General features: G+C 69.1%; 56 protein-coding genes and 2 tRNA genes (1 of these 58 cut by a window edge). 42 read left to right on the top strand and 16 right to left on the bottom strand.

The window, feature by feature from the left end; all coding sequences use genetic code 11:
• Positions 1–507: 507 nt before the first annotated feature.
• The 3 genes from cimA to ACFWN2_RS43905 all read left to right on the top strand — a co-directional run bounded on the left by cimA (position 508) and on the right by ACFWN2_RS43905 (position 3594).
• Entirely contained in the window at positions 508–2091 is a 1584-nt protein-coding gene (gene cimA / locus ACFWN2_RS43895; protein ID WP_382436626.1) for a citramalate synthase, read from the top strand.
• Between the two features lie 17 nt (positions 2092–2108).
• Positions 2109–2867: a fumarylacetoacetate hydrolase family protein gene (locus tag ACFWN2_RS43900; protein ID WP_382436628.1), complete on the top strand. Its 759-nt coding sequence runs from the start codon at positions 2109–2111 to the stop codon at positions 2865–2867.
• A 67-nt stretch (positions 2868–2934) separates the two neighbouring features.
• Positions 2935–3594: a LuxR C-terminal-related transcriptional regulator gene (locus tag ACFWN2_RS43905; RefSeq protein ID WP_382436629.1), complete on the top strand. Its 660-nt coding sequence runs from the start codon at positions 2935–2937 to the stop codon at positions 3592–3594.
• Here ACFWN2_RS43905 and ACFWN2_RS43910 read toward each other — a convergent pair.
• Positions 3584–4840: an FAD-dependent oxidoreductase gene (locus tag ACFWN2_RS43910; protein WP_382436631.1), complete on the bottom strand. Its 1257-nt coding sequence runs from the start codon at positions 4838–4840 to the stop codon at positions 3584–3586. The genes ACFWN2_RS43905 and ACFWN2_RS43910 overlap by 11 nt on opposite strands.
• A gap of 382 nt (positions 4841–5222) precedes the next feature.
• Here ACFWN2_RS43910 and ACFWN2_RS43915 point away from each other — a divergent pair, with 382 nt between their 5' ends.
• From ACFWN2_RS43915 to ACFWN2_RS43925, 3 genes are all read left to right on the top strand, one after another.
• The gene (locus tag ACFWN2_RS43915) at positions 5223–5960 is read left to right on the top strand and encodes an HAD family hydrolase (protein WP_382436632.1); all 738 of its coding nucleotides are present in this window, start codon (positions 5223–5225) and stop codon (positions 5958–5960) included.
• Between the two features lie 150 nt (positions 5961–6110).
• A tRNA-Gln gene (locus ACFWN2_RS43920) sits at positions 6111–6182 on the top strand.
• 144 nt (positions 6183–6326) lie between these two features.
• Positions 6327–6399: transfer RNA gene (locus tag ACFWN2_RS43925), tRNA-Glu, on the top strand.
• Positions 6400–7336: 937 nt separating this feature from the next.
• On the opposite strand, the gene ACFWN2_RS43930 is transcribed toward ACFWN2_RS43925, so the two are convergent.
• On the bottom strand, positions 7337–8038 hold the full coding sequence (locus ACFWN2_RS43930) for an IclR family transcriptional regulator (RefSeq protein WP_177221282.1): 702 nt from the start codon (positions 8036–8038) through the stop codon (positions 7337–7339).
• Between the two features lie 73 nt (positions 8039–8111).
• Here ACFWN2_RS43930 and leuC point away from each other — a divergent pair, with 73 nt between their 5' ends.
• The 3 genes from leuC to ACFWN2_RS43945 all read left to right on the top strand — a co-directional run bounded on the left by leuC (position 8112) and on the right by ACFWN2_RS43945 (position 10998).
• Positions 8112–9518 carry a 3-isopropylmalate dehydratase large subunit gene (gene leuC / locus ACFWN2_RS43935; RefSeq protein ID WP_382436633.1) on the top strand — a complete coding sequence of 469 codons (1407 nt, stop codon included), beginning with the start codon at positions 8112–8114 and terminating at the stop codon, positions 9516–9518.
• Between the two features lie 2 nt (positions 9519–9520).
• Entirely contained in the window at positions 9521–10123 is a 603-nt protein-coding gene (gene leuD / locus ACFWN2_RS43940) for a 3-isopropylmalate dehydratase small subunit (protein ID WP_382436635.1), read from the top strand.
• 188 nt (positions 10124–10311) lie between these two features.
• Positions 10312–10998, top strand: coding sequence for an HU family DNA-binding protein (locus ACFWN2_RS43945; protein WP_382436636.1), 687 nt, complete (start codon positions 10312–10314; stop codon positions 10996–10998).
• Between the two features lie 604 nt (positions 10999–11602).
• On the opposite strand, the gene ACFWN2_RS43950 is transcribed toward ACFWN2_RS43945, so the two are convergent.
• Entirely contained in the window at positions 11603–12520 is a 918-nt protein-coding gene (locus tag ACFWN2_RS43950; protein WP_382436688.1) for an NUDIX domain-containing protein, read from the bottom strand.
• Positions 12520–14805, bottom strand: coding sequence for an RNA degradosome polyphosphate kinase (locus ACFWN2_RS43955; protein ID WP_382436637.1), 2286 nt, complete (start codon positions 14803–14805; stop codon positions 12520–12522). The genes ACFWN2_RS43950 and ACFWN2_RS43955 overlap by 1 nt, the downstream gene beginning before the upstream one ends.
• Before the next feature lie 368 nt (positions 14806–15173).
• Between ACFWN2_RS43955 and ACFWN2_RS43960 the strand changes: the two genes are divergently transcribed.
• A complete protein-coding gene (locus tag ACFWN2_RS43960; RefSeq protein WP_382436639.1) occupies positions 15174–16706 on the top strand; it encodes a hypothetical protein in 1533 nt (510 codons plus the stop codon).
• On the opposite strand, the gene ACFWN2_RS43965 is transcribed toward ACFWN2_RS43960, so the two are convergent.
• The 3 genes from ACFWN2_RS43965 to cofC all read right to left on the bottom strand — a co-directional run bounded on the left by ACFWN2_RS43965 (position 16628) and on the right by cofC (position 19565).
• A complete protein-coding gene (locus tag ACFWN2_RS43965) occupies positions 16628–17782 on the bottom strand; it encodes an acyltransferase family protein (protein WP_382436640.1) in 1155 nt (384 codons plus the stop codon). The two genes, ACFWN2_RS43960 and ACFWN2_RS43965, sit on opposite strands and share 79 nt — an antisense overlap.
• A gap of 140 nt (positions 17783–17922) precedes the next feature.
• Complete coding sequence (locus ACFWN2_RS43970; RefSeq protein WP_382436641.1) at positions 17923–18897, bottom strand: hypothetical protein; 975 nt, start codon at positions 18895–18897, stop codon at positions 17923–17925.
• 44 nt (positions 18898–18941) lie between these two features.
• Entirely contained in the window at positions 18942–19565 is a 624-nt protein-coding gene (gene cofC / locus ACFWN2_RS43975; protein WP_382436642.1) for a 2-phospho-L-lactate guanylyltransferase, read from the bottom strand.
• 70 nt (positions 19566–19635) lie between these two features.
• Here cofC and ACFWN2_RS43980 point away from each other — a divergent pair, with 70 nt between their 5' ends.
• The 4 genes from ACFWN2_RS43980 (at position 19636) to ACFWN2_RS43995 (ending at position 22998) form a co-directional block, all read left to right on the top strand.
• Positions 19636–20343, top strand: a complete 708-nt coding sequence (locus ACFWN2_RS43980; RefSeq protein ID WP_382436644.1) for a lysophospholipid acyltransferase family protein — start codon at positions 19636–19638, stop codon at positions 20341–20343.
• 3 nt (positions 20344–20346) lie between these two features.
• Positions 20347–21357 (top strand): NAD(P)H-dependent glycerol-3-phosphate dehydrogenase, encoded by a 1011-nt coding sequence (locus ACFWN2_RS43985; RefSeq protein ID WP_382436645.1) that lies wholly within the window; start codon positions 20347–20349, stop codon positions 21355–21357.
• Positions 21354–22421, top strand: coding sequence for a cystathionine gamma-lyase (locus tag ACFWN2_RS43990; protein WP_382436646.1), 1068 nt, complete (start codon positions 21354–21356; stop codon positions 22419–22421). The genes ACFWN2_RS43985 and ACFWN2_RS43990 overlap by 4 nt, the downstream gene beginning before the upstream one ends.
• A gap of 118 nt (positions 22422–22539) precedes the next feature.
• Positions 22540–22998 (top strand): cysteine dioxygenase, encoded by a 459-nt coding sequence (locus ACFWN2_RS43995; RefSeq protein WP_382436647.1) that lies wholly within the window; start codon positions 22540–22542, stop codon positions 22996–22998.
• Here the strand turns inward: ACFWN2_RS43995 and ACFWN2_RS44000 are convergent.
• Entirely contained in the window at positions 22979–23623 is a 645-nt protein-coding gene (locus ACFWN2_RS44000) for a pyridoxamine 5'-phosphate oxidase family protein (RefSeq protein WP_382436648.1), read from the bottom strand. The genes ACFWN2_RS43995 and ACFWN2_RS44000 overlap by 20 nt on opposite strands.
• Positions 23624–23691: 68 nt before the next feature.
• Between ACFWN2_RS44000 and ACFWN2_RS44005 the strand changes: the two genes are divergently transcribed.
• Together ACFWN2_RS44005 and ACFWN2_RS44010 are read left to right on the top strand one after the other, a co-directional pair.
• Complete coding sequence (locus tag ACFWN2_RS44005) at positions 23692–25062, top strand: PLP-dependent aminotransferase family protein (RefSeq protein ID WP_382436649.1); 1371 nt, start codon at positions 23692–23694, stop codon at positions 25060–25062.
• A gap of 52 nt (positions 25063–25114) precedes the next feature.
• Positions 25115–26164 (top strand): D-alanine--D-alanine ligase family protein, encoded by a 1050-nt coding sequence (locus ACFWN2_RS44010; protein ID WP_382436650.1) that lies wholly within the window; start codon positions 25115–25117, stop codon positions 26162–26164.
• Here ACFWN2_RS44010 and ACFWN2_RS44015 read toward each other — a convergent pair.
• Both ACFWN2_RS44015 and ACFWN2_RS44020 read right to left on the bottom strand, forming a co-directional pair.
• Positions 26161–26724: a DUF3515 domain-containing protein gene (locus tag ACFWN2_RS44015; protein WP_382436652.1), complete on the bottom strand. Its 564-nt coding sequence runs from the start codon at positions 26722–26724 to the stop codon at positions 26161–26163. The two genes, ACFWN2_RS44010 and ACFWN2_RS44015, sit on opposite strands and share 4 nt — an antisense overlap.
• Before the next feature lie 19 nt (positions 26725–26743).
• Complete coding sequence (locus tag ACFWN2_RS44020; protein ID WP_089925682.1) at positions 26744–26977, bottom strand: Lrp/AsnC ligand binding domain-containing protein; 234 nt, start codon at positions 26975–26977, stop codon at positions 26744–26746.
• 97 nt (positions 26978–27074) lie between these two features.
• On the opposite strand from ACFWN2_RS44020, the gene ACFWN2_RS44025 reads away from it, so the two are divergent.
• From ACFWN2_RS44025 to ACFWN2_RS44045, 5 genes are read left to right on the top strand one after another with little or no spacing between them, the layout of a single operon-like run.
• Positions 27075–28043: a thiamine-phosphate kinase gene (locus ACFWN2_RS44025; protein WP_382436653.1), complete on the top strand. Its 969-nt coding sequence runs from the start codon at positions 27075–27077 to the stop codon at positions 28041–28043.
• Positions 28044–28099: 56 nt separating this feature from the next.
• Complete coding sequence (locus ACFWN2_RS44030; RefSeq protein WP_382436654.1) at positions 28100–28510, top strand: GNAT family N-acetyltransferase; 411 nt, start codon at positions 28100–28102, stop codon at positions 28508–28510.
• A gap of 10 nt (positions 28511–28520) precedes the next feature.
• Entirely contained in the window at positions 28521–29042 is a 522-nt protein-coding gene (locus tag ACFWN2_RS44035; protein ID WP_382436656.1) for a gamma carbonic anhydrase family protein, read from the top strand.
• Positions 29043–29062: 20 nt separating this feature from the next.
• On the top strand, positions 29063–29737 hold the full coding sequence (locus tag ACFWN2_RS44040) for a uracil-DNA glycosylase (protein WP_382436657.1): 675 nt from the start codon (positions 29063–29065) through the stop codon (positions 29735–29737).
• A gap of 26 nt (positions 29738–29763) precedes the next feature.
• Complete coding sequence (locus tag ACFWN2_RS44045; RefSeq protein ID WP_382436689.1) at positions 29764–30954, top strand: MFS transporter; 1191 nt, start codon at positions 29764–29766, stop codon at positions 30952–30954.
• Here ACFWN2_RS44045 and rpmB read toward each other — a convergent pair whose 3' ends face one another.
• Positions 30955–31146, bottom strand: a complete 192-nt coding sequence (gene rpmB, locus ACFWN2_RS44050; protein ID WP_030467945.1) for a 50S ribosomal protein L28 — start codon at positions 31144–31146, stop codon at positions 30955–30957.
• Between the two features lie 148 nt (positions 31147–31294).
• On the opposite strand from rpmB, the gene ACFWN2_RS44055 reads away from it, so the two are divergent.
• The 3 genes from ACFWN2_RS44055 to ACFWN2_RS44065 all read left to right on the top strand — a co-directional run bounded on the left by ACFWN2_RS44055 (position 31295) and on the right by ACFWN2_RS44065 (position 36455).
• Positions 31295–32905: a DAK2 domain-containing protein gene (locus tag ACFWN2_RS44055; protein ID WP_382436658.1), complete on the top strand. Its 1611-nt coding sequence runs from the start codon at positions 31295–31297 to the stop codon at positions 32903–32905.
• 14 nt (positions 32906–32919) lie between these two features.
• Positions 32920–35076, top strand: coding sequence for an ATP-dependent DNA helicase RecG (gene recG, locus ACFWN2_RS44060; protein ID WP_382436659.1), 2157 nt, complete (start codon positions 32920–32922; stop codon positions 35074–35076).
• 248 nt (positions 35077–35324) lie between these two features.
• Positions 35325–36455, top strand: coding sequence for a sialidase family protein (locus ACFWN2_RS44065; RefSeq protein WP_382436660.1), 1131 nt, complete (start codon positions 35325–35327; stop codon positions 36453–36455).
• A 3-nt stretch (positions 36456–36458) separates the two neighbouring features.
• On the opposite strand, the gene ACFWN2_RS44070 is transcribed toward ACFWN2_RS44065, so the two are convergent.
• Positions 36459–37805: a hypothetical protein gene (locus ACFWN2_RS44070; protein WP_382436661.1), complete on the bottom strand. Its 1347-nt coding sequence runs from the start codon at positions 37803–37805 to the stop codon at positions 36459–36461.
• A gap of 320 nt (positions 37806–38125) precedes the next feature.
• Here ACFWN2_RS44070 and ACFWN2_RS44075 point away from each other — a divergent pair, with 320 nt between their 5' ends.
• The 4 genes from ACFWN2_RS44075 (at position 38126) to coaD (ending at position 43825) form a co-directional block, all read left to right on the top strand.
• Entirely contained in the window at positions 38126–41503 is a 3378-nt protein-coding gene (locus ACFWN2_RS44075; RefSeq protein WP_382436662.1) for a pyruvate carboxylase, read from the top strand.
• A gap of 126 nt (positions 41504–41629) precedes the next feature.
• Positions 41630–42703: an MBL fold metallo-hydrolase gene (locus ACFWN2_RS44080; protein WP_382436663.1), complete on the top strand. Its 1074-nt coding sequence runs from the start codon at positions 41630–41632 to the stop codon at positions 42701–42703.
• A 31-nt stretch (positions 42704–42734) separates the two neighbouring features.
• Positions 42735–43289: a 16S rRNA (guanine(966)-N(2))-methyltransferase RsmD gene (gene rsmD / locus ACFWN2_RS44085; RefSeq protein WP_382436664.1), complete on the top strand. Its 555-nt coding sequence runs from the start codon at positions 42735–42737 to the stop codon at positions 43287–43289.
• Between the two features lie 53 nt (positions 43290–43342).
• Entirely contained in the window at positions 43343–43825 is a 483-nt protein-coding gene (gene coaD / locus ACFWN2_RS44090; protein WP_166043311.1) for a pantetheine-phosphate adenylyltransferase, read from the top strand.
• On the opposite strand, the gene ACFWN2_RS44095 is transcribed toward coaD, so the two are convergent.
• Positions 43822–44262, bottom strand: coding sequence for a GNAT family N-acetyltransferase (locus ACFWN2_RS44095; protein ID WP_382436690.1), 441 nt, complete (start codon positions 44260–44262; stop codon positions 43822–43824). The genes coaD and ACFWN2_RS44095 overlap by 4 nt on opposite strands.
• 123 nt (positions 44263–44385) lie before the next feature.
• On the opposite strand from ACFWN2_RS44095, the gene ACFWN2_RS44100 reads away from it, so the two are divergent.
• From ACFWN2_RS44100 to ACFWN2_RS44135, 8 genes are all read left to right on the top strand, one after another.
• The gene (locus ACFWN2_RS44100) at positions 44386–45102 is read left to right on the top strand and encodes a DivIVA domain-containing protein (protein WP_382436665.1); all 717 of its coding nucleotides are present in this window, start codon (positions 44386–44388) and stop codon (positions 45100–45102) included.
• Between the two features lie 137 nt (positions 45103–45239).
• Positions 45240–45821, top strand: coding sequence for a YceD family protein (locus ACFWN2_RS44105; RefSeq protein ID WP_382436666.1), 582 nt, complete (start codon positions 45240–45242; stop codon positions 45819–45821).
• A 2-nt stretch (positions 45822–45823) separates the two neighbouring features.
• Positions 45824–46006: a 50S ribosomal protein L32 gene (gene rpmF / locus ACFWN2_RS44110; protein WP_030467958.1), complete on the top strand. Its 183-nt coding sequence runs from the start codon at positions 45824–45826 to the stop codon at positions 46004–46006.
• A gap of 16 nt (positions 46007–46022) precedes the next feature.
• Entirely contained in the window at positions 46023–46826 is an 804-nt protein-coding gene (rnc, locus tag ACFWN2_RS44115) for a ribonuclease III (protein WP_382436691.1), read from the top strand.
• An 8-nt stretch (positions 46827–46834) separates the two neighbouring features.
• The gene (locus ACFWN2_RS44120; protein WP_030467960.1) at positions 46835–47035 is read left to right on the top strand and encodes a hypothetical protein; all 201 of its coding nucleotides are present in this window, start codon (positions 46835–46837) and stop codon (positions 47033–47035) included.
• Between the two features lies 1 nt (position 47036).
• Positions 47037–47894, top strand: a complete 858-nt coding sequence (mutM, locus tag ACFWN2_RS44125) for a bifunctional DNA-formamidopyrimidine glycosylase/DNA-(apurinic or apyrimidinic site) lyase (protein WP_382436667.1) — start codon at positions 47037–47039, stop codon at positions 47892–47894.
• 315 nt (positions 47895–48209) lie between these two features.
• The gene (locus tag ACFWN2_RS44130) at positions 48210–48536 is read left to right on the top strand and encodes a PadR family transcriptional regulator (RefSeq protein WP_089954763.1); all 327 of its coding nucleotides are present in this window, start codon (positions 48210–48212) and stop codon (positions 48534–48536) included.
• A complete protein-coding gene (locus tag ACFWN2_RS44135; RefSeq protein ID WP_382436668.1) occupies positions 48533–49645 on the top strand; it encodes a DUF1700 domain-containing protein in 1113 nt (370 codons plus the stop codon). The genes ACFWN2_RS44130 and ACFWN2_RS44135 overlap by 4 nt, the downstream gene beginning before the upstream one ends.
• A 33-nt stretch (positions 49646–49678) precedes the next feature.
• Here ACFWN2_RS44135 and ACFWN2_RS44140 read toward each other — a convergent pair whose 3' ends face one another.
• Entirely contained in the window at positions 49679–50119 is a 441-nt protein-coding gene (locus ACFWN2_RS44140; RefSeq protein WP_382436669.1) for a MarR family winged helix-turn-helix transcriptional regulator, read from the bottom strand.
• A gap of 329 nt (positions 50120–50448) precedes the next feature.
• Between ACFWN2_RS44140 and ACFWN2_RS44145 the strand changes: the two genes are divergently transcribed.
• The 4 genes from ACFWN2_RS44145 (at position 50449) to ACFWN2_RS44160 (ending at position 54515) form a co-directional block, all read left to right on the top strand.
• Positions 50449–52938, top strand: coding sequence for a DUF4118 domain-containing protein (locus tag ACFWN2_RS44145; RefSeq protein ID WP_382436670.1), 2490 nt, complete (start codon positions 50449–50451; stop codon positions 52936–52938).
• Positions 52935–53615 (top strand): response regulator, encoded by a 681-nt coding sequence (locus ACFWN2_RS44150; RefSeq protein ID WP_382436671.1) that lies wholly within the window; start codon positions 52935–52937, stop codon positions 53613–53615. The genes ACFWN2_RS44145 and ACFWN2_RS44150 overlap by 4 nt, the downstream gene beginning before the upstream one ends.
• Before the next feature lie 63 nt (positions 53616–53678).
• Positions 53679–54023 (top strand): hypothetical protein, encoded by a 345-nt coding sequence (locus ACFWN2_RS44155; RefSeq protein WP_382436673.1) that lies wholly within the window; start codon positions 53679–53681, stop codon positions 54021–54023.
• A gap of 21 nt (positions 54024–54044) precedes the next feature.
• Positions 54045–54515, top strand: a complete 471-nt coding sequence (locus ACFWN2_RS44160; protein ID WP_382436674.1) for a hypothetical protein — start codon at positions 54045–54047, stop codon at positions 54513–54515.
• A gap of 142 nt (positions 54516–54657) precedes the next feature.
• Here ACFWN2_RS44160 and ACFWN2_RS44165 read toward each other — a convergent pair whose 3' ends face one another.
• Positions 54658–55128 (bottom strand): hypothetical protein, encoded by a 471-nt coding sequence (locus ACFWN2_RS44165; protein WP_382436675.1) that lies wholly within the window; start codon positions 55126–55128, stop codon positions 54658–54660.
• A 23-nt stretch (positions 55129–55151) separates the two neighbouring features.
• Entirely contained in the window at positions 55152–55874 is a 723-nt protein-coding gene (locus ACFWN2_RS44170; RefSeq protein WP_382436676.1) for a CAP domain-containing protein, read from the bottom strand.
• An 81-nt stretch (positions 55875–55955) separates the two neighbouring features.
• Here ACFWN2_RS44170 and ACFWN2_RS44175 point away from each other — a divergent pair, with 81 nt between their 5' ends.
• Together ACFWN2_RS44175 and ACFWN2_RS44180 are read left to right on the top strand one after the other, a co-directional pair.
• On the top strand, positions 55956–56228 hold the full coding sequence (locus ACFWN2_RS44175; RefSeq protein WP_382436677.1) for an acylphosphatase: 273 nt from the start codon (positions 55956–55958) through the stop codon (positions 56226–56228).
• Between the two features lie 32 nt (positions 56229–56260).
• Positions 56261–56593, top strand: the 5' portion of a protein-coding gene (locus ACFWN2_RS44180) for a sigma-70 family RNA polymerase sigma factor (protein WP_382436679.1). 174 nt of this gene lie beyond the right edge of the window; only the first 333 of its 507 coding nucleotides appear in the window; its start codon is at positions 56261–56263; the stop codon falls past the right edge of the window.

Genomic DNA, 56593 nt, shown 5'->3' on the forward strand with positions numbered 1-56593 from the left:
AAAGGCCGGGCTGAAAAGCGCCCGGCCGTGCCCAGAGGGGTAGCACCCCGCCCCTCAAGGTCAAGCCCCAATCGCCCTGGTTGGTGTGCACCGCTACCCGTCGCCTCATAGTTCGGACGGCTCGCTGCGCATCGCCACGCCAGGCTGCATGCGTGGCTGGTGTGCGTTGGTGGCTGTCCGGTTGGCACCGCGCGCCGGACCTGCGTGCGTGGGCGCGTTGCGAGGGCGACTGCGGTTGGCACAGCCCAGATCTGGTCTGACCCACCCTGCCCCGCGCACCTCGCCGGCTCGCGTCACGGCCGTGAACCCGTGACCAGATAGTGGGAGATTTCCTCCCGTCGCTTGGTACGTCGCGCGAAGCTGTGGCAGCATCCCGGACATGGCTCAGTTCACCGCCATCATTATTGACGAGCGCGTCGGGTAGTTGCCGCCACTGGCACCCGACGCGCAGACCTCTCGCATCCCGCGGGGGGTCTTTTTGTTTGTCCTGATGAGGAGATGACTCCGATGGCCGGCCCTACCGACGAGTTCCACGTCTACGACACGACCTTGCGCGATGGCGCGCAGCGTGAGGGCATCTCGTACTCCGTCACGGACAAGCTCGCTGTCGCGCGCCTGCTGGACGGGGTCGGCGTCGGGTTCATCGAGGGTGGCTGGCCCGGTGCGTTGCCCAAGGACACGGAGTTCTTCGCCAGGGCGGCGGCCGGTGAGCTGGAACTGAAGCACGCCAAGCTGGTGGCGTTCGGGGCCACGCGCAAGGCCGGGGTCAGGGTCGAGGAGGACCCGCAGGTCAAGGCGTTGCTGGAGTCGCAGGCGCCGGTGGTGACGCTGGTGGCCAAGTCGGACCTGCGGCACATCGAACGGGCGTTGCGGACGGACACCGAGGAGAACCTGAAGATGGTGCGCGACACCGTCAGGTTCTTGAAGGACCACGGCAGGCGCGTCTTCCTCGACGCCGAGCACTTCTTCGACGGGTACGCGTTCTCCCCGGACACCAGCCTGAGGGTGCTGGAGTCCGCTGTGGAGGGTGGCGCGGACGTCGTGGTGCTGTGCGACACCAACGGCGGGCAGCTGCCGCTCGGTCTCGCCGGCACGGTCGCGGAGATCGTCGAGAAGACCGGTTTCCGCGTCGGAATCCACTGCCAGGACGACACGTCCTGTGCTGTGGCGAACACTCTCGCGGCCGTTCAGGCGGGCGCGACGCACGTTCAGTGCACCGCCAACGGATACGGCGAGCGAGCAGGCAATGCGGACCTGTTCGCCGTCGTGGGAAACCTCGTGACCAAGCTCGGCATGGAGGTGCTCCCGACCGGGGCACTGGCCGAGCTCACCCGTGTCTCCCATGCGTTGGCCGAGATCGCGAACATCGCACCCGACACCCACCAGGCTTATGTCGGGTCGTCAGCATTCGCTCACAAGGCGGGTCTGCACGCGAGCGCGATCAAGGTGGATCCGGAGCTGTACAACCACATCGATCCGGACACCGTCGGCAACGACATGCGGGTGCTGGTCACCGAGATGGCCGGTCGGGCGAGCCTCGAACTCAAGGGACGTGAGTTCGGGCTCGACCTGGCCGGCCGGTCAACCGAGGTCGGAACGGCCTTGGCGCGGGTGAAGGAGCTGGAGGCCAAGGGCTGGTCGTTCGAGGCCGCGGACGCGTCGCTGGAACTGTTGCTGCGCGGCGAGCTGTCCGAACTGGACACTCCGCCGTTCACACTGGAGTCCTACCGCGTCGTGCTCGACCACCGGTCGGACGGCGAGATCGTGTCCGAGGCCACGGTCAAGGTGCACGTGGCGGGGGAGCGGGTCATCGCCACCGCCGAGGGCAACGGGCCGGTGCACGCACTGGACGCGGCGCTGCGCAAGGCGTTGCTGCCGCACCTGTCCTGGTTGGACACCGTGGAACTGGCCGACTACAAGGTGCGCATCCTCACCGAACATCCCGGCACGGACGCCGTGACGCGTGTGCTGGTGGAGTCCACGGACGGCGAGCGCGGGTGGACGACGGTCGGCGTGCACGGGAACATCGTCGAGGCGTCCTGGCTGGCGCTGTGCGACGCCCTCGTGCACAAGTCGATGCGGTCCGGCTGACCTCGTAAGCTGGCGATGTGCGCATCGCCCGAATTGCTCATCCTGCTGGCGTGGCCTTCGTCGCCGTTCAAGGCGACGAGGCCGCGGAAATCGCCGAACACCCCTTCGGCACGCCGACGTTCACCGGCCGGAAGTGGCCGCTCGCGGACGTGAGGCTGCTCGCCCCCATCCTGCCCACCAAGATCATTGGTGTGGGCCGGAACTACGCGGACCACGCGAAGGAGCTCGGCAACGAGGTTCCCGCGGAGCCGTTGCTGTTCTTCAAGCCCAACACCTCGGTGGTCGGCCCGAACGTGGAGATCAAGCTCCCGGCCGTGTCCGAGCGCGTCGACTTCGAAGGCGAACTGGCCGTCATCATCGGCCAGCCGTGCCGCGACGTGCCGCGGGCCAAGGCCACCGGTGTGATCATGGGTTACACGATCGCCAACGACGTCACGGCGCGCGACCTGCAGAAGAAGGACGTGCAGTTCACGCGTGCCAAGGGTTTTGACACGTTCTGCCCGTTGGGTCCGTTCATCGAGACGGAGTTCGACCCGTCCGACGTGCGCGTCGTCACCGAGGTCGACGGCGTGGTCAAACAAGACGGACGTACTTCGTTGATGGTGCACGACATTCCGTCGCTCGTGGAGTACGTGTCGGGAATCATGACACTGTTGCCGGGCGACCTGATCCTCACCGGCACGCCGGCCGGTGTCGGGCCGATGACGGCCGGACAGACGGTCTCGGTGACGGTGGACGGCCTCGGCACGCTCACCAATCCGGTCGCAAATAGGTAGCCGTACGGAGCAATCCGGCGTCCGGCGGCTTACGCACCCGGGTACCCACGAGTAACTTCCCGGTGTCATGACGGACCCGGCGTCCACCCGTGTGTTGCTGGTCGACGGTTCGCAGCTCATCACCGAGGGGCTGCGGATCTCACTGCACCGCACGCACTGCTTCCGCGTTGTGGGCATCGCCCACACCGTGGCCGATGCCGCGCGCAGTCTGCGCGGCACGCCGGTGGACCTGGTCGTCACGGACTTCGACGTACCGGGCGCCGGGCCGCTGCGCACCGTGCGGGACACGGCGCAGTACAGACCGGGCGCCCGTGTCGTCGTGCTGTCCAATGCGGACAGTCCGAGCTGGGCCCGCGCGGCGCTCGACGCCGGCGCGGTGGCCTACCTGCTGAAGACCTCGCCCGTGGCCGAGTTGCTGCCGCTCATCGTGGCCGCGGTGCGGGGTGCTCCTGCCACGATCGACGCACGGGTGGGGTCGCTGGCACGCCTACCGGCGCGGATGCCCCCGCCCGCCGCGCTCGGCCGGCTGTCGGCGCGCGAGTTCGACGTGCTGGCCGAGATGGCGAAGGGCATGGACAACGCGCGGATCGCCCAGCGGCTCTTCATCAGCAACGACACCGTGAAGACCCACGTGAAGGCGATCCTGCGCAAGCTGGGCGCCCGTGACCGCGCCCACGCCGTGGCGATGGTGCTCGGCGAGTCCGCCGAGGCGTTCGTCACGACCTGACGATGGTCTGCGGGTCCCTCCGCGCGAAGTCGGGCGCGTGCTCGGGCCGTGGGCCGATCGCGACCACGTAGGCGGGAACGGCCTGCAGGAACGGCAGCTTCTGGGCGATCTTGAGCGGCAACGGCACGCCCGTGCTCGACACCGTCTCGGTGCTGTTGAGCTTGCGCCCGAGGAACAGCCGGTGGATCACCCGCTGCACGGTCTGGATCACCACGGTCGGGAAGAGCCTGCGCCCGCGCACCTTCGCGAGCGTCGCGTCCGTGACCCGGCCCTCCCGCAACGGCTTTGCCAGCACCGTCGCCGCCGCGACCGCGTCCTGCACGGCCAGGTTGATGCCCACGCCGCCGACCGGTGACATCGCGTGCGCCGCGTCACCGATGCAGAGCAGCCCGTCGACGTGCCACCGGCGCAACCGGTCGAGCTTCACGTCGAGCAGCTTCACCTCGTCGAGGTCCGTGATGTGGCCGACGCGGTCCGCGAGCCAGGGGATGAGCGTGACGACCCGTTCGCGGAACTTCTCGACGCCCTCGGCGCGCACCGCCTGGTCCGTCCCCTTGCGAATGAGGAAGGCGCACTGGAAGTACTCGCCGCGTGGAATGAGGACGAGCGCGCTGCCGGAGCTGAACCGGCCGGCGCCACCCTTCACGTCGTCGCTCTCGTTGCGCGGCAACCGGAACCACCACACGTCCATCGGCGCGCCGAAGCTGTAGACCGGGAGTTCCACCGCCGCGCGCAGGATCGAGCTCCGCCCGTCCGCCGCGACGACCAGGTCGGCGGCGAACTCGCCCTCGTGCCCGTCGACGCGATCCCGGTACTTCACGCCCGTGACCCTGTTGCCGTTCTTGGTGATCTCGGTGACCTCGGTGTTCATCCGCAGCGTGAACGACGGTTCGAGCCTGCCCGCGTCCGCCAGCAGGTCGAGGAAGTCCCACTGCGGCACCATCGCGATGCGCTTGTTCGGGCCGGGAAGCCGCGACAGGTCGGCGATCGTGGCCTTGGCGCCGCTGTCGAGCAGCGCCTCGATCTTGTCGACGTCCTGGTGTGGGACCTGCTCGAACGCGGGCCCCAGCCCCAGTTCGTCGAGCAGCGTGAGCGTCGAGGCGTGCACGGTGTCGCCGCGGAAGTCGCGCAGGAAGTCGCCGTGCTTCTCCAGCACCGTGACCTCGACGCCACCGCGCGCCAGCAGCAGCCCCAGCACCATCCCGGCAGGTCCGCCACCGACGACGAGACAGGTTGTCCTCTCCATGGTGATCCCCTCTTTTCAACTCATGTTGAATTAAGGCAAGCATGCTCTTGATCGCCAGGCGCGTCAAGCACGTTCGCGGTGGCGCACGTCTCCTCGTTCGGGACCGTCCAAATTGGACGGTCTGGTGGACCAGGCCTCGAAAAGGTTGCGGCTGGTGTGAAATGTCGTTGTGCGAGCTAGGGTGTCGCGCCCGCGGAACGGGCGTTCCACCCGGCGTTCGTCACGTAGCCGAACAACACTCGACCGGGTGATTGCATCTGGCGCTCGGACCAGTCCGACTGGTTCGTTCGGGCCCTATGGGTCCGCTTGATCGTGCAAGGACCTATAGGAATCACCTCGTTAGCCGAATCGGACGAGGGCCCCTCGCACCTAACCTTCCGGGGTGACAACTGCGTCCCCGACTTTCACGCGTAAGAGAACCGGCGAGATCCGCGCTGTGTGCCTGGACGTCGACGACACACTTGTCGACTACAGCTCTTCTTCGCGAGCCGCCCTGGCCTCGATGGTCGGTAACGCCGACGCCTGGTCGTTGTGGCAGCGGATCACCGACGACCACGTCTCCCGCCAGCTCGCCGGCGAGCTCCAGTACGAGCACATGCGCAACATCCGGACGCAGGCCTTCTTCGCCGCACTCGGCGAGGACCTCTCCCTGGAGGAGGCCACCCGCCGCGAGCTGGGCCGCCAGGACGTCCTCTCGTCGAGCTGGTGCCTGTTCCCGGACGCGATCCCGATGCTCGACTGGCTGCGCGCCACGGGCCTCCCGATCGCCGCGATCAGCAACGCGTCGGGCTACCACCAGCGGATGAAGATCGCCCAGCTCGGCCTCGCCGAGTACTTCGACGCCGTGCTCATCGCCGGCGAGGTCGGCTGCGCCAAGCCGGACCGCGTGATCTTCCACACCGCGTGCCTGGCCCTGGGCGTCCCGCCCGGCGACACCGTCCACGTGGGAGACCGCCTGCACGCCGACGCCATCGGCGCGCGTGACGCCGGAATGCACGGAGTCTGGATCAACCGCGTGAGCCCGAGCGGCGGCACCCTGCCCGCGGGCCTGTCGTCCATCACGACGCTCGCGGAACTGCCCGAACTCCTCGTGTGCGAGCTCTCCACCGCCCACGCCTGAGACGTGGCTTGAGACCGGCCCCCACCTGCGCGTTTGCCGTTAGGTGGGGGCCGATTTCACTTCTGGCGGGGACGTGGTCTAGTATTTCTCCCGGCAGCAACGAGCACCTCGGAACTCCTTCGGGACAACGAAGTCGATCGTGAAAGCCAATGGGGTATGGTGTAATTGGCAGCACGACTGATTCTGGTTCAGTTAGTCTAGGTTCGAGTCCTGGTACCCCAGCTGCAACGGAAGAACTGCCCTCGGGTAAGCTTCCGGAGCTGCTGAAAATAGCAAGACCAAGTAGTGCGCAAGAAAAGAACTGAATAGCCGGATTTGGATCGGACAGAGAGATCTGATAAGGTTCACTCCAGCAAGAAGTTCTAGGGCCCCGTCGTCTAGCGGCCTAGGACGCCGCCCTCTCAAGGCGGTAGCGAGGGTTCGAATCCCTTCGGGGCTACAGAGGTGGGAGAGGCCTGTCAGCGGAAAGCGCTGACAGGCCTCTTTCGCTTTGTCCTCTGGGGGCCGAGCCCCCAGACCCCCAGCCGGCGGGCTGCCGCCCCCGGACCCCCGGCCTGGGTGTGCGCTTCGCTTCGCTCGCGAATGGCGACGTATTGCTTCGCTTCGCTCGCCGGGGGGGGCGTGTGTTGGCTGACGTGGTCCGCCTCACCTTTGTTCTCGGGCTTTCGATCGTTGGATTTGTGGCAGCTGCCTTGTCTTGTGTGATTCGGCTTTTGCTCTGCTCGCTTCGCCTTGCATATCGCGGGTTCGCTCGTGTTCTCACCGTGCCTGGGCCTATCCGCCTTGCATCGTCTGGCCTTCGGCCGCCTCCGCTTGGCGTTCCGCCTCGGTGATTCGCGCCACTCGCGTCCCGCGTCCCGCGTGCCGCGTCCCGCATGGCTGTCCTGACCCGCTCGTGCCGCCTGCGGCGCTCTCCCCACCCCGTTCTTCTGAGGCCCCAGCCCGCCCGCGTTGCCCCTCTGCTCGCTCGTGCTCTCCTGCCGCCTCCTCCCACCCCTTGCCCACCGCCTCCTTGCCCCACCGCCTCCGTCACACCCGCCTCCGCCGCGCCCCACCCCTCCTGCGGCCCCACCCGCGCCTTCTGTCCGTCCTCCACCCCACCCTTTCCCTCTCCGCTCGCCCTCCCTCCCCTCCCTCCCGCTCCGTCTGTCCTCCCGGATCGCGCTTTGCTCTCCGGCCCACCTGTTCCCTTCCCCGCCGGCCCTTCTGCCCTCCCTTCCGCCGCTCCGCTTCTAGGCCGCGCTGCCCGCCCTCCCCGTCCTCGTGGCCCGCCGCTCGCCCCCCGCGTGTCGTGCGTTTGGGGCGGCGTGTCGGGGTGTGGAAAGCACGACGGCCGCCCTCCCCGTAGGGAGAGCGGCCGGTCTGGGTGTGGTGCTTTAGAGTCGGCTTTGTAGGGCTTCGGCTGCTGCCAGTAGGTCTGCTGCCCAGCGGGCTCCTGGGCGGCGGCCCATGCGGTCGATTGGGCCTGAGACTGAGACTGCGGCCACTACTGCGCCTGAAGAGTCGCGTACTGGTGCGGAGACTGAGGCCACGCCTGGTTCTCGTTCTGCGACGCTTTGTGCCCAGCCTCGGCGGCGTACTTCCAGGAGGGTGCGTTCGCCGTAGACGGCGTCGGCCAGGACTGCTCGTTGGGTGCCTGGGTCTGACCATGCGGCAAGGACTTTGGCGCCTGAGCCCGCTGTCATGGGGAGTCTCGCGCCGATGGGAACCGTGTCGCGCAAGCCCGACGGTGGTTCGGCTGAAGAGATGCAGACGCGTTGCATGCCGTCGCGGCGGTAGAGCTGCACGCTTTCGCCTGTGATGTCGCGCAGGCGTGGCAGGACTGAGGAAGCCGCGTCCAGCAACGGGTCTGTGGCGCCGCCGGCCAGCTCCGCGAGAGCCGCGCCTGGGCGCCAGCGGCCGTCGGAGCCCCTGCGCAGCAACCTGTGCACCTCAAGGCCTACGGCCAGGCGGTGCGCGGTCGCTCGCGGCAGGCCGGTGCGATTGCACAACTCGGCCAGGCCGCACGGATCTTTTGCCACGGCGTTCAACACGGCCACTGCCTTGTCCAGCACGCCGATCCCGCTATGCTGTCCCACAAGCCGATACTAACTTCCCAGACAGTGAGAAGTCCAGATCTGTCGGCACGTCCATACTGTGGGAGATGTCGCGATGAGCCGCACGCTCGCGGAGAAGGTGTGGGAGGCACACGTTGTGCGCCACGGAAGTGGTGCGGAGCCGGACCTGCTCTACATCGACCTCCACCTGCTTCACGAAGTCACCAGCCCCCAGGCGTTCGACGGGCTGCGCCTTGCCAACCGCAAGCTGCGCAGGGCCGATCTCACGATCGCCACCGAGGACCACAACGTTCCGACCGTCGACATCGACAAGCCGATCGCGGACCTCGTCTCGCGCACGCAGGTCGAGACGCTCCGCCGCAACTGCGCGGAGTTCGGGGTGCGGCTGCACCCGATGGGCGACTTCGAGCAGGGCATCGTCCACGTGGTCGGCCCGCAGCTCGGCCTCACGCAGCCGGGAATGACGGTGGTGTGCGGCGACAGCCACACGAGCACCCACGGCGCGTTCGGCGCGCTGGCGTTCGGCATCGGCACGTCCGAGGTGGAGCACGTGATGGCGACGCAGACGTTGCCGTTGCGCCCGTTCAAGACGATGGCCATCAACGTCAACGGCGCGCTCGGCGAGGGCGTCACGGCGAAGGACATCATCCTCGCGGTCATCGCGAAGATCGGAACCGGTGGCGGACAGGGGTATGTGCTCGAGTACCGCGGCGACGCCATCGAGGCGCTGTCGATGGAAGCGCGCATGACGGTCTGCAACATGTCGATCGAGGCGGGCGCCCGTGCCGGCATGATCGCACCTGACGACACGACTTTCGACTACATCAAGGGGCGGCCGCACGCGTCGACCGGTGCCGAGTGGGACGCCGCCGTCGAGTACTGGCGGACGTTGCGCACCGACGACGGCGCGACTTTCGACGCCGAGGTGAACATCGACGCCGCGGACCTCACTCCGTTCGTCACGTGGGGAACCAACCCCGGTCAGGGACTGCCTCTGGGTGCGAACATCCCCGACCCCGAGAAGATCGTGGACGAGAACGAGCGCGTGGCCGCCGAGAAGGCGCTGACGTACATGGGCCTCGCGCCCGGCACGCCACTGCGCGACATCCGCGTGGACACGGTGTTCCTCGGCTCCTGCACCAACGGGCGCATCGAGGACCTGCGCGCCGCGGCGGACGTCATCAAGGGGAAGCACGTCGCTTCAGGAGTACGGATGCTGGTCGTCCCCGGTTCGATGCGGGTGCGCAAGCAGGCCGAGGACGAGGGCCTGGACAAGGTGTTCCTCGACGCGGGCGCCGAGTGGCGGCAGGCCGGCTGCTCGATGTGCCTTGGCATGAACCCGGATCAGCTCGCGCCCGGTGAGCGCAGCGCCTCCACCTCCAACCGCAACTTCGAGGGCAGGCAGGGCAAGGGCGGCAGGACGCACCTCGTGTCCCCGCTCGTCGCCGCCGCCACGGCCGTGCGCGGCACCCTGTCGGCCCCCGCAGACCTGGAGAACTGACCATGGAAGCCTTCACCACCCACACCGGTGTCGGTGTGCCGCTGCGCAGGTCCAACGTGGACACCGACCAGATCATCCCGGCCGTCTACCTCAAGCGCGTGACCCGCAGCGGGTTCGAGGACGGGCTCTTCGCCGCCTGGCGCGGTGACGAGCACTTCATCCTCAACCAGGAGCCCTTCAAGGCGGGCAGCGTCCTCGTCGCGGGCCCCGACTTCGGCACCGGGTCCTCTCGGGAACACGCCGTCTGGGCGTTGATGGACTACGGCTTCCGCGTCGTCGTCTCGTCCCGGTTCGCGGACATCTTCCGGGGCAACTCGGGCAAGCAGGGTCTCGTCGCGGCGCAGTGCAGCCAGTCCGATGTCGAGCTCCTGTGGAAACTGCTGGAGTCCGAACCCGGTACGGCGGTCACCGTCGACCTCACCGACAAGACCGTTCGCGCCAAGGACTTGGTGGCCCCCTTCGAGATCGACGACTACACCCGCTGGCGCCTTCTCGAAGGCCTCGACGACATCGCTTTGACACTGCGCCACGAGGCCGAGATCAGCGATTTCGAGGGCAATCGCCAGACTTGGCTGCCCACAACGGATCCGCTTCCGGCGGTCTGAGAGGGGGCCGGATTCTCCCCTTGAGAGGGGCGAATCCGGCGCCTCCTGTCCCTCGAAGGGGCGCAATTAGCCACGCCACAACGAAAAAGTTGGCGTGGCGATTGGTATTTCTCGCGATTTGGGCCTACCGTTGCGTTCTAGTCGGCCCAGACGCTTATGGGCCGTGAGCGTCCTGGGAGGGACTGAAGGTGAACAAGGCCCAGCTCATCGAGGCGCTCGCCGAGCGCCTGGGAGACAAGAAGACCGCCGGTGCTGCTGTTGACGGGCTCGTCGATGTGATCGTGCGCTCCGTCAACAAGGGCGAGAAGGTCAACATCACGGGCTTCGGCGTCTTCGAGAAGCGTGCCCGTGCGGCTCGCACGGCGCGCAACCCGCGCACCGGTGAGACCGTGAAGGTCAAGAAGACCAACGTGCCCGCGTTCCGCCCCGGCTCGACGTTCAAGGACGTCATCAGCGGTGCGAAGAAGCTGCCGAAGGCCGTTGCCGCCAAGGCCGCCGCCAAGCCCGCCGCCGCTGCCGCCGCGAAGCCCGCGGCCACCAAGGCTCCGGCGACGAAGGCCGCGACGACCCGCGCGACGACCACGACGCGCACCCGCACGGCCGCGGCCGCCACCAAGGCGCCCGCGACCCGTCGCACCACCACGGCCGCGGCGAAGCCCGCTGCTGCCAAGGCGCCCGCGAAGGCGACCGCCACCAAGGCCGCCGCCACCAAGACGGCTGCCGCTGCCAAGACGACGGCTGCCAAGGCTCCGGCGAAGCGCGCCACGGCCGCTGCCAAGCCGGCTGCTGCCAAGACGACTGCCGCTGCCAAGCCCGCCGCGAAGACCGCGGCTGCGAAGCCGGCTGCTCGCAAGACGGCTGCCAAGAAGAAGTGAGACGGGCCTCCTGAGGGAGGCTGCGTCACTTCAGATCCACGCGGAAGGCCCCGGTGTGCGCACACCGGGGCCTTCCGCGTGCCTGGGCACAGGGAAGGGTCGCAAAGGCCTTGGCCTGCAGAAAAGGCGCGCGAGGCAGCCGCTGAGGTGGTTGGGGCGGCAGGGAGACCGGCGGGCGCGGCAGGGAGTCCGCTGGGGGAGTTGAGGAAGCGGCGGGCGTGGCGGGGGAGTCCGTCGTGGGCGTGCCGTGGGAGTGCGCGGGGAGTCCGCTGGAGCAGTGGGAAAGCGCGGCGGCGAGTTCGGAGTGGCGCTGAAGAAGAGTCGCCGGCCGTTCGTGGAGGAGGCGTCCTGGCCACCCCGGACAAACGTTCCCGACCCGCGTCCCGGAATTCCGGAACCGGTCGCGCCGATTGCCGGACGGGCTTCCCGGTCCCCGATCAGCGCCCGTCCCGAACCCCGCTGCGGGCCAATAGAAATAACGCCCGCACGCCTGCGAACACCCCCGGCACAAGCGAAACCGCCGCCCTCCCGCCCGATTTGGTTGCCAGAGGCGAACTTTCGTCGGGGTGGGAGGACGGCGGCGGGAAACGTCCTGCGAACAGCCTCAGGGACGCGGTAGCGCCGAGGCCAGGTAATGCGCCGACACCAGCGTTGGCCAGCGCGAAGGCGAGTCCGAAGTGGACCACGTGCCGAACGGCCTGGTGAAGGCCAGCACCCACGTGCTGCCCTTCTTGCAGGGGATCTCGTCGAGCCGCAGACCGCCCAGTTCGGCCAGCGACTGCACGACGGACGGGATCACCCCGCCCTGCGACGAGACGACGGCACGGCCTTCGAGGGCCGCCACCTCCAGCAGGCGCACGAGACCGGCGTCCGGGTCGGGCCAGTAGCCCTCCTCCGACAGGCGGTGCTCCTCGACGATGTCCACGTCCAGGTCCTCGGCCACGCCTCGCACGGTGTCCACGCAGCGCACCCTGGGCGCCGTGTGGACGCGCACAGGCGCCCACAGGGGCAGCAACGCGCGCAGTGCCGCGGCCTGGCGCCAGCCGGCGTCGGAGAGCGGGCGGAGGTCATCGTCGTCGTCCCACTCGGAACGCTTGCCGGCCTTCGCGTGCCGCACCAGCACGACCAGCAGCAGGTCCGCGGGCAGGCGGGCGAACTCGTCGAGCACCTCGCGGTCCGGTTCGTACGTCAGCAGGGCCGACGCCTCGGTGACCGGCAGCCACCGCAGTTCGTCGACCTCCTCGTTGGCCGCGAAAGAACCGGAAACGGCTTCGGCGGCGTAGTAGTCGACGGTCTTCGGTACGCCCTTCACCGAATAGGACACCTGGCTCAGGTGGCGGCCGAGGACGCACGAGAAGCCAGTTTCCTCCTCGATCTCGCGCACCGCGCAGGCCGGAATCGTCTCTCCGTGGTCGAGTTTGCCCTTCGGCAAAGACCAGTCGTCATAACGCTGGCGGTGCACTACCGCGACTTCGACGTTTCCGCCCGCATCGCGCCAGAGCACCGCCCCAGCAGCTTTGATCACCCAAGAGCTCCGTGCTTGTGCAGCAGTTCCATCTGGTGGTCCCGCACGGACGAGCCGTCCGACGGTGAGGCTTCCCATTCTCCGTCAGAACGCAGGACCCAGCAGCGCGTGTGCGAGTCGAGGGCGGAGTCGAACATGTCGCCCAGCTGCTTGGTCAGGCGCGGGTCGGCGACGTTCACGGCGACCTCGACGCGGCGGTCCAGGTTGCGGTGCATCATGTCCGCGCTGCCGATCCAGTACTCGCCGGACGCGACGAAGTGGAAGACGCGCGAGTGCTCCAGGAACCGGCCCAGGATCGAGCGCACCTGGATGTTCTCCGACAGTCCCTTGATGCCCGGCTTCAGGCCGCAGATGCCGCGCACCACCACGTCGACGGGCACACCCGCCTGCGACGCCCGGTACAGCGCGTCGATGACCTGCTCGTCCACGAGCGAGTTCACCTTGATGCGCACACCCGAGGGCTCACCCGCCTGCGCGCGCTCGATCTCCAGGTTGATCCGGTCCACGATGCCCTTGCGGACGCCGTAGGGGGCAACGAGAAGTGAGCGGTACTCGTCCTGGCGCGCGTAGCCTGTGAGGACGTTGAAGAGGTCGGTGAGGTCCGCGCCGATCCTCGGCTCGGCGGTCAGGATGCCGACGTCCTCGTACAACCGCGCGGTCTTCGGGTTGTAGTTGCCGGTGCCGATGTGGCAGTAGCGGCGGATCGTCGAGCCCTCCTGGCGCACCACCAGCGACGTCTTGCAGTGCGTCTTCAAGCCCACCAGGCCGTAGACGACGTGCACGCCCGCCTTCTCCAGCGCCCGCGCCCACTTGATGTTCGCCTGCTCGTCGAAGCGCGCCTTGAGCTCGACCAGCGCCACGACCTGCTTGCCGGCCTCGGCCGCGTCGATCAGCGCGTCGACGATGGGGGAGTCACCGGAGGTGCGGTACAGCGTCTGCTTGATGGCGAGCACGTGCGGGTCGGCCGCGGCCTGCTCGATGAAGCGCTGCACCGATGTGGAGAACGAGTCGTACGGGTGGTGCACTAGGACGTCGCCCTCGCGCAGCGTCGCGAACACGCTCTTCGGCGTCTCGCGCTCACCGAACGCCGGGTGCGTCGCCGGCACGAACGCCGGGTCCTTCAACGTCTTGCGGTCGATGCCGTAGAGCTGCCACAGGCACGACAGGTCGAGCAGGCCGGGCACCGTCACGACGTCGTGCGGGTCGACGTCCATCTCCCGCAACAACAGTTCGAGCATGTGCTCGGTCATGTCGTCCGCGACCTCCAGGCGGACCGGCGGACCGAACCGGCGCCGCGCGAGCTCGCGTTCCAGCGCCTGCAACAGGTCCTCGTCGCGGTCCTCCTCGACCTCGAGGTCCGCGTTGCGCGTCACGCGGAACGCGTGGCACTCGATGACCTCCATGCCGGTGAACAGCTCGCCCAGATGCGCGGCGATGAGTTCCTCCAGCGGCAGGAAGGTGGCCGAAGAGGACGACCGGTCCGCTTCCACGCGAACGAGGCGCGGCACGTTGTCCGGCACCTTCACGCGGGCGAAGCGCTCGCCGCCGCCCTCGGGGTCCCGCACGGTCACGGCGAGGTTCAGCGACAGCCCCGAGATGTACGGGAACGGGTGCGCCGGGTCGACCGCCAGCGGCGTGAGGACCGGGAAGACCTGCTCGCTGAAGTAGTTGGAGAGCCTCAAACGGTCGTAGTCCGTGAGGTCGCCCCACGTCACGATGCTGATCCGGTGCTCTTCCAGGCCGGGCCTGATGTGGTCGAGGAACGCGCGGGCGTGCTGCTCCACGAGTTCCTGCGAGCGCTTGGAGATCGCCACGAGCTGTTCGAGCGGCGTGAGCCCGTCCGCGCTGCGCACCGTGAGCCCGGTCTCCGCCCGCCGCTTCAGGCCGGCGACCCGGACCATGTAGAACTCGTCCAGGTTCGAGGCGAAGATCGCGAGGAACTTCGCGCGCTCCAGCAACGGCTGCGAGGAGTCCTCGGCCAGGGCGAGCACGCGGGCGTTGAAGTCCAACCAGGACAGTTCACGGTTGAAGTACCGGTCGTCCGGGAGGTCCGTGGGCAGGGAGCTCGGCGTCACCGCGGGCGGCGCCGAGGGCACACCGCGGGTGGGCGCGGCGACCGGTTCCTGGGGCGGTTCCGCCTTCGTCCGCGGGTTGGACGCTCGCCTGGTGGCCGCGCGAGGCTGCCGTTTCGGTGCCGCCGCACGCGGGGTGGCCGCTGCCTTGCCGCGCGTCGAGCGGCGTCGGGAGGGGGTCGCCTTGCCGTCGTTGTCGTCCGTGCTCACGTCACGCATTGTGTCGCACTATCGGCCGTGGCGCCCCTAGCCAGAACGTCCGTCTGGTGAACTCCTCGTCACAGAACAGGCATGCGAAGAGCCGTAACAGCCCCGTCGGGACTACGTTCGAGGGTCACCCGCTGACCCGGACGCAGCATTCGCCAACCACCCGCCGTGACGGCTTCGGCACTCACGTCGACGAGAACGCCGTCATCTCGGAGGACGGTCGCGGATCCGTCGTTGTTAAAAGTGGACACAGTCGCCTGCACGGAGCAGAACCCTAGTGCCGCGGCGAAGGTCGGCTGCCGCGGCACTTGAGCACAGCATCAGACGTTTGGGTCTACACGGTTCTCCGGGCGCGCTGCCAGGGTCGATCCATGAAGGTTATTGCCACGATCACCGCGGCGACCCTGTTGGCCTTCACCACGGCAGGCCTGGCTTCGGCGGCTTCCGCCGAACCCAGGACGCCGAAGGTGGACAAACCACGACTGCAGGCGGCGGCGAAGAACGTTCGCCTGAAAGCCTCACTTCCCGGTACCGAACGAGCCATCTCGATCGCATTCGCCCAGTACGGCAAGCGCGACGTGGCGTTCGTGAGCATGGAGACCGGGCTCAAGACGTTCGACGTCACCGACCTCGACAGGCCCAAGCTCCTCGACCACCTCACGAAGGAGGAGATGGCGCTGCCGGGCGACGACCCGACGAAGCGCTTCTGGGAGAACGAGGACATCAACGTCGACCCCAAGCGCAAGCTCGCGTTCCTGGCGCGCGAGGTCAACTCGTTCGGCCGCGCGCTGCCCGGCGACCGCCCGACCGGCAACTACATCGTGTCCGCTGTGGACCCGGCCGACCTCAAGATCCTCAGCTTTCACAGGCAGAACACCGGTCACACCAGTACCTGCATCAACGACTGCTCGTTCCTCTGGACCGCCGGACTGGACAGGTCGGACGCCAAGACCGGCCGGATCTTCGTCACGGACATCCGCGATCCGAAGACGCCGAAGGAACTTCCGGTCGACGTCGACGTCCGCGGCAAGGCGGGCGAGGGGAAGATCACGCACGACGTGCAGGTCGACGCCCAGGGCATCGCGTGGGTGGCGGGCGACGACGGGACGCGCGGCTACTGGACGCAGGGCTGGCACCGCGACCCGTTGAGCGGCAAGTACCGCGAGGCGAAAGCGTGGGATCCCGTCCCGTACGCGGGCGGCACGGTGCCGAAGGCGGACATGCCGACCTCGTTCACGCACAACTCGTTCCGCCCGATCGGCCGCACGCTGCTCGACGGTCCGCTGCCCACGCGCGAGAACCCGCCGGGCAGCCTGCTGCTGCACACCGAGGAGGCGTTCGGTTCGCCCACCTGCAAGACCGAGGGCCGGTTCGTCATCTCGTCGTTGCAGGGCACGCACAACGGTGAGGGCTGGGGCGAGACGCCGAAGGAGATGAGGACCGTCGGCATCTGGAGCCCCGACGACCAGGAGGGCACGATCCCCGGCGACGTCACGTGCTCCGCGCACTACTTCGACGTGCAGAAGAGGATCGTGGCCTACTCCTGGTACAACCAGGGCACCCGGTTCCTCGACATCTCCAACCCCGCCAGGCCGATCCAGATCGGGTACTGGCGGCCGGACACCGCGACCTCGTGGGCGCCGTACTGGCACCGCGGCACGGTGTTCGTGGCCGACATCTCGCGCGGCGTCGAGATCCTGCAGCTGGAGAGGGGCGCCTACGAGGCGCAGGCGAGCGGCACTCCGGTGACGCTCACCGCGCACCACGCGAGGGAACTGGCCAGGGAGAGCGACCGGGAACCCGTGCCGCTCGCCCCGAACCCGTTCTACGGCTGGGCCTGCCCGATGGTCGCGAGCCGCGACGACTCCGACTGCGGAGTGGGAGCCTGCGGCGCACCCTGCTGAGTCGCGCCCGACTTCGCGCGCTGGCGGGTGATCACGCGCCGGCCGAGGTTGATCATCGGGATCTCCACGGTCGCGTAGAGGACACTCGCCAGCGCCAGTCCCAGTGCCGTGACCACCACGGACTGCCCGAGACCGGACAAAGCAGGCCAGAAGAACGCGATGATCGTCGCGGCGATCGTCTGCACCAGGTACAGCGAGTAGGAACGCTCACCGACGAACTGCATCGGCTTCGTGGACAGGAAGGTCGTGGCCGGACCGGGCGCGATCATCGCGGTCAGCAGCACGGCCGTCGCGAGCGCGTAGACCGGGACCACCAGCACGTGACCGGGAATTCCGTTGGTGCCGTCGAGGAATCCGGCGATCGGTTTCACGCTCAGGTGGACTGCGACGAACCCGATCGCGACGGCGATCTGCGCGACCCGGTTCGTGAGCGGGCGCAGCAGTGCGAACCCACGCGGGCTGTGCAACGCGATCGCGAGCACCACACCGGTCAGGATCGAGAAGTAGTGCAGTGGCCAGCCGGGGTTGCTGTGCTCCGTCGTGAAGTTCACGAGGACGAGCGCGAGCAGCATGCCGAGGGCGGCGGCACCGGCGCGGCGGCGCAGCACGACGGTGCCCAGCGCGATCGCCACCAGTGGCCAGACCAGGTAGAACTTCTGCTCGATGCCGAGCGACCAGGACTGCCCGTACGGGCTGGCGCCGGCGAACTCGTTGGTGAACGTGAGGAAGTACTTCAGCGCGGGGCCGATGCCGTTGCTGACGAACGTCCCGTAGAACGCGGACGCCACGACCGTGACGAGCAGGACCACGAAGTACACGGGGAGAATCCGGAACGCCCGCCGCAGGTAGAACTCACCGAGCGAGATGCGGCCCGTCCTGCGTTCCTCGCGCAGCATCAGCGTGGTGATCAGGAATCCGCTGAGGACGAAGAACATCTGGACGCCGGCCCAGCCCTGAAGCCGGTCGGGGCCGCCGTAGTGGAAGAAGACGACCAGAACCGCGGCAATGGCGCGCAGGCCGTCGAGTGCGGGAAAGCGGCGCAACGCCAGGTAGTCGGCGTGCGTCAATGAACTCATGCAGGTACACCTCAGGGGACCGCGTCGGGGAAACGACGTCGGGGGACACGTCGTCTGGCGTAGGGGGATACGGATGTAAAGGTGCCGGGGTTCCCCGCCGCGTTGCTCAAACCAACATTTTCGTGGCGTTCGTCACTGGATCAGCAGGCGGACAGAGGGGACAGCTCCGCCAGCGGAGCGGCGGCCGCGACGCGCCATCCCTGCTGCGTCAGCGCTCCACCGTGGACTTCCAGCCAGTACGCGCCTTCGCTCGTGTGCATGGTCGCGCGGCTGCGGACGTCCGTGACGTACGACGAACCCGACTGCCACGACACGAAGTCGCCGCTGACCCGCGGGAACACGATGCCCTCGCTCCTGGGCGCGGACCTGATCCCCGCCAGGTCACGGGGTTCCGTCCAGCCGTCGCGCCAGCCGCGCAGCTTCTCGTTCTGCGCCCAGACGATCGTGCGGCCGTCGGACGCGACGCCGTCACCGGGTTTCGCGTCCTTCAGCTGGTCGGGCAGCGCGCCCTCGGCGCGGAACCTCCCGTCCTGCAGCCAGATGACCGCGTCGCCGAGGAACACCGGCCTCTTGCCGGGGCCGACGACCCTGTCCTTCTTCCTGGCCAGGTCGTAGACGTGCACGCCGAGGCTGTCGGACCAGGCCGCCCTGCCGTTGTGCACCACGGCACCGCTGTCGCCGATGGGCATGGGCGCGCCGTCGTTGCGCGAGTCCCACGCGTAGGTCGTGGTGGTGTGGTCCGCCGGGCCGGGTGTCGTGGAGAACGTCACCCAGCGGCCGTCGAACTCGACGCCGAAGAGCTGCCCGTCGTTCTGCACCGCCATCACCTGCTGGCGCTTGCCGTGGTCGTGCAGCACCAGTTCGGTGGTCCTGTTGCGCGTGGTCTTCACCAGCGTCGTGCCGCCGTCGGCGTCGGCCGCGACCACGACGACCTTCTCGTGCGAACCGGCCTCCGTCCTGGTGCGGGACAACCGGTCCTTCCAGTCCTGCGGCAACGCCACCTGGCACGTGCTGAGGTTGCTCTCGGCCGTGTAGTCGGACGGCCGGTCGATCGGATAGGCGGCGACACAGCCCGCGATGGCCGTGACAGCCGCCAGCGCGATGAGCGCTCGCATCAGTCTCCCAAGTCGTGATCACCCGGTAGACGTGTGGCGGTGGCTCAGGTTGTCCAGGCGGGCAAGGCGTTCGCGGTGTGCGCGCCGAGCCCCAGCGCGTTCGCCAGTCGCAGATCTTCTTCCGTGTCCACGTCGCAGCGCAGCGACGGCCACGGCCCGAGCAGCGCCACGGCACCGGAGAGCCGGTGGTGCCCGGCCGACCCGACGCCGAACCTCGGGTCGAGCTCCGCGCCGGGCGCGGCGAGGAGCAGCGTCGTGCCCGTGCCCTGGCGATCCGGGACGAACGCGCGGCGCCCGGCTGACGCCTCCAGCGCGGCCTGCAGCTCGTCGGACCGGAGCGCCGGCAGGTCCGCCTGGAGCGCGCCGACGCGCGACGACCGGAGCGTGCGCGCGCCGTGCCGCAGCGCCTCGTTGAGGCCGGGCTCGGCGGGCTCGGGCACCGACTCGACACCGAGCGCGGCCATCTCGGCCGCGACGGCCGGATCGGATGTGATCGTCGCCACGCGACGGACGCCGGGGGTGTTCAGGGCGGCCGTCACCGTGTCGAGGGCCAGCGCGAGCGCCAGCGCCGCGTGTGACACCGGATCTCCGCCGGTCGCGCTGGTCAGCCTGGTCTTGGCCCGGTCCAGGGTCTTCACCGGAACCAGGAGGTCAACTTCATCCCGCACCTCGCCATAGTCCACGATTTGCCGACTACTGTGCTCTCGGGCGCAGATCTAGCACGTGAGGAGAGGCCTCGTGGCCAAAAGGGAGAAGGGCGGCTTTTGGGTCGGGGTCGCCGCGGCGATCGTCTACCCGATGTCGTTCGTGCTGGGCAGGCACCGGACGGTGCACGGTGAGCGCATCCCGCGCGAAGGCGCCGCACTGCTCGTCATGAACCACATCTCGCACCTCGACCCGTGCTACGACGCCATGTTCGTGCACAAGCACTACCGGGTGCCGCGCTTCCTCGGGAAGCACAGCCTGTGGAACGTGCCGATCATGGGCGCGATCCTGAAGGGCGCGAAGCAGATCCCGGTCTACCGGGGCACGTCGGACGCCCAGCAGAGCCTGCGCGCGGCGCACGAGGCGCTGGCGGAGGGCAAGTGCGTGGTGATCTACCCGGAGGGGACGATCACCAAGGACCCCGACGGCTGGCCCGCGAACTCGCGCACCGGCGTGGCCAGGCTGGCCCTGCAGCACGACGGCCCGGTCATCCCGGTCGCCCGCTGGGGCACGCTCGACCTCTACAACCACTACCAGAAGAAGTTCCGGCCGTTCCCGCGCAAGACGATCACGCACCTCGTCGGTGAGCCGGTCGACCTCTCCGCCTACCGCGGCAAGGAGGAGACGCTCCCGTTGCTGCGCGAGGTCACGGACCTGCTGATGGGAGCGGTCAAGGACAACCTGGCCGAGATCCGCCAGCAGGAGGCGCCAGAAGGCTTCTACGGACCGAGGAAGGCCTGAACCATGGCGATCGAACGTGTTGCGGTGCTCGGCTCCGGTTCGTGGGGAACGGCCTTCGCGAAGGTCGTCGCGGACTCCGGCCCCGAGGTCGTGCTGTGGTCGCGGCGCCAGGAGGTCGCCTCGGAGATCACCGAGACCCGCGTGAACTCCGGCTACCTGCCCGGCATCTCGCTGCCGGCCAACCTCTCCGCCACCTCCGACCCGGCGAAGGCGCTCGACGGCGCGGACGCCGTGATCCTGGCGGTGCCGTCGCAGACGCTGCGGGCGAACCTGTCCGGCTGGAAGGACCTGCTGCCGCCGGACGCGACCCTCGTGTCGCTGTCGAAGGGCGTCGAACTCGGCACGCTGAAGCGGATGAGCGAGGTGATCCGCGAGGTCGCCGGCGTCGACGAGTCGCAGGTGGCCGTCGTGTCCGGGCCGAACCTGGCCAAGGAGATCGCCGTCGGGCAGCCCACGGCGACGGTCATCGCGTGCATCGACCACGACCGCGCGGTCGACCTGCAGCACGCGTGCTCGAACTCGTACTTCCGCCCGTACACCAACACCGACGTCGTCGGCTGCGAGCTGGGCGGGGCGTGCAAGAACGTCATCGCGCTGGCGTGCGGCATGGCGGCGGGCATGGGCTACGGCGACAACACGATGGCGTCGATCATCACGCGCGGCCTGGCCGAGACGGCACGGCTGGGCGCGGCGCTCGGCGCCGACCCGCTGACGTTCGCGGGCCTCGCCGGGCTGGGCGACCTGGTGGCGACGTGCGCGTCGCCGTTGTCGCGCAACCGGTCCTTCGGCGAACGGCTCGGCAAGGGCGACACCCTCGCGCAGGCGCAGGAGGCCGCGCACGGACAGGTCGCCGAGGGCGTGAAGTCCTGCTCGTCGATCCGCGAGCTGGCCAACGCGCACGGCGTCGACATGCCGATCACCGAGGGCATCCACCAGGTCTGCCACGACGGCCTGAGCGTGCGGGACCTCGGTGCCGCGCTGCTCGGCCGCGACCGCAAGCACGAGCGCCAGTGAGCCCCGAGCTCGGCGACGGCACGCGGGTCGTCCACGCGGTGCAGGGCGGCCCTGGCGACCCGTTCGGCGCGCAGCCCGTGTTCGCCTCCGCCTTCCACCTCGGCGGCCCGGACACCTACGCCCGTGCCGGCAACCCGACCTGGCGATCGCTCGAAACGGCGCTGGGTTCGCTGGAGGGCGGTGAGTGCGTCGTCTTCCCGTCGGGCATGGCGGCGATCTCGACGCTGCTGCGGACCGTTCTGTCCACAGGGGACACCCTCGTTCTCCCTTCGGACGGGTACTTCCTGAGCCGGAAGTTCGTGTCCGAAATGGACGTGCGAGTCGTCGAGGCGCCCACGGCCGGGCCGTACCCGTCCTTCGAAGGGGTGAAGCTGGTCCTGCTCGAAACGCCGTCGAACCCCGGTCTGGACGTCTGCGACATCGCGGAGCTGGCCTCGCGGGCGCACGCGGCGGGCGCGTTGCTGGCCGTGGACAACACGACCGCGACGCCGTTGGGGCAACGGCCGCTGGAGCTCGGCGCGGACGTCGTGGTGGCGTCCGACACGAAGGCGGTCGCGGGTCACAGCGATGTCCTCTTCGGACACATCACCGTCTCGTCGCCGGAGCTGGCCACGAGGCTGCGCGACGCGCGGACGTTGAGCGGCGCGATCCCCGGCCCGTTCGAGACGTGGCTCGTGATGCGGGGCCTCGGCACGCTCGACCTGCGGCTGGAACGGCAGGCCCGCAACGCGGCGGCGCTGTACGAGGCGTTGTCCGGCAAGGTCTCCGGGCTGCGCTGGCCGGGCGCCGAGCAGGACCCGGCGTACCTGCTGGCCGCCCAGCAGATGCGGCGGTTCAACGGCGTGCTGACGTTCGAGCTACCGGACGCGAGCTCGGTCGAGGCGTTCATCGGGAAGTCGAGGTTCGTGTCGGCGGCGACGTCGTTCGGCGGCCTGCACTCGACGGCGGACCGGCGCGCGCAGTGGGGCGACCCGGTGCCGGAGGGGCTGGTGCGGTTCTCGGCCGGTTGTGAGGACACGCGCGACCTGGTCGCGGACGTGTCCCACGCCTTGGGACTGGATTGACGGAGGGTCCCGGAACCGGGACCCTCTGCTCCATGTCCTTCAACGCATGTTGCTGTTGTACCTGGCGATAGTCCCGCGTCCTCTTTTCGCGCACTCGCCTGGTTAGGACTTTCTCCCGATGTTCGCCGTTCCTGAGAACAGCCTCGTTCTGCCTGAAAACTCCGCGCTGCTGCACCCCGTCCGGGTGGCTCTGTCGTGGGCGGCCGACCGCGACCGCTGGAAGCACCTGCTCCGCTACGACCCGGAGGAGCGCTTCTCGGCGTTGGTCGACAAGACCGACGACCAGGAGATCTGGCTGATGAGCTGGCTCCCCGGGCAGACCGCGTCGCTGCACGACCACGACCACACCTCCGGTGCGTTCACCGTGGTCAGCGGCCTGCTGACCGAGGTCGTCACCACGAAGATCCAGGTCGTGCACTCGCTGCACACCGGTCAGTCGCGGGTGTGGGGCCCTGGTTACGTGCACCAGGTGCGCAACGACGGCGTGGACCCGGCCGTGTCGATCCACGTCTACCGCCACGGCTCCCGCGCCATGACCCCGTACCGCTACGACCCGGTCAACGGCCCCGTTCGCTGACGTGCGGCGGCACCGCCCTGTCCGTCTCGTGCGGCACCGGCGCGCCCCACGTCGTGACGAGCGGCATGTGCCCTGCCCACACGAGGTTCGCCTCCAGGTCGGCAGGCTCCTCGCCCGGACCGCCGGCGCGCACCTTCACGCTGGCCTCGGTCAGGTCGATCTCCAGCGCGACCGTCTGCGCGAGCTCCTTCTTGGACGGGCTGCGCGCGTAGTCCCAGCTGCCCGGCGTGACGTGCTCGACGATGACCTTCAGTGCGTGCTCCGGGTCCTCGGCGACCTTCGCCGTGCCGTGGATGATCGCCGACCGGTAGTTCATCGAGTGGTGGAACACCGAGCGCGAGTAGACGACGCCGTCCACGAGCGTGACCGCGACGCAAACAGGCTTGCCCTCGATCATGCTCCTGATGGACCGTGAGCCCGTCGAGCCGTGCAGGAAGATGCGGTTGCCGTCCCGCCCGTACGCGGTGGGGATGAGGAACGGCGCCCCGTCGACCTCCACGGCGAGGTGGCACACCATGCCCGCGTCGAGGACGTCGTAGAGCACCTGGCGGTCTTCGACGGCTCGCTTCTTGCCGCGGACGACGGTGCTGCGCGGGGTGGGGGAGAGCTGCACGTCAGTGGTCATGGGTTCTACTGTGCGCGCGAAAGTGGCATCATTGAAGCGCCAGTTTCCATCGATTTGAGAAGGCCACTTTGGCTGAGACCGCGCTGCCCGTGGCGCTGGACCGCGAGTCCGCCGAACCGCTCGCCGTCCAGCTCGCCGACGCCCTGCGTTCCGCCGCGTCGGAAGGCCGCCTGCGCGCGGGCGACCGTCTGCCGTCCACGCGCGCGTTGGCCGACTCCCTCGGAGTGTCCCGCACGGTCACGGCCGCCGCCTACGAACAGTTGCACGCGGAAGGCTGGATCGCCGGTCGGCACGGCTCCGGCACCTACGTCACCACGACGCCGCCCGGCCCGTTGCGCAAGCGTTCGCGCAAGCCCGTCGCGCCCGTGATCACCGACTTCGTGGACCTCGGCACCGGCGCGCCGTGGGCAGGGGGCCTGGACCGGGCGGCCTGGCGCAGGGCGTGGCGTGCCGCCGCGGACGCGCCGCCGTTGTCCCGTCCCGAACGCGCGGGCCTGCCCGAGTACCGCGAGGCCATCGCGGAACACCTGCTGCGCCACCGCGGCCTGGCCGTCAACGCCGATCCCGTGCTGGCGACCGGCGGCACCACCGCCGTGCTGACCGAGATCGCGGTCGCGGTGCTCAAGCGCGGTGACTCCGTAGCTGTGGAGGAGCCCGGCTACCAACGGGCCGTGGGCGTCTTCAAGGCCAACGGTCTCCGTGTGGTCCAGGCGGCCGTGGACGCCGAGGGCCTGCTCCCGGAAGCCGTGCCGGCGGGGGTTCGCGCGGTCTACTGCTCACCCGCGCACCAGTACCCGTTGGGCGGCCGCATGTCCGCGGGCAGGCGGGTGGCCCTCGTCGAACGGGCGCGGCGCGACGGCTGGCTCGTCATCGAGGACGACTACGACGGCGAGCTCCGCTACGACGTCGCCCCGCTGCCTTCGTTGGCGGCACTGGCCCCGGACGTCGTCGTCCACCTCGGCACCACGAGCAAGATCCTCACCCCGACCCTGGGCGCCGGCTGGATGGTCGCGCCCGAGCACATCGCCACGACGATCCTCGAACACCGCGACCTCACCGGCACCAGCCCGGCCGCCGCGGGCCAGCGCGTCGTGGTGGAACTCGCGCGCATGGGCGACCTCGGCCGGCACCTGCGCAAGCTGCGCCGGGAGCTGTCCGAACGGCGCGCGCTCATCATCGACACGTTCGCCGAGGCCGGCATCGAGGTGCTCGGCGACGACGCGGGCGCGCACGTCGTGGTGCTGCTGCCGAGCGCCGAACTGGAACGGGACCTGATGAGGCAGGCGCTCGAACGCGGCCTGCGGGTGGACGGGCTGGCCCGCCACTACGTGAACAGGGCCAGGTTGCACGGGCTCGTCATCGGGTACAGCGCGTGCTCGCGGGAGCAGTTGGTGAGCGCTCTGCCGGTGCTGACCGAGCTGCTCAGCGGGAACGGCTGACGCGACCAACTGGCCGGTGGGCACAATCGCCCAAACGGGTAGGGTCCCCGGCATGACGCAGCGCAAGACGAGGGTGGCCGTGGTCTTCGGCGGCCGCAGCTCCGAGCACGAGGTCTCCTGCCAGTCCGCCAAGAGCGTCCTGCCCTACCTGGACGCGGATCGGTTCGAGGTGGTGCCGGTCGGCATCACGCCGCAGGGGCAGTGGGCGCTCGGCACGGACCCGAACGCGCTGGAGGCCGGCGCGGGCAACCTCCCGACGCTGCGGAACCAGACCGTCGCCGCGGTCGAGCCGGGCCAGGCGCTGAAGGACGTCGACGTCGTCTTCCCGTTGCTGCACGGCGCGTGGGGTGAGGACGGCACGATCCAGGGCCTGCTCGAACTCGGCGGCCTGCCCTACGTCGGGCCGGGCGTGTTCGCCTCGGCGGCCGCGATGGACAAGGTCTTCGCCAAGAAGATCCTCCAGGCCGAGGGCCTCAACGTCGGCAGGTTCGTCGCTCTCGACCGTTCCGCGACGACGCTGACGCTGGACGAGCGCGAGCACCTCGGCCTGCCGGTGTTCGTGAAGCCGTCGCGCGCCGGGTCGTCCGTCGGCATCTCGAAGGTGAGCGACTGGGCCGACCTCGACGCCGCGATCTTCGCGGCGCGGCAGCACGACCCGAAGGTCATCGTCGAGGCCGCCGTCGCGAACCCCCGCGAGATCGAGCTCGCGGTGCTGGAGTTCCCGGACGGCCGCGTCGAGGCCTCGCTGCCCGCCGAGCTGCGTCCGACCGGCACGGGCGCCGACTGGTACGACTTCGAGGCCAAGTACGTCAACGACTCCTACGAGGCCGACATCCCGGCGAAGCTCGACGACGACGTCACCGCGCGCCTGCGCGAGCTCGCCGTCACCGCGTTCAAGGCGCTCGACTGCCAGGGACTGTCCAGGGTGGACTTCTTCCTGACCGAGGACGGCGACCTGATCGTCAACGAGCTCAACACGATGCCCGGCTTCACGCCGATCTCCATGTACCCCAAGGCGTGGGACGCGACGGGCATCGACTTCTCGACGCTGCTGACCACGCTGATCGAGACGGCGATCGCGCGAGGCTCAGGCCTCCGTTAGGGAGCCGTCTTGACCGGCTGCTTCGGCAGGAGGTCGCGCACGGTCGTCGAGATGTCCTGCAACGGACCGGTGCCCGCCGCGTCGGGCACCGTCAGCGCCACGTACGCCTCGCGGTCCACGATCACCCAGGTGGAGCTGCCAGAGCCGGGCAGCTCGAGCCACTGGACGTCGGAGATCACCCGCAGCTGCGAGGTCGCAGACAGCTCGGTCGGGCGCGGCAGACCGCACCGCAGAACCACCGGATCGTGTTTGGCGTCACCCCACGCGACCGTGGCCTGAGGGGCGGGCGAGGCGAGTTCCCGGCGCGACAGCATGTCCTTCCCGGACGGCAGTCCCACCGGCAGCTTCTCGACCAGCGTCGTGCACGTGGGTGAACCGGCGTCTGGAGCGTCGATCGAGACCAGCGCGAGGGGACCCGTGCGACCGGGCACGTCCTCGGACTGGTTGCCCGTGCCCAGCCACAGACCGAGGCCGGCGACACCAATGGCGAGCACGACGGCGAGCCCGACCGCCGCGATCAGCGGCCGGGACAACGCCGACGTGGTTTCCTGCTGAGTCACCCGGCTATGACAGCACGAGCTACAGATGCACGACCGGGCAGGTCAGTGTCCGGGTGATGCCTTCGACGTTCTGGATGCGCGCGACCACGAGCTGACCGAGCTGGTCGACGGTGTCCGCTTCGGCGCGGACGATGACGTCGTAAGGACCGGTGACGTCTTCTGCGGTTGCTACCCCGGCGATCCCGGAGATCTCGGAGGCGACTGCGGCGGCCTTGCCGACCTCGGTCTGGATGAGGATGTATGCATGCACCACGGCGTGCCCCTTCGTCGCGACAGGTTGGGTCGAGGTAGGAACGTGTCACGCAACGTACCCCAGTTGGGGTTCCGAATGCTCAGATTGGGAGGCAACTTTGCGTCCGGAGCCGCCGCGCGACGCGGAGACGGTCGCCGATGTGGGTGAGTTCAATCTCATCCACAGGGTGACGACCGGTCGGGCGCAGCCGGAGACGACCATCCTCGGTCCCGGTGACGACGCGGCCGTCGTCGCCGTCCCTGACGGACGGGTCGTGGCCTCCAAGGACCTGCTGGTCGAGGGTGTCCACTTCAGACTCGACTGGTCCAGTCCCGAGCAGGTGGGCCGAAAAGCGGCCGCGGTGAACCTCGCCGACGTCGTCGCGATGGGAGCGTTGCCGTCCGCTCTGCTCGTCGGTTTCGCGTGCCCGCCGGACACCCGCGCGACCGTCGTCGAGGGGATCATGGCGGGGCTGTGGGAAGAAGCGGCGAAGGCCGGCGCCGGCGTCGTCGGCGGCGACATGGTCAGCTCCGCCACACTCGTGATCTCCATCACCGCAATGGGTGACATGAACGGACTTGAGCCGATCACGAGGTCCGGCGCGCTCGTCGGAGACGTCGTGGCGGTCACCGGACGGCTCGGCTGGGCCGCCGCGGGACTGGCCGTGCTCGGCCGCGGATTCCGTTCCCCGGTGGGCATCGTCAACGCCCAGCGCACCCCGGAGCCGCCGTACGAGGAGGGCCCCCTGGCCGCGGAGGCAGGTGCCACCTCGATGATCGACGTCTCCGATGGACTGCTGCAGGACCTGAGTCACATCGCGGACTCGTCGGACGTCGCGATCGACATCCGCACCGAGCTGCTGCCGTTGCACCCGCGCCTGCTCGACGTCGCGTCGGCGCTCGGCGGGGACGCGCGGCACTGGGCGCTCACCGGGGGCGAAGATCACGCTCTCGCCGCGACGTTCCCCGGCCCCAAGGCGGTGCCGCCGAACTGGACGACGATCGGCACGGTGCGCGCGGGCGCAGGCGTGACGGTCGACGGCAGGGTCTACGAAAAACCTCCGGGCTGGGAGCACTGGCGGGCGTAGACTTCACGACCGTGGAACTATGCACGCGCGCGTATGACCATCCAGACTCGGTCAAGATGATCAACGACCTCCAGCAGGTCTACGTCGAGCGCTACGGCGACGTCGACGTCACGCCGGTCGACCCGGCGCAGTTCGCCGCGCCGCTCGGCTACTTCGTCATCGGCTACCTCGACGGCGTGCCCGTCGCGTGCGGCGGCTGGCGCGTGAACGACGAGCTGGAAGGCGCCGCCGAGATCAAGCGGATGTACGTCGTCGACTCCGCACGCGGCAAGGGCCTCTCACGACTCGTGCTCGCGCATCTGGAGGTCACGGCGCGAGAAGCGGGTCTTGAGCGGATGGTGCTGGAGACCGGCATGAAGCAGCCGGAGGCGATCAGCCTGTACACGTCCAGCGGGTACGAGCGGATCGCGAACTTCGGCGTCTACCGCGACCACCCGGACAGTCGCTGCTTCGGGAAGTCGTTGTAGGTTCAGGCGCATGGCCATTTACGCGTTGGGGGACTACACGCCGCAGATCCACCCGGACGCGTACGTCCACCCGGACGCGACGGTGATCGGCGACGTGCGCATCGGTGCTTTCTCGTCGGTGTGGCCGCAGGCCGTGCTGCGCGGCGACTACGGGCGCATCGTGATCGACGAGCGCACGTCGATCCAGGACGGCACGGTCGTGCACTGCACCGAGGTCCACCCGGTGCACATCGGCTCGTCGTGCGTCATCGGCCACAACGTCCACATCGAGGGCGCCACGGTCGCGGACGACTGCCTGATCGCGTCGGGTTCCGTGGTGCTCAACGGTTCCATCGTGGAGAAGGGCGCGATCGTCGGCGCCGGCGCGGTGGTCTCGTTCGACGGCCACGTCCGCGAACGCACGATGGTGCTGGGCGTTCCGGCCCGCGAGCGCCCTGGACACGTTGTGCCGGAACAGGCCTGGGCGTTCATCGTCGACAAATATGTTCAGAACATCGCTTTGTACCGGGAGAAGCTCCGCCGGCTCGATTGAGTGAGATAGGGTTCACAGCCGTGGCTCGTCCCCTCAACGAAGTTGTCGAAGCCGGTTGGGCTGAAGCTCTCGCCCCCGTTGCTGACCAGATCGCCGCCATGGGTGAGTTCCTGCGCACGGAGGTCTCCGCCGGTCGCACCTACCTCCCCGCGGGCGAGAACGTGCTGCGAGCTTTCCAGCAGCCGTTCCACCAGGTGAAGGTGCTGATCGTCGGCCAGGACCCGTACCCGACGCCCGGCCACGCGGTCGGCCTGTCGTTCTCGGTCGCGCCGGACGTCCGACCCATTCCCAAGTCGCTCATCAACATCTACAAGGAATACGCGGAAGACCTCGGTCATCCGATCCCGTCCAACGGCGACCTGACGCCGTGGTCGGAGCGCGGTGTCCTGCTGCTCAACAGGGCGCTGACCGTACAGCCCGGCAAGGCGAACTCCCACCAGGGCAAGGGCTGGGAGGCCGTCACCGAGCAGGCGATCAAGGCTCTCGCCGCCCGTGACGCACCTCTGGTCTCGATCCTGTGGGGCCGCAACGCGCGCAACCTGCGTCCGTTGCTCGAACCGTTGCCCGCCATCGAGTCCGCGCACCCGTCGCCGCTGTCGGCGCACTCCGGGTTCTTCGGCTCGAAGCCGTTCAGCCGCGCCAACGAACTGCTGGAGAAGCAGGGCGCCGACCCGATCGACTGGAAGCTCCCGTAGTTGGTCCGGCACGACGTGATCTGACGCTGACGGCCGCGGGTGCGGCCGTCAGCGAGTTCGGCAACTCGTTGTCGTTGCTCGTGTTGCTGTTCTGGGCGACGCCGATCAGCCCGCTGCTGGTCGCTGCCATCCTGATCGCCGAGCTGCTCCCGTTCGTGCTCGGCGCGCCCGTTGCCGGTGTGCTCGTCGACCGGCTGCCCAACCGCCGTCTGCTGATGACCGCCCTGGTGTTCCAGGGGTTCGCGATCGCGGCCGTCGCGCCGTTGATGGGGCAGCCCGCGTTCGTGGTGGCGCTGGTGTTCCTCTCCGGCTGCGGCCGTGCCGTCGCCCAGCCCTGCATCTCCGCTCTCGTGCCGCACATCGCCGGTGAAGAGGAAGCGACGCGCGGGTACGCGTGGCTCAGCACCGGGCGCAGTCTCGGCAGCATGGCGGGCGTCACCGGTGGCGCGTTGCTTGCCGGGATCTTCGGTCACCCCGCCGCGTTGCTGCTCGACGGCGGCACGTTCCTCGTCTACGCGGTGATGCTGGCGTTCGTGCGCTCGGAACGCCGCCCGTCCGGCGCGCACGAGGCACGGCCCAGCGCGCTCGCGGGCATCCGGCACGTGCGGCGGGATCCCGTGCTGTTCGCGGCGATCGCCGGACTGTCGTTCTGCGTCGGCACGGTCGTGGTCGTGAACGTCGCCGATCCCGCGTTCGTGCGGTACGTGCTGCACGGCGACGAGTTCGTGCTCGGCGCGATCCAGGCGTGCTGGCTGAGCGGGATCCTGGTCGGCAACCGGATCGCGGCGCGGCTCCGGACCGTGCCGCAGGTGGCCGGCGCGATCGCTCTGGCCGCGATCACCACGGGCATCGGGGTGCTGATCCCGGCGGCGTTCCCGTTCATCGTGGCGGCGGGGGCGGGCTGGGTCGTCGGTGGTGTGTCGAACGGGGTCCACAACGTGGCCCTGAACGCCATCGTGCGGATGCGCACCCCCGAGGAGATGCGCGGGCGGGCGTTCGCCGCCGTCGGGTCCATGGTGATCGGGGCGAACCTGATGGGGACCGCGGCCGCGGGCGGCCTGCTACTGGTCGTGGAGCCTCGGGCGGTGTTCGCGCTCGGCGGCGCCGGGGCGGTGCTCAGCGGCTTGGCCTGCCTGGTGTTCGTGCGACGTGCCCTGAAAAGCGAGAAGAGCCCGGCCGAAGCCGGGCTCTTCTCTGAAAACGATCTGTGGCGGTGATCAGCCGCGCACGACCTTGCCGGCCTTCAGGCAGGACGTGCACACGTTGATCCGCTGGCGCTGCGAGGCCGAGACCTTCGCGCGCACAGACTGGATGTTCGGGTTCCAGCGGCGGTTCGTCTTCCGCTGGGAGTGCGAAACCGAATGGCCGAAGCCCGGCCCCTTGCCACAGACGTCGCACACGGCAGCCACGTCAGCCACTCCTTCAGGTTCCTCAAGCGGTAAGTCATGCGTCCCGGTGGGCGCGCAAGCGTGCACAAGCCTCAACCGGGCACGGCAACCCAATCAGGGTAGCCGGTGGCCTCACCCGCGACCAAACCGGGTGGATACTCTCGCCGCCATGCAGGTCATGGATGCGGTCGCGGTGCGCAGATGGGCAGACGCCTGCGTGCGGTCGTTGGACGCCAATCGGGAGTCGATCGACCAGATCAACGTCTTCCCCGTCCCGGATGGTGACACAGGTACGAACCTGCTGCACACGATGCAGTCGGCGCTCGACGCGCTGCTGCGCTCGCCCATGTCGACGGTGGGGGACGCGCTGTCGGCGTTGGCGCGGGGTGCGCTGGCCGGGGCGCGCGGGAACTCGGGAGTGATCCTGTCCCAGGTGCTCAGGGGGCTGGCGGAGACCGTGCAGGAGGTCTCGCTGGTGACCGGCTCGGCGTTGCGCAAGGGCCTGCACAGGGCCGATGAGCTGGCCACGGCCGCTGTCTCGAAGCCCGTGCCCGGCACCGTGCTGTCGGTGCTGCACGCCGCTTCCGAGGCCGCTCGTGACTGCGATTCGGACGAGTTGGACGACGTGGTGATGGCGGCGTCGCGCGCGGGTGCCGTCGCACTGGCCGACACGCCCCGTCAGCTCGCCGTGCTGGCCAAGGCCGGGGTGGTCGACGCGGGCGGACGCGGGCTCGTTGTGTTGTTGGACACATTGGCGGCGGTGATCACCGGCCAGACCGTGGAAACACCGATAGACGCGCCCTTGCTGCCGCGCACGCCCGAGTCGCTGACGACCGAGCGCGAGAGCGGGTCGTCGGAGTTCGAGTACGAGGTCATGTACCTGATCGACGGCACCTCGGAGGAGCTTGTTGGTGAGTTGCGCGGCACGTTGAACGGGCTGGGCGACTGCGTGTCGGTGGTGGGCGACGGTGTATCGCTGTGGACCGTTCACGTGCACTGCAACGACATCGGCGCGGCCATCGAGGCGGGTGTGCGCGCTGGGCGGCCACACCGCATCACGGTGGCGCGGTTCGCCGACCAGATCGCCGCGCAGGCGTCCCGTTTCGTGCGCGACCGGGCGATCGTGGTGGTCGTGAGCGGCGCCGTGGAGCTGTTCCGCGCCGAGGGCGCCACGGTGTTCGACCTCGCTTCTTCTTCGGCGACACCAACGGACCTGTTGTCCGCCATCGTGTCGACGCGCGCGCGTCACGTCGCAGTGCTGCCAGGCGACCCGGACATCCGTGAGGCCCTGGACGAGGCCATCGCGTACGCGCAGGCCGCCGGCCAGGACGTGGTGGTGGTGCCGACGTTCTCGCCCGTGCAGGCCCTCGCGGCGTTGGCCGTGCACGACTCCTCTCGCCGTGCCGGTGACGACGTCGTCGCCATGGCCGAGGCCGCCGCCGCCACGCGCCGCGGTGAGCTCTCGATCGCCGCCGACGAGGCCATCACGTGGGTCGGCCGCTGCCAGCCCGGTGACCTGCTGGGCATGCTGGACGGCGAGGTCGTGCTGATCGAGCCCGGTCCCGCCGTGCCGGAGTCGCTGATGGACCTGGCCTGCCGGCTGGTCGACCGCATGCTGGCGGGCGGCGGTGAGCTGGTGACCGTGATCCTGGGAGCCGACGCGCCGGACGGCCTCGCCGACGTGGTGGAGGACCACGTGCGGGTCACCCATCCGGAGGTCGAGGTGACGGCATATCCGGGTGGTCAGCCGGACGCCGTGATTTTTGTCGGTGTCGAGTAGTTCAATAAGACGCGATGATCTCCTTCGACGACAAGCTGCAGCCGTTGCTCGGCAAGAAGACCGCCGACGCACTGGAGACCGGCCTCGGCCTCACGACGGTCGGCGACCTGCTGCGCCACTACCCGCGCCGCTACGACGAGCGCGGGAAGCTGACCGACATCAGGTCGCTGGAAATCGACGAGCACGTCACGGTGCAGGCCGAGGTCCGCAAGTGCCAGAAGCGCCAGATGAAGGCGCGCCGCGGCCAGATGACCGAGGCCGTGATCACCGACGGCACCTCGGAACTGCACCTGGTGTTCTTCGGCAAGCCGGCGTTCGTCGCCGAGCAGGAGCTCCTGCCGGGCACCCGCGCGCTGTTCGCGGGCAAGGTCGGCCGCTACCGCCAGAACCTGCAGCTGGTGCACCCGGCGTTCGAGGTGTTGTCGGCGGAGCAGGACGGGTCGTCGTTCCTGCAGGCGTTCCTGCCCGTCTACCCGGCCTCGCAGCACATCAACACGTGGAACATCGCGAACTGCGTGAAGCAGCTCCTGGAGATCTGGGACGGCGTGCCGGAGGACCCGCTGCCCGCCGACTTCCGCGAGGAGCAGGGCCTGATCGGCCTGGAGGACGCGCTGCGGTCGATCCACCGGCCGGACAGCTGGGCGCAGATCTCCGTGGCGCAGCTGCGCCTGAAGTGGGACGAGGCGCTGGCCGTGCAGCTGGCCCTCGCCCAGCGCCGCAAGGCGTCGACCGCCCGTCCGGCGCCTTCGTGCGCACCTCGGTCCGGCGGCATCCTGGACGCGTTCGACGCGCGGCTGCCGTTCACGCTGACGGCGGGTCAGGTGGAGGTTGGCGCGCAGATCGCGGCCGATCTGGAGTCGGTCGTGCCGATGAACCGCCTGCTGCAGGGCGAAGTGGGCTCAGGAAAGACCATGGTCGCGTTGCGAGCGATGCTCCAGGCGGTCGACGCCGGCCGGCAGTCGGCGATGCTCGCCCCCACGGAAGTCCTTGCGGCACAACACGCCCGCTCCCTGTCCGAGATGCTCGGCGACCTGGCCCAGGCGGGTCAGCTCGGCGGAGCGGAGGACGCGACCCGCGTGACGCTGCTGACGGGTTCGATGAACACGGCCCAGCGACGCCAGGCGTTGCTGGACATCGTGACCGGCGAGGCGGGCATCGTCGTCGGCACGCACGCGATCATCCAGGAGAAGGTGGAGTTCCACTCCCTCGGCCTGGTCGTGGTCGACGAACAACACCGCTTCGGCGTCGAGCAACGCGCCGCCCTCTCGGCCCGCGGCGAACGCGAGAACCCGCACGTGCTGGTCATGACCGCGACCCCGATCCCGCGCACCGTCGCCATGACGGTCTACGGCGACCTGGAGGTCTCGGCCCTGCGCGAACTTCCCGGCGGCCGCTCACCGATCAAGACCTCGGTCGTCCCGGTCCGCGAGAAGCCCGCGTGGCTCGACCGGGCGTTCGCCCGAGTGCGCGAGGAGGTGGCGAAGGGCCACCAGGCGTACTTCGTGTGCCCGCGCATCGGCGACGAGGAACCGGCGAAGTCCGACGACGAGGACAAGCGTCCGGCCCTGTCCGTGATCGACGTGGCCACGATGCTCGCGCAAGGCCCGTTGCGAGGCCTGCGCATCGAGATCCTGCACGGCCGCATGCCGCCGGAGGAGAAGGACGCCGTGATGCGCGCCTTCGCGGCCAACGAGGTCCACGTCCTGGTCGCCACCACGGTCATCGAGGTGGGCGTCAACGTCCCGAACGCCACCGTCATGGCCATCATGGACGCCGACCGCTTCGGCGTCTCCCAGCTCCACCAGCTCCGCGGCCGGGTGGGTCGTGGCAGCGCGCCGGGCCTCTGCCTCCTGGTGACGGAGATGCCGGAGATGACGGCCACCATGGAACGCCTCCGAGCCGTCGAGTCCACCCTCGACGGCTTCGAGCTCGCCCAGCTCGACCTCGAACTGCGCCGCGAGGGCGACATCCTCGGCGCGGCCCAGTCAGGCCGCCGCTCGGGCCTGAAGATGCTCTCCCTGCTCCGCGACGAGGACATCATCGCGGACGCCCGCACCGCTGCCCAGCAGGTGGTGGACGCCGACCCGGACCTGGCGGAGCACCCCGGGTTGGCGGGCATGGTGGCGACGCTGCTGACGGAGGAACGTGCCGAGTACCTGGAGAAGACCTGACCCGCGGCACGGACGGGGTGCGCTGAGCCGGCTCACCCCACCCGGCCGACAGGCGCGCCCTGATCCACCGAACTGCCCCGGAACCACTCCCCACCCGGTCGACGCACGCGTCGCAACCCACCACCCGGCCCCAGAACGCCCTGATCTTCCCTTCCCACCCACCACCAAACACCGCACCCCGCACATCACCCGAACGTGTCGCGCGCCAGCCACCGATCCAGCCCCGCAACCCCACTACCTTCCACACCGTGCGCCGCCTGATCATCACCGCGCTGACCACCCTCACCGTCCTCACCACGACCCCGGTCCCGGCCGGCGCGAGTCCCGTTGTGCTGACCGGTGAGGAGTCCCGCTACCCGCACGCGATCCGCCTCGAACACGGCCCGCAGAGGGGCTCGATCCTGGTGGCCCTGCACGGCACCCACGTCGTGGACGTGCTGAAAGCCGCCCGCAACGGCAAGCGGTTCAGGAAGGTCGCCGCCTTCACCGACCCGTCGAGCGAGTTCGAGAGCTGCTGCGGGCACCTGTACGAGCTGCCGCAACGCGTCGGTGACATGCCGGCGGGCACGGTGCTGTGGGCGGGGTCGGTGGGGCGCAAGCACGAGACGCTCAAGGCGCGGATCTGGCGCAGCGACGACGCCGGCGCGTCGTGGCGGTACCTGTCGGAGTGCGCGCGGGCCAGGCCGCAGGGAGGGTTGTGGGAGCCGGACCTGTCGGTGGACGCCGAGGGGAACCTGAACTGCTACTTCTCCGACGAGTCGGACGCCAGGCACAGCCAGTACATCGGGCGGACGACGTCGAAGGACGGCGTCCACTGGTCACCGAAGCAGAAGATCGTCGCTGTCGAGGCGCACTGGCTCAGGCCCGGGATGCAGCAGGTCAAGAGGCTGCCGACCGGCGAGTTCTACATGACGTACGAGATCTGCGCGCAGTCCGACCAGTACTTCTGCGAGGCGTACAAGCGCACCTCGGAGGACGGTGTGAACTGGGGCGACCCGAAGTGGTACGGCGAGCGGCCCGTCACGAAGGACGGCAGGTACTTCGCGCACACGCCGTCGATCGTGCTCGCGCCCAACGGCACCGCCACGGGGCGTGTGCTGCTCATGGGGCAGATGCTGATGTCCGCGAACGGCGAGGTCGATCCCGGCAACGGCCGGACGATGTTCGTCTCCGAGAACGGCGGCAGGAGCGGCTGGTACGCCGTGCCCGCGCCGGTTCCGGTGCCCGGCGCGCGCGACAACTACTGCCCGAACTACCACCCCAGCGGGGTGGCGTCGCTCGACGGCACGGAGTTCATCGGGTTCGCCAGCGACTTCTCGGCGAACGGCGGCTGCCAGACGAGCTGGGCCACGACCAGCCTGCCGCCGTTCCCCGGCTGACGATCAGTCCTTCTGGCGCGGCTTCGGCAGCTGCTCGGTCTTCTGCTCACCGGGCGGCACGGCAGGACCGGACGACGCGGCAGGACCGGACGACGCGGGGCGGGGGGCCTCGTCGGCGTCGGCGGTGCCGTCCTCCAGGGGCTTGAGCACCGACATCGCCGCCTCCACCGCGGCCTGGGCCGCGTGGAACTGCGTCGCGAGGTTGTCGTGCGCCGAACGCAGCGACGCCTCCTTCTCGGACGCGGCGGCCGCGCGCTGGTCGGCCTGGGCGACGGCCGCGGCCGACTTCTCCTGGGCGTCGCGGACGAGCGCGGTGGCCTTCTCGTCGGCGTTGCGCACGGTGGTCGCGGCCTTCTCGTCGGCCTCGCGCACCGTGGTCGCCGCCCTCTGGTCGGCGTCGCGCACGGTGGTGGTGGCCTTCTGGTCGGCGTCGGACACCGTCGCCGTGGCCTTGTCCTCTGCCACGCGCAGGGTCGTCGCCGCTTTCTCCTCCGCCGCGCTGACCAGGGCGATCGCCTGCGCGGACGCGTCGGCGGTGACCTTCTCGGCCTTCGCCAGCGACTCGGACTCCAGGTCGGCGAGGATCTTCGCGGCCTCCTCCTGCTTGGCCGACAGCTCACCCTCCAGCTTCTGCAGCGCCGCGACCCGCCTGGCCTCCGCGTCGGCGACGACCTGCTCGGCCTCGGACCGCGCGTCCGCCAGCACCTTCTGGTGCTCGGCGGTCAGCTTCGCCTTGAGGCCGTCGTACTCCTTGTCCAGCTCGTCGTTGTACGCCTTGTACTTCGCGTCCAGCTCGACGCGGTGGGCGTCCAGGTCGGCCGACTTCTTCTCGAAGTCGGAGGCGACGCGCTCACCGTTCGCGCGCACGTCGGCGACCAGGGCCTCGTGCTCGGCGGCCAGCTTCGCCTGCAACGACGCGTGCTCGGCCTCCAGCTCCGACCTGCGGCCGGCGGTCTGCTGGTCGAGCTCGGCGTGGCGCTGCTGGTAGTTCATCTCCAGCTGCTTGCGGCGCGCCTCGGTCTCCGCCAGCAGGCGCTGGTGGGCCTCGCGCTGGTCGGCGGCCCACTTCTCGGCCTCACCGCGCGTGGCGGCGGCCTTGTCGAGGGCGTCCTTGCGGATGTCCGCGATCTCTTCCTCGGCCAGGCTCATCATCACGCGAACGCGCTCGGTGACGTTCGACGCGCTGACGGGACTGTTGGCGAGGTTGTGGAGCTGGACCTTGGTCTTGTCGAGGTCCGCGCGCATGGCGTTGAGCATCTTGGTGAGTTCCGCCACCTGCGCGGCGGCCGCGTCACGGGAGCGGTTCGAGTTCTTGAGATCGAACTCCAAGCGGGTGACGCGTTCGTTCACCTGTCGCTGGTTGTAACCACGGAGGACAACGTCGAAATGCGGTGTGCGGGCAGTAGGCTGCCCGGCTCCATCAGCCCCGGCCATATGGCTCACCCTACCGAGATAGTCATGAAGATCGTCACTCGATCTGGTTAAACCCACTACCGGCCGCAGTCTGACCGGGTGGTGGGTATCGACTTCACTCTCATCACGCGAGAATCCACGTGAGCAAGACCGATCAGGATGACACCCATCACGTGAGACAGTCCTCCCAACAGGCAAGAGTCGCACGGTAACGTGCCACGACTGATGACCGCCGAGTAACAACCGGGAGGGCACGGATGTTCCGCAAGGTTCTTGTCGCCAACCGCGGCGAGATCGCGATTCGCGCGTTCCGAGCCGCCTACGAACTGGGCGCTGGAACGGTCGCCGTTTTCCCTCACGAGGACCGGAACTCGCTGCACCGGCTGAAGGCGGACGAGTCCTACGAGATCGGTGAGCCCGGACATCCCGTCCGCGCCTACCTCTCGGTCGAAGAGATCATCAAGGCGGCCCGCAAGGCCGGCGCCGACGCGATCTACCCCGGTTACGGCTTCCTGTCGGAGAACCCCGAGCTCGCGATGGCGTGCCGTGAGGCAGGTCTCACCTTCATCGGCCCCGTGGCCGAGGTCCTGGAGCTGACGGGCAACAAGGCGCGCGCCATCGCCGCCGCCCGCGAGGCCGGTCTGCCGGTGCTGGAGTCGAGCGAGCCGTCGTCGGACGTCGACGCGCTGCTCGCGGCGTCGGAGACCATGCGCTTCCCCGTCTTCGTGAAGGCCGTCGCCGGTGGTGGTGGCCGCGGCATGCGCAAGGTCGACGAACCGGCCGCGCTGCGCGAGGCGCTGGAGGCGGCGTCGCGCGAGGCCGAGTCGGCGTTCGGCGACCCGACCGTGTTCCTGGAACAGGCCGTGGTCGAGCCGCGCCACATCGAGGTGCAGATCCTCGCCGACGGCCAGGGCAACGTGATCCACCTCTTCGAGCGCGACTGCTCCGTGCAGCGGCGCCACCAGAAGGTCATCGAGATCGCGCCCGCGCCGAACCTCGCCCCGGAGCTGCGCGACCGCATCTGCGCCGACGCGGTGAAGTTCGCGAGGCACATCGGCTACCGCAACGCCGGCACCGTGGAGTTCCTGCTCGACCCGCAGGGCCACTACGTCTTCATCGAGATGAACCCGCGCATCCAGGTCGAGCACACCGTCACGGAAGAGGTGACGGACGTCGACCTGGTGCAGTCGCAGATGCGCATCGCGTCCGGTGAGACGCTGGAGGACCTGGGCCTGTCCCAGGACACCGTCCAGCTGCGCGGCGCGGCCCTGCAGTGCCGCATCACCACGGAGGACCCGGCCAACGGGTTCCGCCCGGACACCGGCACGATCAGCGCCTACCGCTCGCCCGGTGGTTCCGGCATCCGCCTCGACGGCGGCACGGCGGGCGCCGGCATGGCCATCAGCCCGCACTTCGACTCGATGCTCGTGAAGCTCACGTGCCGCGGCCGCACGTTCTCCCTCGCCGTCGCCCGTGCGCGCCGTGCGATCGCGGAGTTCCGCATCCGCGGTGTGTCCACGAACATCCCGTTCATCCAGGCCGTGCTGGACGACGCCGACTTCTACGAGGGCCGCGTCACCACGTCGTTCATCGAGAAGCGTCCGCACCTGCTGACGGCCCGCCACTCGGCCGACCGCGGCACGCGCCTGCTGACCTACCTCGCGGACGTCACGGTCAACCACCCGAACGGCACCCGCCCGACCGCGGTCGACCCGCGCGAGAAGCTGCCGGTCATCGACCTCAACGCGGAACCGCTCGCCGGCTCCAAGCAGAAGCTGGTCGAGCTCGGCCCCGAGGGCTTCGCGCGGTGGCTGCGGGAGAGCAAGGCCGTCGGCGTCACGGACACGACGTTCCGCGACGCCCACCAGTCGCTGCTCGCCACCCGAGTGCGCACCAAGGACCTGCTCGCCGTCGCGCCGCACGTCGCGCGCATGACGCCGGAGCTGCTGTCGCTGGAGTGCTGGGGCGGCGCGACCTACGACGTGGCGCTGCGGTTCCTCGCGGAGGACCCGTGGGAGCGTCTCGCGGCGTTGCGCGAGGCCGTCCCGAACATCAACCTGCAGATGCTGCTGCGCGGCCGCAACACGGTCGGCTACACGCCGTACCCCGAGGCCGTGACCAAGGCGTTCGTGGAGGAGGCGACGAACACCGGCATCGACATCTTCCGGATCTTCGACGCCCTCAACGACGTCGAGCAGATGCGCCCGGCGATCGAGGCCGTGCGCGAGACCGGGACCGCGGTCGCCGAGGTCGCGCTCTGCTACACGAGCGACCTGTCCAACCCGGACGAGCGTCTGTACACACTGGACTACTACCTCAAGCTCGCGGAGCAGATCGTCGGCGCCGGAGCGCACGTCCTGTGCGTCAAGGACATGGCGGGCCTGCTGCGCGCACCCGCCGCGTCGCGCCTGATCTCCGCGCTGCGCAAGGAGTTCGACCTCCCGGTCCACCTGCACACGCACGACACGGCGGGCGGCCAGCTGGCGACCTACCTCGCGGCGATCCAGGCGGGCGTGGACGCGATCGACGGCGCGACCGCGTCGATGGCGGGCACGACGTCGCAGCCGCCGCTGTCGTCGATCGTGGCGCTGACCGACCACACCGAGCACTCCACCGGCCTCAACCTGCAGAACGTCTGCGACCTGGAGCCGTACTGGGAGTCGGTGCGCAAGATCTACGCGCCGTTCGAGTCCGGCATCCCCGGCCCGACCGGCCGCGTCTACCACCACGAGATCCCCGGTGGTCAGCTCTCGAACCTGCGCACGCAGGCCGTCGCGCTCGGCCTCGGCGAGAAGTTCGAGGAGATCGAGTCGATGTACGCGGCCGCCGACCGCATGCTCGGCCACCTCGTGAAGGTGACGCCGTCGTCCAAGGTCGTGGGCGACCTCGCCCTGCACCTCGTGGGCGCCGGTGTCTCGCCGAAGGAGTTCGAGGAGGACCCCGGGAAGTTCGACATCCCGGCGTCGGTGATCGGCTTCCTGCACGGTGAGCTGGGCGACCCGCCCGGCGGCTGGCCGGAACCGTTCCGCAGCAAGGCCCTCGCGGGCCGTCCCGCGCCGAAGCCGGTGGAGGAGCTCTCCGCCGAGGACGAGGCGGGCCTCGCCGACGCGCGCAGGGCGACGTTGAACAGGCTGCTGTTCCCGGCGCCCACCAAGGAGTTCCGCACGCACCGCGACGCCTACGGTGACACGTCGGTGTTGCGCTCCAAGGACTTCTTCTACGGGCTGCGCCCCGGCGAGGAGTACTCCGTCGACCTGGAGCCGGGCGTCCGGCTGCTGATCGGCCTGGAGGCGATCTCCGAGGCCGACGAGCGGGGCATCCGCACGGTCATGGCCACGCTGAACGGCCAGCTGCGCCCGATCCAGGTCCGCGACCGCTCGGTGGCCGCCGACATCCCGGCCGCCGAGAAGGCCGACCGCGGCAACCCGAACCACGTGGCGGCCCCGTTCGCCGGCGTGGTGACGGCCGTGGTGGCCGAGGGCGACAGCGTCGACGCCGGTCAGACCGTCGCGACGATCGAGGCCATGAAGATGGAGGCCGCGATCACCGCCCCGAAGGCGGGTGTGGTGCAGCGCCTGGCGTTGCGCGGCGCCCAGCAGGTCGAGGGCGGCGACCTCCTGATCGTCCTGGAATAACCGCTTTGTCCGAAGGGCCCGTTCTCCGCGTGAGAGCGGGCCCTTCGTGCTGCGAGGGGCCCGGAACTCCACGACGATTCCGTGCGTTGCACCGAGCACGGGAGTCAGGGGAAGAGGGTTTTTCAGATGAAGAAGGCGTTGGCCGGCCTGCTCGGACTGGCGGGCGTGGCGTGGGCGTTGAAGGACATCCCGCGGCAGCTGGGCGGCAGGCCGGACCCGGTCCACATGTCGCGCTCGCCGCGCTACCGCGACGGGAAGTTCCACAACGACAAGGAAGTCCGCACGGTCCCCGACCGCGACTCCTTCTCGGTCAGGGACTTCCTGTTCGGCGGAGAGGACCGCAAACCGTCCGTCGCCGTACCGCTCGTCGGGCCTCAGTCGCCGGTGTCCGAGGGCGTGCACATCACCTGGTACGGCCACGCGTCCGCGCTCATCGAGATCGACGGCGCCGCCGTGCTCGTCGATCCTGTGTGGAGCGACCGCGTCTCGCCGTCCGTGCGCGTAGGACCCAAGCGACTGCACCCGGTTCCGCACGAGTTGTCCGATCTGCCGTCCGTGAGCGCCGTCGTGATCTCGCACGACCACTACGACCACCTGGACATGCAGACCGTGCAGGACCTCACGTCGTCGACCTCGGCCGTGTTCGTCGTGCCGTTGGGGCTCGGGGCGCACCTGGCGCGGTGGGACGTGCCCGCGTCGCGGATCGTCGAGCTCGACTGGGACGAGTCGCACGAGGTGGACGGGTTCACGCTCACCTGCACGGCGGCTCAGCACTTCTCCGGGCGTTCGGTGCAGCGCAACGTCACCCTGTGGGCTTCGTGGGTGATCAAGCGCGGGTCTCGGTCCGTGTTCTACAGCGGCGACACCGGGTACTTCGAGGGGTACAAGAAGATCGGCTCGGAGCACGGGCCGTTCGACGCTGTGTTGATGCAGGTCGGTGCCTATGACGACGCCTGGCCCGACATCCACATGACGCCCGAGGAAGGCGTCAGGGCGTTCGACGACCTAGGTGGCGGGTTGCTGATCCCGGTGCACTGGGCGACGTTCAACCTCGGGTTCCACCCCTGGGGAGAGCCGATCGACCGGATCTGGCGGGAGGCGAAGGCCAGCGGGCTGAAGCTGGCCGTGCCGCGGCCGGGGGAGAGGGTCGACGTGGACGCGCCGGCCGAGGTCGACGGCTGGTGGCAGGCGCTGGCCTGACCGCCGGGAGGCCACCTGGGACGATGGGCGCGTGACACGAATCGTTGCCGGGTCTGCGGGAGGTCGCAGGCTCAAGGTTCCGCCCAAGGGCACGCGACCCACGTCCGAGCGGGTGCGGGAGGCGTTGTTCAGCTCTCTCGAAGCGCTGATCGACCTGGACGGTGCCCGCGTGCTCGACCTGTACGCCGGGTCGGGCGCGCTGGGCTTCGAGGCGCTCAGCCGGGGTGCTGAGCACGCCACGTTCGTGGAGTCCGACAAGCGGGCCGCCGACGTGCTCAAGGGCAACGCGCGGGAGCTCGGGTTCGCGAACGTCGTCATCGCCAACCGCACGGCCGAGGCCTACGTGCTGGCCGAAGGGGAGGAGTTCGACGTCCTGTTCGCCGATCCGCCGTACGCGGTGGGGGACGACGAGCTCGCCAAGGTGCTCCGGGGGATCGTGCCCCGGCTCGCCGCGGACGCCGTCTTGATCGTGGAACGTGCTTCGCGAAGTGGCGAACCAGCTTGGCCCGAAGAGGTGGAATCCTTGCGTGCCAAGCGTTACGGGGACACTGCCGTGTACTGGGGGCAGGTGCGTTCTGATGGGTGACGAGAACCACGGACACGCCTGGAGGCGTCCGATCGGGTGCTAACGTCCGCTTCATGACACGTGCCGTGTACCCCGGCTCCTACGACCCGGTAACCAACGGTCACCTGGACATCATCGGGAGAGCCGCGCACCTGTTCGACGAGGTCGTCGTCGCCGTGCTCATCAACAAGAACAAGCGCACCTTGTTCGACGTCGAGGAGCGTCAGGAGATGCTGCGCGAGGTCACGGCGCAGTGGGACAACGTGCGCGTGGACTCGTGGCACGGGTTGTTGGTCGACTACTGCCGCGAGAACAACATCAAGGCCATCGTGAAGGGCCTTCGCGCGGTCAGCGACTACGACTACGAGCTGCAGATGGCGCAGATGAACCACCAGCTCACCGGCGTCGACACGCTGTTCATGCAGGCCAGCCCGCAGTACTCCTACCTGGCGTCCTCGCTGGTCAAGGAGGTCGCGACGTACGGTGGCGACGTCTCGACGCTGCTGCCGGCGACCATCGAGCAGCGGTTGCAGCAGCGCCTCGCCGAGACCCGTTAGAGCGACAGCTTCATCCCCACGTGCGACGCGGTGAAGCCGAGTCGTTCGTAGAAGCGGTGCGCGTCCACGCGGGACGCGTCCGTCGTCAGCTGCACCATTCCGCACCCGCGTGCGCGCGCCTCGTCGATCGCCCACCTGACCAGGTCTGCGCCGAGGCCGCCGCCGCGCTGGTCGGAGCGCACCCGCACGGCCTCGATGGTCGCGCGGGTCATGCCCAGGCGCGACAGGCCCGACGTGAACGTCAGCTGCAGAGTGCCCACGACCTCGCCGTCCAGGTCCGCCACGGCCAGGAACTGGTGCGGGTCGGCGTCGATCACCTCGAACGCCTTCAAGTACGCCGGGTCGCCCGGCGTCTCCCGCCGCGCGCCCAGCGGGTCGTCCGCCAGCATCGCCACGATCGGGTGGACGTCCTCGGCCAGCGCTCGCCTGATTGTGATCTTCACGGTTCCCCCCCCCGGTGGATGTGGGGAAATCCTGACACGCCCTGCCGACGTCCCGGTCGGTGGTAGATCGGCAGGGCACACTTGCGGGTGGGAGTCACAGGGCTTAGGGAGTGAGACGTGTACCGGGTGTTCGAGGCACTCGACGAGCTCGTCACGATCGTCGAGGAAGCGCGCGGAGTTCCGATGACCTCGGGGTGCGTGGTGCCGCGCGGCGACGTGCTCGAACTGCTCGACGACGTGCGCGACGCGATCCCCGCGGAGCTCGACGACGCGCAGGACGTGCTGGACCACAAGGAAGAGCTCGTCGGCAAGGCCAAGCACGAGGCCGAGTCCGGCGTGTCCAAGGCGCGTGCCGACGCGGACCGCATGCTCGCCGAGGCTCAGGCCGAGGCCGAGGCGATGCTGTCCGACGCGCGCGCCCGCGCCGAGCGGATGATCGCCGAGGCGGAGGACCAGGCCGAGCGGACCGTGGCCGCGGGTCGTCAGGAGTACGACGACCTGGTGGGCCGTTCGCACGCCGAGTCCGAGCGGATGATCCAGGCGGGCCGTGCCAACTACGAGCGCGCCACCGAGGACGGCAGGGCCGAGCAGGCCAGGCTCGTCAACGAGCAGGAGGTCGTCCGGGCCGCGCACGCCGAGTCGGCGCGCATCCTCGACGCCGCCCAGAACGAGTCGATCCGGCTGCGGTCGGAGTGCGACGCGTACGTGGACGGCAAGCTCGCGGACTTCGAGGACCTCCTCGCGCACACGCTCCGTTCGGTCGGCAAGGGCCGTTCGCACCTCCGTGGTCCCGCCGTCGCGGGTGCCGCGGCGCCGTTCGACTACGGTTCCTGACGAACCAGGTGGCCTGAACGTGTGATTCGCGCTACGTCGGACAGGTGCGATCACCTGGCGATTTCACGCGCGGGGGCGTCGTCCCGTACCCTGGAACGGCTGGACGTGGTAGGTCCCCGTCAGCAAAACCCGAAATCATGACTGAGCATCGTCACGCGTCCACGCGTCCCACAGCATCCGGTCCCTGGGTCATCGACACCAGGGACATCGGCCGTCGCGCCGGCCAGAGCCGACCCCTCGCGAGGTCTGTTCCCGGCGCGGGTGTGGGGTTGCTCGGGGTGATCGCGGTGCCCGAGGGCGGAGAGGTCGAACTCGACTTCCTCGTCGAATCGGTCGTCGAGGGTCTGCTGGTGTCGGGGACGGCGTCCGCCAAGGTCGAAGGCGAGTGCTCGAGGTGCCTCGAGCCGCTCACCGATGAGGTTGAAGTCCGGATCACGGAGCTCTACGCGTGGCCGGACAGCACCACGGACGAGACCACTGATGAAGACGAGGTCAGCCGGATCGAGAACGATCTGATCGACCTCGAGCCTGTGGTGCGGGACGCCATCGTCCTCGCGCTGCCGCAGGCGCCGCTCTGTGAGCCGGACTGCAAGGGGCTTTGCTCCGAGTGTGGTGGCAGGTGGGCGGAGCTCGGGCCCGACCACGGGCATGAGACGATTGACCCTCGTTGGGCCGCGTTGCAAGAGCGGTTCAGCGATGACAACTCGGAGGAGAAGTAGTCGTGGCCGTCCCGAAGCGGAAGATGTCGCGTTCGAACACCCGTGCGCGCCGTTCCCAGTGGAAGACGTCTGCCGTGCACCTGGTGGCGTGCAGCAACAAGGCTTGCCGCCAGCCGAAGCCGCAGCACGTCGCCTGCCCGGCCTGTGGTCAGTACGCTGGCCGCCAGGTCGCTCAGCCGGCCTGATCTCCTCGCCGACGTAGTGGGGGGAAAGCCGCCGCGCGCACCGCAAGCGGACCGCGCGGACCTGCTCGAAGCGCTCGGCGTCCACCTGGACGCCGAGCTGCTCGCGCTGTCGCTCACCCACAGGTCTTACGCGTACGAGAACGGCGGCTTGCCGCCGAACGAGCGTCTCGAGTTCCTGGGAGACGCGGTTCTCGGGCTGGTCGTCACCGACCACCTCTACCGCACTCATCCCGATCTTCCCGAAGGTCAGCTCGCGAAGCTCCGCGCCAGCGTGGTGAACATGCACGCACTCGCGGGCGTAGCGCGTGACCTGGGCAAGGGCGGGCTGGGTGCACACCTGTTGCTCGGTCGTGGCGAAGAGCTGACCGGCGGCAGGGACAAGGCGAGCATTCTCGCCGACGGTCTCGAGGCCGTCATCGGTGCGGTGTACCTGCAGTTCGGTATCGATACCGCACGAACGTTCGTTCACCGGCTGTTCGATCCGCTCTTGGCCAAAGCTCCGCTTTTGGGTGCTGGACTGGACTGGAAGACAAGCCTGCAGGAGCTCACCGCTCAAGCCAGCCTCGGCGTCCCGGAGTACCGCGTGGACGACCAGGGGCCGGACCACCGCAAGGAGTTCACCGCAACGGTGCTCGTCGGTGGCCAGCCTTACGGCAAGGGTGATGGGCGCACCAAGAAGGAAGCCGAGCAGAAAGCCGCCGAAGCGGCTTATCATGTTCTGTCGGAACGGGTCAAGGCCGAGCAGGAGCCGGTCGGGACCAGGAACGGACAGAATGGCGCCTCGGTGACGCCAGGGACCGCCCCAACCGAGGAAGACTGAGACACGCGATGTATGCGACCAGGAACCGCACGAACCGCCGCACCCGCACCGTCCGCGGGCCGGTGAACACCTCCCGCAGCGGAGGCATCCAGGGACTTGTGCTGGTCAGGGACACGAGCCGCGCGGGGGTATGGGTGCTCAAGCCCACCAAGCCGCAGGCCGCCGTGATCGAGGCGCAGCCCGTCGACGAGGGCAAGTCCGAAGCCTGACGTGCCCGAACTACCAGAGGTCGAGGTAGTACGCCTCGGCCTTGAAGCCCACGTCGCCGGCAGGGTCATCTCCTCCGTAGAGGTGCTGCACCCACGCGCCATCCGCCGGCACGACCTGGGCTCCCAGGACTTCTGCGCGCGCCTGGCAGGCCAGCCCATGGCCGCCGCCAGGCGCCGCGGCAAGTACCTCTGGGTGGAACTGGCCGACAAGGCCGCCATGCTCGCCCACCTGGGCATGAGCGGCCAAATGCTAGTCCAACCCTCGTCGGCCCCCGACGAGAAACACCTGCGTGTCCGCTTCACCTTCGCGGACGGCGGCCCAGAACTCCGTTTCGTGGACCAACGCACCTTCGGCGGCCTGGCCCTGGCCGAACTGGTGGAGGTCGACGGAACCCTGGTCCCCGACTCGGTAGCGCACATCGCGCGCGACCCGATGGACCCTCTCTTCTCCCGTGATGCTGCCGTGCGCGCGTTGCGCCTGCGTCACACGGAGATCAAGCGCGCGCTGCTCGACCAGACCCTCGTCTCCGGCATCGGCAACATCTACGCCGACGAGGCCCTCTGGCGCGCGAAGCTCCACGGCACCCGCATGACCGACAAGCTCGCCAAGGCCAAGGCCGCCGAGCTGCTGGACCACGCTTCGGACGTGATGAGCGAGGCCCTCGGTCAGGGCGGGACGTCGTTCGACGCGCTCTACGTGAACATCAACGGCCAGTCGGGGTACTTCGACCGCTCGCTGAACGCCTACGGGCAGGAGAACCGGCCCTGCAAGCGGTGTGGGGCGGCGCTGATCCGCGAGCCGTTCATGAACCGCTCCTCGTACTCGTGCCCGCGCTGCCAGCCACGCCCGAGGTTCTGACCTCCGCGACGGAGTGAGCGGCGTCGGCCGATGGCTGACGCGCCAAGCGGGTGGGTGTGAAGCGATCCGCCCTCGTCGTCAGCGGTGTCAACCCGCGAAACAAGACACACGCAACGCCCCACTTCGGGCGAACGTCCTCCTGACGTGCCCAAACTCCACCTCACGCCTCGCCTGACCTAACGCATTAGACAGTACTGCGCACTGCGTAGTAGTGTTCACAGCGCAACAGTGCCGACCTTCTGGAAGAGGGAGGTCGGTTCGGTGTCCGAAATGAGCTTCGCTGATTTCGGACACCAAACCGGGTCGGAGGGGGCCATGGACACCAGTCAACTGCTCAAAGGGGTGCTGGACCTGGCCGTCCTGGCGGTTCTCCGCAAGGACGACGGGTACGGGTACGACGTGGTGCGCAGACTGCGCGCCGGGGGACTGAACGACGTGGGCGACGCGTCGGTGTACGGCACGCTGCGGCGGCTCTACAACGCGGGGATGCTGACCTCGTACGTGGTGCCGAGTGAAGAGGGGCCGCACCGCAAGTACTACAGCATCAACGAGACCGGGCGGGCGCGCCTGGCTGAGTCGAGGGAGACGTGGAGGTCGTTCGCCAGCACGCTGGACGGCCTGCTCGAGGAGGTCGCAGCATGAACACGCAAGCGCTCGGTGTCGAGCACTACCTGGCGGGAATGCGTGCCGCTCTCGACGACCTGCCGCCCAACGAGGTCGCCGAGATCATGGAGGACGTCGAGGCGCACGTCGCCGAGCTGTCCACGGAGCTCGGTGAGGGCGAGACTCTCGAACAGCGGCTCGGGTCGCCTGAGCAGTACGCGCAGGAGCTTCGTCAGGCGGCGGGGTATCCGTCGCGGACCGAGCGGTTGCCGGTCACGACGAAGCAGCAGTGGCTGACCAGGCCTCGGGCTGCCGCGTGGGGGCTGGTCGCGGCGACCGGTGTGACGTTGCTGGCGGGTGCCGCGGCGCTCAGGGAGCCGGCGGTGCTGTTGCTGCCTGCCGTGATCCTGGTGCTCAGCCTCGCGCTGGTGCACGATCGCGGGCCGGTTCAGCAGGAGATCATGAACCTGCCGGAGACCCATCGGCTCAAGAAGTGGCTGACGCCGGAGCAGGGGACGCCGGCGGAGCGCGCGCTGACCTACCTCAAGTCGTTGCAGCCCGCGTGGTGGCTGGTGCGGGCCGGTCTGCTCGGGCTCGGGGCGGTGTTGCTCGCCAGCCGTGACCTGCTCGGGTTCCTGGCGGTGGCCGCGATCGCGGTGCTCTCGGTGTTCGCCGGGCCGCGCGCCAAGGTCGACCGGCGGTGGCTGTGGTTCAGCCTGCCTGCCTCGGCGCTGGCGGTGGGGCTGCTGTTCCAGGTCATCGACGTGACGGCGAACCAGCTCGCGTACAACACGTCGCGGTCGTCGTACCAGCCGCCGGTCATGGAGACGTACGACAACATCTACGCGTACGACGAGAACGGCAAGCTGCTCACGAACGTGCTGCTGTACGACCAGAACGGTCAGCCGATCAACGCGCCGCGGAGCTACAACAGCTGCGACGAGCCTGGTAACGGTCCTGAGCCGGTCATTCCCGCTAACCGCTATCCGCGGCCGCAGGTCGACTACGAAAACGGAACCTGTTACACAGTGACACCAAGTGTGACCGCTCCGTCATCGACTTCATCAACGCCCAGTACGGCACCGCCGAGTTCTGGAAGCGCGACTCCGAGCTCGGTGCCACCGACTTCTGTGTCACCGAGCAAGTAAATCTTGGAGCGGGACCCGTCGGGGGTCCCGCTCCTACTTGTTCTCCTGCGGTTCGGCCAGGTGGCGCAAAACCGGCATGGCCGAGCGCAGGTGTTCTCTGTCTTCTGGGGAAAGCTCGGACATTCTTTCACTCAATAGTTCGGCTTCCCCGTGAGCCAGCGACGCGATCGTCTCGCGGCCGACTTCGGTGAGCACTACTATGGTCGCCCTGCCGTCCGCGGCATCCGGCTCTCGACGGACGAGCCCGGTGGACTCCAGGCTGGTCACGACGGTTGTGGCGGTCGGCTGTGAGCACAGCGCGCGCACCGCGATCTCGCCGATCCGCATCGGGCCGTGGGTGCTCAGTTCTGACAGCACCAATAACTGGGTGGGTTGCAAACGGCGGGCCGGAGCGGCCTGCCGAAGACTTCGCACCAGCCGGTGCACGGCCACCACGAGTTGAAGTGCCTCGTGGTTGGTGACGGTGGTGGGCATCGTTTCTCCGCGCGCATGTGATTGTCCGAATTCGGACACGAACCCTGGCACTTTCCCTCATTCACGCTCTGCGCGCTATCCGCCACTTGCCGATAACCCATTCGGCCGTTGTGGTGACGCGGGGCGTCACGGGGCGCGTCCAGCACTCTTAAATGTGCAGGTAAACAGCGTAAAAAGCACGGTGAAGCTCACTCGAACGGTCGTCGCGCTGAAGCATGATTCAACAAGACAGATCCGCTGTCAGAACTGTGGGAAGGCGCACTCGTTTAGCCGTGTGGCGCAGCGCATACGGCCGAACGGTCCACGTGGGGCCGGTGCAGACTGGTCCGGTGAGTCCGAAACCCAGACGTGGTGAGCTCCGAATCCACCTCGGAGCGGCTCCCGGTGTCGGAAAAACGTTCGCCATGCTCAGCGAGGCGCACCGGAGGCGGGAACGCGGCACGGACGTCGTCGTCGGATTCGTGGAGAGCCACGGCCGGGCGAAGACCGCCGATCTTGTCGAAGGCCTGGAAGTCGTGGCGCGCAGGCACTTCACGCACCGCGGCGTCGAACTGTCCGAGATGGACGTTGACGCCGTGCTGGCCCGTGCGCCGCAGGTCGCCGTCGTCGACGAACTCGCGCACACGAACGCGCCGGGATCGCGCAATGCGAAGAGGTGGCAGGACGTCGAGGAACTCCTCGAAGCCGGGATCGACGTGCTCTCGACGGTGAACATTCAACATCTTGAATCACTCAACGACGTCGTTCAGCGCATAACGGGCGTGCCGCAGAAGGAAACGGTGCCGGACGAGGTCGTGCGCAAAGCCGAGCAGACGCAGCTCGTCGACCTCACACCGGAAGCGTTGCGGCGGAGGCTCGCGCACGGCGACGTCTACGCGGCGAACAAGATCGACGCCGCGCTCGGCAACTACTTCCGCGTCGGAAACCTCACCGCGTTGCGCGAACTCGCGTTGCTGTGGGTCGCTGATCAAGTCGACGTGGCGTTGATGCGCTATCGGACCGAACAGCAGATCACCGACACGTGGGAGACGCGCGAACGTGTGGTCGTCGCCATCACCGGTGGTGCGGAAAGCGAGACTCTCATCCGTCGCGCGCGTCGCATCGCCACGCGCGCGGGTGGCGACCTTCTCGTCGTGCACGTGCTTCGTGGCGATGGGCTCGCGGGAGCGGATCCGCACGCACTGCAGAAGTACCGCACGCTCGCCGAAGACGTCGGTGCCACGTTCCACACCGTTGTCGGCGATGAGGTGCCAACGGCGCTGCTGGAGTTCTCTCGCGGCGTGAATGCCACACAGCTCGTGGTCGGCACCTCGCGCCGTTCACGGTTCGCGCGCGTGTTCTCGACAGGTATCGGCTCCACGGTCGTGCAGGAGTCCGGCGCGATCGACGTCCACATGGTCACGCACCCGGCGACGACTGCCGGGTGGCGTGCGCGGTTCGCGGGCAGCCCGTTGAAGCCGAGCAGGCTCGCGTGGGGCTGGTTCCTCGCGGTCGCCGGGCCCGCGCTCGTCACCGCCGCCGGCGTCTCGCTGCGCAGCGGCCTGAACTTCTCCACGAACGTCACCGGCTACCTGCTGGTCACGCTGGTCGTGGCGATGGTCGGTGGGGTCGGACCCGCCATCGCCGCCGCGCTGATCAACGCGCTGCTGCTGAACTTCTTCTTCACCGAGCCCGTCTACACGTTCACCATCAACGCGCAGCAGAACGTGCTCACCTTCTTCGCGATGATCATCGTGGGCGTGTCCACCGCCTTGGTGGTGGACTACGCCGCTCGCCGTGCGGCCCAGGCGGCGCGCGCTCGCACCGAGGCCACGCTCCTCGCGTCGTACGCGCGCACCGTGCTGACGAACCCGCAACCGCTCGCACGGCTGTTGGAGAAGGTGAAGGAGAACTTCGGCCTCACGTCCGTAGCGCTGCTGGAACGCGTCGACGGCGTCTGGGAACGGGTTGCGTGCGCCGGCATCGGTCCGTGCGACGAGCCCGACGACGCGGACGTCGACATAGCCGTGACACCGGAGGTGCACCTGGCGCTGCGCGGGCGTTCGTTGCCCGCGTCCGACCGCCGCGTCCTGGAGGCGGCCGCGGGGCAGGCGTTGCTCGCGCTGAGGCAGCAACGCATGGCCGAGCAGGCCCTCGAAGCCCAGCGCCAGGCCTCCCGCACCGAGCTGCGCACCGCTCTGCTGAGCGCCGTCGGCCACGACCTCCGCACGCCGCTGACCTCGATCAAGGCGTCCGTGGGCTCGTTGCGCGACCCGGAGCTGACGCTGTCCGGCGAGGACACCGCCGAGCTACTGGAGGCCGTCGAGGAGTCGGCGGACCGGCTCGCCGGCCTCATCGACAACCTGCTCGACTCGTCCCGCCTCGCCACCGGCGCCGTCGAACCGCAGTTCGGCGCCGTCGACTACTACGAGGCCGTCGCGCGAGCGTTGGTGGGCCAGACCGGCGACATCGAGGTCGACGTCCCGGAGGCGCTCCCACCCGTGCGCGCTGACGTGGGCCTGCTGGAACGGGTGATCGCGAACGTCGTGGGCAACGCACTGCGCTACGCGGGCGCCGTGGCGTTGCGCGCGTCCGCCCACGGCTCCGAGGTGGAGCTGCGCGTCGTGGACCACGGCCGAGGCCTGCCCGCCGGCACCGCGGAGCAGGTCTTCGCCCCGTTCCAGCGCCTCGGCGACCGCACGCCGGGTGGCGTTGGTCTCGGTCTGAGCGTGGCGAAGGGGTTCACCGAGGCGATGGGAGGCACGATCACCATGGAGGACACACCCGGTGGCGGTCTCACCGTGGTGATCTCACTCCCCGCAGATGAGAGGGTCGCGTGACAAAAGTACTGGTGGTCGACGACGAGCCGCAGATCGTGCGCGCCCTGCGGATCAACCTCTCGGCGCGGGGCTACGAGGTGCTCACCGCCGAGGACGGCGCGACGGCTCTGCGGCTGGCCGCCGACGGCAAGCCGGACGTCGTGGTTCTCGACCTCGGCCTACCCGACATGGACGGCACCGACGTCATCGCGGGCCTGCGAGGCTGGACGACCATGCCGATCATCGTCCTGTCCGCCCGCACCGACTCGACCGACAAGGTCGACGCCCTCGACGCCGGCGCCGACGACTACGTGACGAAACCATTCGGCATGGATGAACTCCTGGCCCGCCTGCGCGCCGCCGTCCGCCGCTCCGCCGTCGCCGGTCCCGAGGACGAGCCGATCGTGACGACCGCCTCGTTCACCGTCGACCTGGCGGCGAAGCGCGTGCAGAAGGACGGTGCCGAGGTGCACCTCACGCCGACCGAGTGGGGCCTGCTGGAGGTGCTGGCGCGCAACGCGGGGAAGCTCGTCGGGCAGAAGCGGCTGCTGCGCGACGTGTGGGGGCCCGCGTACGAGAAGGAGACGCACTACCTGCGGGTGTACCTGGCGCAGCTGCGGCGGAAGCTGGAACCGGAGCCCGCGCGGCCGCGGCACCTGCTGACGGAGCCCGGCATGGGGTACCGGTTCGAGCCGTGACGGACGCGCCTGTGCCGTTCGGCCCGCGAGTCCGAGCACGACCGGTGGGAGCTCTACCAGGCCGTGCTCGGCTCGCTGGACGTCGTGCACGCGGCGTTGGCGCACGAACCGGACACGGCGCTGCGGACGTCCGTGCTGCTGCTGGTGCTCGAACGCGTCGATGACCACGCACGGTGGCTTGAGCTGGCGCCTGACGACACGCACGCCCGACGCCGCAGCCGGGAGATCGGACTGTTGCGGCGGGCGGAGCACCTGACGCAGGGGGAGATCGACCTGCCTGCCTGGTCGGACTGGCTGCAGCTGAGGCTGGCGGAGGTGCCCTCACCCGAGTTGCTCACCGCGCTGGCCGACGGAGGTCGGACCAAGCGGATCCGGCGGCTCGCCGCAGCCACCCTCGCCCGGAACTAGGGCTTCGGGTCCGGCGGAGGCGTGCTCGACGACGTGGACGGCGTCGGTTCGGGCGTGGACGACGACGAAGAAGTGGACGACGAGGTCGACGACGGCGGCTCCGTGTGGGGCGGCGGCGTGCTGTGCGTCTCGGTCTTCGTCGGCTTCGCCGGGTCGGTCGTGAGCTGCGGCTGGTCAGGCGTGCCCGGCTTCGGCTGGTCCTGCTGGGGCGCGGCCTGCCTGCGGTCCTGGGCGGACGCCGGCTTCTGCGTGCCCGCGCTGGAGGACACGGTGACGACGACGGTGCTGGTGCTGCCGTCCGGCGCGACGCTCGTGATGGTCTGCACGACGTCTGCCGCCGTGCGTTCCGGGGCTGCCTCGCGGCCCGACGCGGCGAGCATGGACGCCACGGTGGCGAACAGGGTCGCCACGACCACGCCGCCCGCAGCCAGCATCACTGCCGTGCCCCTGCGCTTCTTCGGCTGGGCCGGCTCGGTCGGTGACTGCGGATGATCTTCCTCGAACACACCCATCTCCTCGTGGGAAACCCGGTCGGATGGTCTTGCGTTCGAGTTATCGGCGGAAACGAACCAACGCCTCAGTCCCGCCACACCTTCGTGTAGCAGTGCGTCACAGGGCGGTGACCGGCGTAACCCTACGGCGTCGTCGTCGTTGTCGTCGGGTCCGTCGTCGAGGTGGTGGTCGACGTCGTCGTGGTCGTCGTGGCCTTAGTTGTGGTGGTCGTCGTCGAGGTCGACGTGTTCGCGGGCGGCGGGTCGTCGGTCGTGACCGTGGTCGTCGTGCCGTCCGGACGCGTGATGGTCGTGACGCGCGTCTGCTTCTTCGTCGTCGTGGTGGTCGCGGAGGTCGTGGTCTCCGAGGCCGACGAGGTCTGCTCGACGGACGAGGTCGGGGCGGACGTCGGCACGACGCTCAGCGCGTCGCGCACGGCCTCCTTGCGCGGGGGCTGGGTCGCCGGTGCCTCGTTCGCGGAGTCCGAGCCCGCGGCGAGTGAGGCGACGGCGGCGAAGACGGTCGCCAGCACGACGCCTGAAGCGGCTAGGACGACCTGCGGTGCACCTCGGAAGAAGCGCGAGCGCGAGTCCGGTTCCGGGCTCTCGTACACGAAGTTTCCCCTGCTCGAAACGGTCAGCGGCCGAAGTTCTGGGTCCAGTAGTTGCCGCGGGTGTCCAGTCCCACGCCCATCGTGGTGAAGCTGCAGTTCTCGATGTTCTCGCGGTGGCCGGTGCTCTCCATCCAGCCCTTCACGACGGCCTGGGCGTTGGCGTAGCCCTTCGCGATGTTCTCGCCGCCGGGCCTCGGGTAGCCGGCTTCCTTCATGCGGACGTCGAACGTCCTGCCGTCCTGCGAGGTGTGCGAGAAGTAGTTCTTGTTCGCCATGTCCGTGCTGTGGGCCTGCGCGGCGGTCGTGACGCGGTCGTCGATCACGAGGGCCTTGCATCCTGCTGCGGCACGGGCGTCGTTCACGAGCGCGAGCACGGCCTGTTCCGGCGTCTGACCGGCGGGCGGAGGCGTCTGCACGGGCGGCTTCGGCGCTTCGGGGGGCGTCGTCGTGGTGGTCGGCGCGGCGGACGAAGAAGATGAGGAGGGCGGCGCCTCGGTCGTCGTGGTGGTGGGAGCGGTGGAGGACGACGAGGAGGCGACGGGGCTGCCTGCCTCGGTGTTCTGGACGGTCGGCCGCCCGTTGGGGGCCGCGGCGTTGCCCGTGCCGAACTGGTTGGCCGCGTCGGCGCTCTCCTGCTGCGCGGCATTGGTGAAGCTGATGCCGAGAGGGGAGGTACCGGTGAAGGCGAGGCCGCCGATTCCGGTTGCACCGATCAGCAGGCCGAGTAAGAGGCTGCGGGCACTCACGGGTCGGGACCGTACCACTAATGGGTGACAACCCCTGAGTGCGTCGTTCGTCACCTGGTGTGACTGCGGGACCATTCGGAGGTGGACGTACGACTGAACGCGTGGGTGCGGGGCCGGGTGCAGGGTGTCGGTTTCCGCTGGTGGACGAGGGCCCGAGCACTGGAGCTGGGCCTGGTCGGGAGTGCTTCGAACCGGCCTGACGGACGGGTCGAGGTTGTCGCCGAGGGTGCGCGGGAGAAGTGTGAACAACTGCTGAATGCTCTCCGTTCGGGTGACACCCCCGGACATGTCGAATCGGTCGGTGAGCAGTGGTCGGACGCCAGGGGTGACCTGACCGGTTTCATCGAGCGCTGAACCGTTCTCGCGGAGATGGCGTAGAGGGGATCGTGGACTCCTCGGAAGACGTCCTCATCCAGCTGTACGAACGCTGGAGGGGCCCGCTGCTGCACTACGTGCTGCGGCTGGTCGACGGTGACTACCAGCAGGCGGAGGACGTCGTGCAGGAGACCTTGCTCCGCGCGTGGCGGCACCACGAGGAGCTGAAACCGGACGACGCGGCGCCGTGGCTCTACACGGTCGCGAAGAACCTGGTGATCTCCGGGTACCGCCGCCGCAACGCACGCGCGACCGAGGTGCCGCTCGAACCGGTGGACCTGCCGCCGGTCAGCGACCAGGTCGAACACGTGCTGCAGACGTGGCAGATCGCGTCGGCGCTGAGG

It is taken from the genome of Lentzea sp. NPDC058436, assembly GCF_042721515.1.
In the GTDB taxonomy this organism is placed as follows: Bacteria; Actinomycetota; Actinomycetes; order Mycobacteriales; family Pseudonocardiaceae; genus Lentzea.

Coding starts and splice junctions, on each gene's coding strand:
- ACFWN2_RS44000 (WP_382436648.1), bottom strand. CDS start 23,623: ATGACCACTGACGTGCAGCTCTCCCCCACCCCGCGCAGCACCGTCGTC.
- ACFWN2_RS43995 (WP_382436647.1), top strand. CDS start 22,540: ATGTTCGCCGTTCCTGAGAACAGCCTCGTTCTGCCTGAAAACTCCGCG.
- leuD (WP_382436635.1), top strand. CDS start 9,521: ATGGAAGCCTTCACCACCCACACCGGTGTCGGTGTGCCGCTGCGCAGG.
- recG (WP_382436659.1), top strand. CDS start 32,920: ATGATCTCCTTCGACGACAAGCTGCAGCCGTTGCTCGGCAAGAAGACC.
- ACFWN2_RS44035 (WP_382436656.1), top strand. CDS start 28,521: ATGGCCATTTACGCGTTGGGGGACTACACGCCGCAGATCCACCCGGAC.
- ACFWN2_RS44105 (WP_382436666.1), top strand. CDS start 45,240: ATGACTGAGCATCGTCACGCGTCCACGCGTCCCACAGCATCCGGTCCC.
- ACFWN2_RS44080 (WP_382436663.1), top strand. CDS start 41,630: ATGAAGAAGGCGTTGGCCGGCCTGCTCGGACTGGCGGGCGTGGCGTGG.
- ACFWN2_RS44010 (WP_382436650.1), top strand. CDS start 25,115: ATGACGCAGCGCAAGACGAGGGTGGCCGTGGTCTTCGGCGGCCGCAGC.
- ACFWN2_RS44055 (WP_382436658.1), top strand. CDS start 31,295: ATGCAGGTCATGGATGCGGTCGCGGTGCGCAGATGGGCAGACGCCTGC.
- ACFWN2_RS44130 (WP_089954763.1), top strand. CDS start 48,210: ATGGACACCAGTCAACTGCTCAAAGGGGTGCTGGACCTGGCCGTCCTG.
- coaD (WP_166043311.1), top strand. CDS start 43,343: ATGACACGTGCCGTGTACCCCGGCTCCTACGACCCGGTAACCAACGGT.
- ACFWN2_RS43965 (WP_382436640.1), bottom strand. CDS start 17,782: ATGAGTTCATTGACGCACGCCGACTACCTGGCGTTGCGCCGCTTTCCC.
- ACFWN2_RS43960 (WP_382436639.1), top strand. CDS start 15,174: ATGAAGGTTATTGCCACGATCACCGCGGCGACCCTGTTGGCCTTCACC.
- ACFWN2_RS44140 (WP_382436669.1), bottom strand. CDS start 50,119: ATGCCCACCACCGTCACCAACCACGAGGCACTTCAACTCGTGGTGGCC.
- ACFWN2_RS43985 (WP_382436645.1), top strand. CDS start 20,347: ATGGCGATCGAACGTGTTGCGGTGCTCGGCTCCGGTTCGTGGGGAACG.
- ACFWN2_RS44075 (WP_382436662.1), top strand. CDS start 38,126: ATGTTCCGCAAGGTTCTTGTCGCCAACCGCGGCGAGATCGCGATTCGC.
- cimA (WP_382436626.1), top strand. CDS start 508: ATGGCCGGCCCTACCGACGAGTTCCACGTCTACGACACGACCTTGCGC.
- leuC (WP_382436633.1), top strand. CDS start 8,112: ATGAGCCGCACGCTCGCGGAGAAGGTGTGGGAGGCACACGTTGTGCGC.
- ACFWN2_RS44030 (WP_382436654.1), top strand. CDS start 28,100: ATGATCAACGACCTCCAGCAGGTCTACGTCGAGCGCTACGGCGACGTC.
- ACFWN2_RS43910 (WP_382436631.1), bottom strand. CDS start 4,840: ATGGAGAGGACAACCTGTCTCGTCGTCGGTGGCGGACCTGCCGGGATG.
- ACFWN2_RS43970 (WP_382436641.1), bottom strand. CDS start 18,897: ATGCGAGCGCTCATCGCGCTGGCGGCTGTCACGGCCATCGCGGGCTGT.
- ACFWN2_RS43905 (WP_382436629.1), top strand. CDS start 2,935: ATGACGGACCCGGCGTCCACCCGTGTGTTGCTGGTCGACGGTTCGCAG.
- ACFWN2_RS44120 (WP_030467960.1), top strand. CDS start 46,835: ATGTATGCGACCAGGAACCGCACGAACCGCCGCACCCGCACCGTCCGC.
- ACFWN2_RS44135 (WP_382436668.1), top strand. CDS start 48,533: ATGAACACGCAAGCGCTCGGTGTCGAGCACTACCTGGCGGGAATGCGT.